The sequence below is a fragment of the Vibrio sp. MM46 genome (assembly GCF_027587135.1).
GTDB classification, from domain to species: domain Bacteria; phylum Pseudomonadota; class Gammaproteobacteria; order Enterobacterales; family Vibrionaceae; genus Vibrio; species Vibrio harveyi.
On sequence record NZ_JAPPTO010000033.1, the window covers coordinates 1 to 54335 of the forward strand.

At 46.0% G+C, this 54335-nt stretch carries 54 protein-coding genes and 1 riboswitch; of the genes, 18 read left to right on the forward strand and 36 right to left on the reverse strand.

The window, feature by feature from the left end:
• The first annotated feature begins 441 nt into the window (after positions 1–441).
• Positions 442–897 (forward strand): RNA-binding protein, encoded by a 456-nt coding sequence (locus OH459_RS24830; RefSeq protein ID WP_005451980.1) that lies wholly within the window; start codon positions 442–444, stop codon positions 895–897.
• Here the strand turns inward: OH459_RS24830 and murI are convergent.
• From murI to OH459_RS24845, 3 genes are all read right to left on the reverse strand, one after another.
• Positions 860–1666 (reverse strand): glutamate racemase, encoded by an 807-nt coding sequence (gene murI, locus OH459_RS24835; protein ID WP_005451981.1) that lies wholly within the window; start codon positions 1664–1666, stop codon positions 860–862. The two genes, OH459_RS24830 and murI, sit on opposite strands and share 38 nt — an antisense overlap.
• Positions 1667–1706: 40 nt before the next feature.
• Positions 1707–2390, reverse strand: a complete 684-nt coding sequence (locus tag OH459_RS24840; protein WP_050937483.1) for an ATPase — start codon at positions 2388–2390, stop codon at positions 1707–1709.
• A gap of 82 nt (positions 2391–2472) precedes the next feature.
• On the reverse strand, positions 2473–4326 hold the full coding sequence (locus OH459_RS24845) for a TonB-dependent receptor domain-containing protein (RefSeq protein WP_005451983.1): 1854 nt from the start codon (positions 4324–4326) through the stop codon (positions 2473–2475).
• Positions 4327–4384: 58 nt separating this feature from the next.
• Positions 4385–4585: riboswitch (cobalamin riboswitch) on the reverse strand.
• Between the two features lie 184 nt (positions 4586–4769).
• On the opposite strand from OH459_RS24845, the gene trmA reads away from it, so the two are divergent.
• Positions 4770–5879 carry a tRNA (uridine(54)-C5)-methyltransferase TrmA gene (gene trmA, locus OH459_RS24850; RefSeq protein WP_005451984.1) on the forward strand — a complete coding sequence of 370 codons (1110 nt, stop codon included), beginning with the start codon at positions 4770–4772 and terminating at the stop codon, positions 5877–5879.
• 65 nt (positions 5880–5944) lie between these two features.
• Here trmA and OH459_RS24855 read toward each other — a convergent pair whose 3' ends face one another.
• Together OH459_RS24855 and fabR are read right to left on the reverse strand one after the other, a co-directional pair.
• On the reverse strand, positions 5945–6310 hold the full coding sequence (locus tag OH459_RS24855) for a YijD family membrane protein (protein WP_005430908.1): 366 nt from the start codon (positions 6308–6310) through the stop codon (positions 5945–5947).
• Positions 6310–6951, reverse strand: a complete 642-nt coding sequence (gene fabR / locus OH459_RS24860; RefSeq protein WP_005430912.1) for an HTH-type transcriptional repressor FabR — start codon at positions 6949–6951, stop codon at positions 6310–6312. The genes OH459_RS24855 and fabR overlap by 1 nt, the downstream gene beginning before the upstream one ends.
• A 261-nt stretch (positions 6952–7212) precedes the next feature.
• Here fabR and sthA point away from each other — a divergent pair, with 261 nt between their 5' ends.
• Positions 7213–8643: a Si-specific NAD(P)(+) transhydrogenase gene (gene sthA, locus OH459_RS24865; protein ID WP_269989255.1), complete on the forward strand. Its 1431-nt coding sequence runs from the start codon at positions 7213–7215 to the stop codon at positions 8641–8643.
• Between the two features lie 68 nt (positions 8644–8711).
• Here the strand turns inward: sthA and dinF are convergent, their stop codons facing one another.
• From dinF to lexA, 3 genes are all read right to left on the reverse strand, one after another.
• On the reverse strand, positions 8712–10055 hold the full coding sequence (gene dinF / locus OH459_RS24870; protein ID WP_021017946.1) for an MATE family efflux transporter DinF: 1344 nt from the start codon (positions 10053–10055) through the stop codon (positions 8712–8714).
• A gap of 55 nt (positions 10056–10110) precedes the next feature.
• Entirely contained in the window at positions 10111–10905 is a 795-nt protein-coding gene (locus OH459_RS24875; RefSeq protein ID WP_009695929.1) for a class I SAM-dependent methyltransferase, read from the reverse strand.
• Positions 10906–11139: 234 nt separating this feature from the next.
• Complete coding sequence (gene lexA / locus OH459_RS24880) at positions 11140–11760, reverse strand: transcriptional repressor LexA (RefSeq protein ID WP_005438488.1); 621 nt, start codon at positions 11758–11760, stop codon at positions 11140–11142.
• 368 nt (positions 11761–12128) lie between these two features.
• Between lexA and plsB the strand changes: the two genes are divergently transcribed.
• Positions 12129–14555, forward strand: a complete 2427-nt coding sequence (gene plsB, locus OH459_RS24885) for a glycerol-3-phosphate 1-O-acyltransferase PlsB (RefSeq protein ID WP_005451993.1) — start codon at positions 12129–12131, stop codon at positions 14553–14555.
• Positions 14556–14639: 84 nt separating this feature from the next.
• Here plsB and ubiA read toward each other — a convergent pair whose 3' ends face one another.
• Both ubiA and OH459_RS24895 read right to left on the reverse strand, forming a co-directional pair.
• Entirely contained in the window at positions 14640–15494 is an 855-nt protein-coding gene (ubiA, locus tag OH459_RS24890) for a 4-hydroxybenzoate octaprenyltransferase (RefSeq protein WP_005451994.1), read from the reverse strand.
• Positions 15495–16034 (reverse strand): chorismate lyase, encoded by a 540-nt coding sequence (locus tag OH459_RS24895; protein WP_009695930.1) that lies wholly within the window; start codon positions 16032–16034, stop codon positions 15495–15497. It abuts the gene before it with no gap.
• A 153-nt stretch (positions 16035–16187) separates the two neighbouring features.
• On the opposite strand from OH459_RS24895, the gene OH459_RS24900 reads away from it, so the two are divergent.
• On the forward strand, positions 16188–16598 hold the full coding sequence (locus tag OH459_RS24900) for a flagellar basal body-associated protein FliL (protein ID WP_005451996.1): 411 nt from the start codon (positions 16188–16190) through the stop codon (positions 16596–16598).
• A gap of 88 nt (positions 16599–16686) precedes the next feature.
• Here the strand turns inward: OH459_RS24900 and glpG are convergent, their stop codons facing one another.
• The 6 genes from glpG to ftsY all read right to left on the reverse strand — a co-directional run bounded on the left by glpG (position 16687) and on the right by ftsY (position 22170).
• Entirely contained in the window at positions 16687–17529 is an 843-nt protein-coding gene (gene glpG, locus OH459_RS24905) for a rhomboid family intramembrane serine protease GlpG (RefSeq protein ID WP_269989258.1), read from the reverse strand.
• Entirely contained in the window at positions 17529–17849 is a 321-nt protein-coding gene (glpE, locus tag OH459_RS24910; protein ID WP_269989259.1) for a thiosulfate sulfurtransferase GlpE, read from the reverse strand. Before glpE ends, glpG begins: the two co-directional genes overlap by 1 nt.
• A 412-nt stretch (positions 17850–18261) precedes the next feature.
• Positions 18262–19119 carry an RNA polymerase sigma factor RpoH gene (gene rpoH, locus OH459_RS24915; RefSeq protein WP_005452003.1) on the reverse strand — a complete coding sequence of 286 codons (858 nt, stop codon included), beginning with the start codon at positions 19117–19119 and terminating at the stop codon, positions 18262–18264.
• A gap of 175 nt (positions 19120–19294) precedes the next feature.
• Entirely contained in the window at positions 19295–20263 is a 969-nt protein-coding gene (gene ftsX, locus OH459_RS24920; protein ID WP_005452004.1) for a permease-like cell division protein FtsX, read from the reverse strand.
• On the reverse strand, positions 20253–20927 hold the full coding sequence (gene ftsE / locus OH459_RS24925) for a cell division ATP-binding protein FtsE (protein ID WP_005452005.1): 675 nt from the start codon (positions 20925–20927) through the stop codon (positions 20253–20255). The genes ftsX and ftsE overlap by 11 nt, the downstream gene beginning before the upstream one ends.
• A gap of 22 nt (positions 20928–20949) precedes the next feature.
• On the reverse strand, positions 20950–22170 hold the full coding sequence (gene ftsY, locus OH459_RS24930) for a signal recognition particle-docking protein FtsY (RefSeq protein ID WP_269989263.1): 1221 nt from the start codon (positions 22168–22170) through the stop codon (positions 20950–20952).
• Positions 22171–22393: 223 nt separating this feature from the next.
• On the opposite strand from ftsY, the gene rsmD reads away from it, so the two are divergent.
• Both rsmD and OH459_RS24940 read left to right on the forward strand, forming a co-directional pair.
• Positions 22394–22993, forward strand: coding sequence for a 16S rRNA (guanine(966)-N(2))-methyltransferase RsmD (gene rsmD / locus OH459_RS24935; protein WP_005452007.1), 600 nt, complete (start codon positions 22394–22396; stop codon positions 22991–22993).
• A gap of 25 nt (positions 22994–23018) precedes the next feature.
• The gene (locus tag OH459_RS24940; protein WP_005438504.1) at positions 23019–23285 is read left to right on the forward strand and encodes a DUF1145 domain-containing protein; all 267 of its coding nucleotides are present in this window, start codon (positions 23019–23021) and stop codon (positions 23283–23285) included.
• A gap of 65 nt (positions 23286–23350) precedes the next feature.
• On the opposite strand, the gene OH459_RS24945 is transcribed toward OH459_RS24940, so the two are convergent.
• The 4 genes from OH459_RS24945 to OH459_RS24960 form a co-directional block, all read right to left on the reverse strand.
• On the reverse strand, positions 23351–23935 hold the full coding sequence (locus OH459_RS24945) for a YhgN family NAAT transporter (protein ID WP_005452008.1): 585 nt from the start codon (positions 23933–23935) through the stop codon (positions 23351–23353).
• Positions 23936–24047: 112 nt separating this feature from the next.
• On the reverse strand, positions 24048–24269 hold the full coding sequence (locus OH459_RS24950; RefSeq protein ID WP_005452009.1) for a YecH family metal-binding protein: 222 nt from the start codon (positions 24267–24269) through the stop codon (positions 24048–24050).
• 69 nt (positions 24270–24338) lie between these two features.
• A complete protein-coding gene (locus OH459_RS24955) occupies positions 24339–24959 on the reverse strand; it encodes a lysoplasmalogenase (RefSeq protein WP_269989269.1) in 621 nt (206 codons plus the stop codon).
• A 1020-nt stretch (positions 24960–25979) separates the two neighbouring features.
• Positions 25980–26345, reverse strand: coding sequence for a hypothetical protein (locus OH459_RS24960; RefSeq protein ID WP_005430355.1), 366 nt, complete (start codon positions 26343–26345; stop codon positions 25980–25982).
• A gap of 241 nt (positions 26346–26586) precedes the next feature.
• Here OH459_RS24960 and OH459_RS24965 point away from each other — a divergent pair, with 241 nt between their 5' ends.
• Complete coding sequence (locus OH459_RS24965; RefSeq protein ID WP_009695938.1) at positions 26587–26916, forward strand: DUF2500 domain-containing protein; 330 nt, start codon at positions 26587–26589, stop codon at positions 26914–26916.
• A gap of 1 nt (position 26917) precedes the next feature.
• Here the strand turns inward: OH459_RS24965 and OH459_RS24970 are convergent, their stop codons facing one another.
• Positions 26918–27931 (reverse strand): acyltransferase, encoded by a 1014-nt coding sequence (locus tag OH459_RS24970; RefSeq protein ID WP_269989274.1) that lies wholly within the window; start codon positions 27929–27931, stop codon positions 26918–26920.
• 250 nt (positions 27932–28181) lie between these two features.
• On the opposite strand from OH459_RS24970, the gene OH459_RS24975 reads away from it, so the two are divergent.
• Complete coding sequence (locus OH459_RS24975) at positions 28182–28562, forward strand: cystatin domain-containing protein (RefSeq protein WP_047517562.1); 381 nt, start codon at positions 28182–28184, stop codon at positions 28560–28562.
• A gap of 89 nt (positions 28563–28651) precedes the next feature.
• On the opposite strand, the gene arsJ is transcribed toward OH459_RS24975, so the two are convergent.
• From arsJ to rhtB, 6 genes are all read right to left on the reverse strand, one after another.
• The gene (arsJ, locus tag OH459_RS24980; RefSeq protein ID WP_047517565.1) at positions 28652–29869 is read right to left on the reverse strand and encodes an organoarsenical effux MFS transporter ArsJ; all 1218 of its coding nucleotides are present in this window, start codon (positions 29867–29869) and stop codon (positions 28652–28654) included.
• A 257-nt stretch (positions 29870–30126) separates the two neighbouring features.
• The gene (locus tag OH459_RS24985; protein ID WP_005452015.1) at positions 30127–30621 is read right to left on the reverse strand and encodes a cyclin-dependent kinase inhibitor 3 family protein; all 495 of its coding nucleotides are present in this window, start codon (positions 30619–30621) and stop codon (positions 30127–30129) included.
• Between the two features lie 11 nt (positions 30622–30632).
• Entirely contained in the window at positions 30633–31634 is a 1002-nt protein-coding gene (locus OH459_RS24990) for an ArsJ-associated glyceraldehyde-3-phosphate dehydrogenase (RefSeq protein WP_005430364.1), read from the reverse strand.
• Positions 31635–31661: 27 nt separating this feature from the next.
• A complete protein-coding gene (locus tag OH459_RS24995) occupies positions 31662–31997 on the reverse strand; it encodes a metalloregulator ArsR/SmtB family transcription factor (RefSeq protein ID WP_005452016.1) in 336 nt (111 codons plus the stop codon).
• Positions 31998–32099: 102 nt separating this feature from the next.
• Positions 32100–33323 carry an EAL and HDOD domain-containing protein gene (locus tag OH459_RS25000; RefSeq protein WP_005452018.1) on the reverse strand — a complete coding sequence of 408 codons (1224 nt, stop codon included), beginning with the start codon at positions 33321–33323 and terminating at the stop codon, positions 32100–32102.
• A gap of 28 nt (positions 33324–33351) precedes the next feature.
• Complete coding sequence (rhtB, locus tag OH459_RS25005) at positions 33352–33966, reverse strand: homoserine/homoserine lactone efflux protein (RefSeq protein ID WP_005452019.1); 615 nt, start codon at positions 33964–33966, stop codon at positions 33352–33354.
• A 65-nt stretch (positions 33967–34031) separates the two neighbouring features.
• Between rhtB and OH459_RS25010 the strand changes: the two genes are divergently transcribed.
• Entirely contained in the window at positions 34032–35021 is a 990-nt protein-coding gene (locus OH459_RS25010) for an alpha/beta fold hydrolase (protein WP_050939631.1), read from the forward strand.
• Between the two features lie 171 nt (positions 35022–35192).
• Positions 35193–36017, forward strand: coding sequence for a Cof-type HAD-IIB family hydrolase (locus OH459_RS25015; protein WP_005452021.1), 825 nt, complete (start codon positions 35193–35195; stop codon positions 36015–36017).
• Between the two features lie 69 nt (positions 36018–36086).
• On the opposite strand, the gene OH459_RS25020 is transcribed toward OH459_RS25015, so the two are convergent.
• Positions 36087–36557: an EVE domain-containing protein gene (locus tag OH459_RS25020; RefSeq protein WP_005452022.1), complete on the reverse strand. Its 471-nt coding sequence runs from the start codon at positions 36555–36557 to the stop codon at positions 36087–36089.
• A gap of 41 nt (positions 36558–36598) precedes the next feature.
• Between OH459_RS25020 and OH459_RS25025 the strand changes: the two genes are divergently transcribed.
• Together OH459_RS25025 and OH459_RS25030 are read left to right on the forward strand one after the other, a co-directional pair.
• Positions 36599–38149, forward strand: a complete 1551-nt coding sequence (locus tag OH459_RS25025; RefSeq protein WP_101904405.1) for a COG3650 family protein — start codon at positions 36599–36601, stop codon at positions 38147–38149.
• Entirely contained in the window at positions 38149–38745 is a 597-nt protein-coding gene (locus OH459_RS25030) for a tRNA-uridine aminocarboxypropyltransferase (RefSeq protein WP_269989277.1), read from the forward strand. The genes OH459_RS25025 and OH459_RS25030 overlap by 1 nt, the downstream gene beginning before the upstream one ends.
• A gap of 110 nt (positions 38746–38855) precedes the next feature.
• Here OH459_RS25030 and OH459_RS25035 read toward each other — a convergent pair whose 3' ends face one another.
• The 7 genes from OH459_RS25035 to lptM form a co-directional block, all read right to left on the reverse strand.
• Positions 38856–41342 carry a bifunctional diguanylate cyclase/phosphodiesterase gene (locus tag OH459_RS25035; RefSeq protein ID WP_269989278.1) on the reverse strand — a complete coding sequence of 829 codons (2487 nt, stop codon included), beginning with the start codon at positions 41340–41342 and terminating at the stop codon, positions 38856–38858.
• Between the two features lie 138 nt (positions 41343–41480).
• Positions 41481–42197, reverse strand: coding sequence for a 5-amino-6-(5-phospho-D-ribitylamino)uracil phosphatase YigB (gene yigB / locus OH459_RS25040; RefSeq protein WP_005430399.1), 717 nt, complete (start codon positions 42195–42197; stop codon positions 41481–41483).
• Between the two features lie 12 nt (positions 42198–42209).
• Positions 42210–43151: a tyrosine recombinase XerC gene (xerC, locus tag OH459_RS25045; protein ID WP_005430404.1), complete on the reverse strand. Its 942-nt coding sequence runs from the start codon at positions 43149–43151 to the stop codon at positions 42210–42212.
• On the reverse strand, positions 43117–43821 hold the full coding sequence (locus OH459_RS25050) for a DUF484 family protein (RefSeq protein WP_033001370.1): 705 nt from the start codon (positions 43819–43821) through the stop codon (positions 43117–43119). The genes xerC and OH459_RS25050 overlap by 35 nt, the downstream gene beginning before the upstream one ends.
• A 20-nt stretch (positions 43822–43841) precedes the next feature.
• A complete protein-coding gene (gene dapF / locus OH459_RS25055; protein WP_005430401.1) occupies positions 43842–44672 on the reverse strand; it encodes a diaminopimelate epimerase in 831 nt (276 codons plus the stop codon).
• A 10-nt stretch (positions 44673–44682) separates the two neighbouring features.
• A complete protein-coding gene (gene lysA / locus OH459_RS25060) occupies positions 44683–45936 on the reverse strand; it encodes a diaminopimelate decarboxylase (RefSeq protein WP_005452029.1) in 1254 nt (417 codons plus the stop codon).
• A gap of 61 nt (positions 45937–45997) precedes the next feature.
• Positions 45998–46114 carry an LPS translocon maturation chaperone LptM gene (gene lptM, locus OH459_RS28330; protein WP_005533626.1) on the reverse strand — a complete coding sequence of 39 codons (117 nt, stop codon included), beginning with the start codon at positions 46112–46114 and terminating at the stop codon, positions 45998–46000.
• 74 nt (positions 46115–46188) lie between these two features.
• Here lptM and cyaY point away from each other — a divergent pair, with 74 nt between their 5' ends.
• Positions 46189–46503, forward strand: coding sequence for an iron donor protein CyaY (gene cyaY, locus OH459_RS25070; protein ID WP_005430390.1), 315 nt, complete (start codon positions 46189–46191; stop codon positions 46501–46503).
• Between the two features lie 75 nt (positions 46504–46578).
• On the opposite strand, the gene OH459_RS25075 is transcribed toward cyaY, so the two are convergent.
• Positions 46579–49107 (reverse strand): class I adenylate cyclase, encoded by a 2529-nt coding sequence (locus OH459_RS25075; protein ID WP_045491430.1) that lies wholly within the window; start codon positions 49105–49107, stop codon positions 46579–46581.
• 348 nt (positions 49108–49455) lie between these two features.
• Between OH459_RS25075 and hemC the strand changes: the two genes are divergently transcribed.
• Genes hemC through OH459_RS25095 form a run of 4 tightly spaced genes read left to right on the forward strand, consistent with a single transcriptional unit; the run spans position 49456 to position 53535 of the window.
• Positions 49456–50394, forward strand: a complete 939-nt coding sequence (gene hemC, locus OH459_RS25080) for a hydroxymethylbilane synthase (RefSeq protein WP_005438556.1) — start codon at positions 49456–49458, stop codon at positions 50392–50394.
• Between the two features lie 2 nt (positions 50395–50396).
• Entirely contained in the window at positions 50397–51125 is a 729-nt protein-coding gene (locus OH459_RS25085; protein ID WP_269989279.1) for a uroporphyrinogen-III synthase, read from the forward strand.
• A 17-nt stretch (positions 51126–51142) separates the two neighbouring features.
• On the forward strand, positions 51143–52354 hold the full coding sequence (locus tag OH459_RS25090) for a uroporphyrinogen-III C-methyltransferase (protein WP_005452033.1): 1212 nt from the start codon (positions 51143–51145) through the stop codon (positions 52352–52354).
• Complete coding sequence (locus OH459_RS25095) at positions 52354–53535, forward strand: heme biosynthesis protein HemY (RefSeq protein WP_005452034.1); 1182 nt, start codon at positions 52354–52356, stop codon at positions 53533–53535. Before OH459_RS25090 ends, OH459_RS25095 begins: the two co-directional genes overlap by 1 nt.
• Positions 53536–54335: the final 800 nt, after the last annotated feature.

Genomic DNA, 54335 nt, shown 5'->3' on the forward strand with positions numbered 1-54335 from the left:
AGCCTAAGCTTCTAATTGGATTATCATCAACGAGTGCCCACACAGATTGATAGGTCTATATTTTTAAAGAACTTTTCTAACTAACTTACCGCCTCAGCGCTTCGTCGTTAGGGGTGCGTATCTTACGCTTCCCGCTTTGAGAGTCAAGTATTTTTTCAAATTCTTTTTTCTCTCTTCCGACTCGCTGTGTGACTTTCGTCTCACTCCGTGTCGGTGGATGCGCAGTATAGGGAGTTGAGAAATTAGCGCAACCTTTTTTTGAAAAAAACTTTCTAAGCGGTTATTTATCCACCAAATGCGTTATATCTGCATATTTCTTCGTCACATTTGAGACATATCACAGCAATTGGTTGGAAAAACACCAACCATATACGTAAGATTCATGTGTCTATTTTGTTAATAGGCAGCCAATCTCTTTATCATCTATATGTAGTAATCAAAATGACGTCTAAAAAAAATCTGATCTTGTGTGCTGGGTTGGCGGTCATTGGGGGAATCATCTTCTCTCAGTTACCTGTGTCACCTGCCTTGAGCTTTGTTATCGGTGTTGTCGCTACTGCTTTTCTTTTTTCACTTTCTAGCAAAACACCTGTTCTTCAATCTTCGGATTCCGATCCTTCAACTAAAACGCTGTATGTCGGCAACCTTCCTTATAAGGCAAATGAAAGTCACGTTCGAGATTTGTTTGCTGAGTATGGTCAGGTCTATGCAGTACGCTTAATGAAAGATAAGCGCACTGGTAAAAGAAGAGGGTTTGGTTTTGTAGTGATGGCTGCGGCAGATGCAAAACCTGCTATCGCTAAACTTAACGAGAAGGAATATATGGAGCGTACACTTAAAGTGCGTATTGCTAACGATCCTAAACACCCTGATGGCGGTAAACCTGAACAGGATTAAACCCTAAGGTCGCCAAACAGGTATTCAGTGCATCTTCTTGCCAAGGAGGTGCACTGGCATAAATCTTCTTACTCCCTTCCTCTTGGCTTTCTTCCTTCATATCGCTGAGTAGTAATGCTTTCACTCGACGAGCAATGGCTTCGCCAGAATCAATTAACGTAACCTCTCCACCTAACGCTTGATGGATTTCCTCTTTAATCAAAGGAAAATGAGTGCACCCCAATACAGCTACATCGACTTTATTACGTAATGGGAGAAGAATGCTTTCGAGCTCTGGAATAGAAATACTTTCGCCACGCAGCTTTTCTTCTGCCATATCCACTAAGCGAGTGGAACCTAATAGTTCGACAGGTTTGCCTTGAGCAAAGTCACGGATCAGTTCATGAGTATATTGACGAGTCACGGTCGCGGGCGTAGCAATAAGTCCTACACCCTGAGAAGCGAGTAATGAGGCCGGCTTGATCGCAGGCACCACTCCGACAACCGGAATGGATAGATTCGCACGCAATGATGGCAACACTATGGTACTTGCGGTATTGCAGGCGATGACTACTATGTCAGCTTGATGCTCTTCAACCAATGCTGCCACCAGCTTATTAACGCGAGTGATCAGCACATCTTGGTCTAGCTCGCCATATGGGTAAGCTTCGTTATCGAACAGATACAAGTAATCCATGTTTGGTAGAAGTCGGTGGATTTCTTGGAAGACCGATAGCCCTCCGACACCGGAATCAAACACTAGGACTTTTTTCTTACTTGATGCTCGCACGAGTCTTACCTGCAAATTAGAGACTCGGCGATCATACTGGTTAGATTTGTTTTGGCAATGCTTTGGCTCGGTATCTTTGATGACTGAATCGCTCCCCTGTTTCCACTTCAAGCTTAGCCAACTCTATATGTCCTTGAAATGATGAGGTTGATGTCACCAATGTATGGAATTCGCCATCTTCGCCACAGGGATCAATATGACCGGGTAATGACTCAATCAACGTTTTGTCATACCAACATCCACACCACTCCGGCGGCAATACATTTCCATCGGTGGTAATCAACATGGTTTGAATTCCACGCTCGATAATTTCAAATGCCAATGCCTTGCTTTCTTCCCCCAACAAAGGGAATACACATTCCCAGCCGGCAGGTTCAATATAGCTGCGTCGATAATCAGCAATACCATTACAAAACATATCACCGAACGCGACAGCTTCTACATTCAGCCCACTGCTTTGTAGTGCATTAACGATCGTCGATTGATAAATGTCATTATTCGGGAACACTTCAGGCAGTTCGATAGTAATGAGCGGAAGGCCAAGTAAGTCCGCCTGCATTTGCACGACCTCAAGCGGGGTTGCTTGAAAAGGGACTTCTTTATCAACATAAGTGGTGTACAAGCCAACTACCTGATAATGCGGATCTTCGTTTAGACGCTCCAACGTTAATGTAGAGTCTTTTCCGCTTGACCAGCTAATCACAACTCGTTTTGGTTTAGTCATCGTCTTTCCTTGTTACCTATTTCCACCAGCGCTTTACTTACAAAAAGAAAGACCGCCGATATGGCGGTCTCGTTTAGCTTGATTAAAAGCGGTAGTCTGCCGAGACAAAGTACTGACGCCCTGGCGTCGCGTAACTAGTGTACATCTCGTAGTTTTTATCGAAAGCGTTGCTTAGCTTCGCATTAATATCCCAGTTTTGGTTCACGGCGTAAGAAGCAGTGAAGTTCCATAGGCTGTAGCTCGGTAGTCTGGTACTGCCATTAAAGCGTTCACCTTGGTACAGGTACTGCGAGCCCAACGTCCATTGGTCAAACGTTGCGTAGGCGTTCCACTTAGCACCACGCTTGGAGCGGTACGCTAGCTGAGTATCTTTTGCCCCAGACTTATCGACAGGATCTTTATAATCTAAGTAAAACTCGTGAGAAACGATATCCGTGTCGAATTTCACCTCTAGTTCGACACCTTTGATCTCAGCTTCACCCACGTTTTGCATGCCAGAGCCTTTCCAAATCAACATGTTCTCAATTTGGTTGTAGTAACCCGTCACCGTCCAATCAACAATCGATACAGCACCTGATAGCGACAGCTCGGTATTTTCTGATTCTTCTGGTTTTAGGTTCGGCATTTCGTAGCCTGGGTAATACAAATCAACAAAGCTCGGCGCACGGAAAGCAGTACCGTGGCTCAGGGTTAACTCATAACCTTCGTAAAAACTCCAACCCGCAGCGGTTTGCCATGTGGTGTTGTTACCAAATTGATTGTTGTCGTCATTACGTACGCTTGCTTCTAACGTCCATACGTCATAAACATATTGAGCAATGGCACTAACACCAAAGTTAGTTCTTGGGTTCTTCTCTGGATCATAGTCTTTAGCTGGTCCCCAACTGTTCGCCGCAATGTAGCCTTTTGCTAGCTTCTCAGTACGGTAATCCAAACCGCCACCAATACTCAGTTCTTCGTTAACGCTGTACGAGTTCAACCAAATCGCGTTGAACTGCTCAATAGCAACATGATCGCCAGTAGATTTGTTTTGACCTGATTTATGGTCGTAGTTGTCTTGTTGACCATAAGCCAATTTTAATTCAGATGAGTAAACGTCTTTGTTGTATTCCAGCGATAAGTCGGTACCTACATACTCTACTTCACCAGTTTTTTTCTCATGACCACTCCAAATACTACTGTTGTCGTAATCGTATTCATTGTTGTAAGCACTCACCCCAACGTAACCAGACAAGTTGTCAGAAAAGTTTTGTTGGTAACCCAACTTCAGGTTTAGCGTTTCGAAGCCATGCTCATCGCCATCATTCAATCCTGGCTGAGGCTTAACATTAAAACCATCGGTTTTCTCGTATCCTAAGACACCCTTAAAGTGTTTACCTTCACCCACAGGTTTAGAGACCACAAACGTGCCTTTTTTATGGTTATTTGAGCCATAACCTGCAGACACTCGACCTGAATCGTCATTAATAGGCGCACGAGTAATAATGTTGATTACGCCAGAGATCGCTTCTGAACCATAGATAGAGGCTCGTGCACCACGAATGTAATCGATACGTTCGACAGAGTTGATTGGAAATTGGTTAAAGTCGATACCACCCATGATTGCACGAGGCATACGCACCCCATCAACTAAAACGAGTACTTGAGACGAGCTACCACCTCGAACGTAGATAGATGCGGATTGACCACGCCCACCGTACTGAGCAACTTCAACACTCGGCAGTGTACGGAACACATCAAACAGACTATTTGCTTGCAGGCGTTTAATGTCTTCTTTGGTTACCGTGACGGTTTGTGCAAGAACAGCACCATCAATTTGCTTGAAGCGGTTTGCCGTAACCACAACCGTTTCATCTGCGGAAACTTCTTGGGCCTGTGAATAAAAGGTAGGTGAAAGCAGCGATGCACACGTGATCGCAAGAAATGTTTTTCTCATTGTATTGTCCTAAGTCGCGTAATTCCTACCGAGCCCTACTCGTGTTGAGCAGTCCAGTGCTGTGGCTCAGTTGCTGGCAGGTATTCGGACTTAAGAGCAAGGTTGTACCGCCTACTTACTCGACTTCCCACATAGACTAATGCAGTGTCTTGATGAGCGTTCGTTCTCTTTTACCGCTGCGCGTCAGTTCTGGATTCTCACCAGATTCCCATTTCAGCCATCTAGATTGCTAGATAGCACCAGCTTGGGGCAAATACTATTAAGCTATCGATTATTTGTCCAGCCAATATTACCTCTGACAATTGTAACGATTTGGTTCATTGGTGTATCAACTGACACAGAACACACTATCTTTAAATCAATTGGGGCACAAAACTGGACATCCTATTGAGATTGAATAAAATCTGCGCTCTTAAATTGAATGCACCATAAAAGGTAAGATCATGGCTACTCTTGATGTAAACCCACAACGCTACCAAGAACAACTGGCTGAAAAAGTCGAACGTCTGAACGATATGTTCGCGCCATACAACGTGCCAGAACTGGAAGTGTTTGAATCACCAGAGCAGCACTACCGCATGCGTGCTGAGTTCCGCGTTTGGCATGAGGGTGAAGACCTTTACTACATCATGTTCAATCAAGAAACTCGTGAGAAATACCGCGTTGACCAATTCCCAGCAGCAAGCCGTCTGATCAACGACCTGATGCCACTACTAGTTGAAGCGATGAAAGACAACGAATCGCTACGTCGTAAACTGTTCCAAGTGGACTTTCTATCAACGCTTAGCGGTGAGATTCTGGTTTCACTGCTTTACCATCGCCAGCTTGATGAAGAGTGGATTGAAAACGCGAAAGCCCTTAAGCAGCGTTTGAATGATGAAGGCTTCAACCTAAACATCATTGGTCGTGCTCGTAAAATGAAGATTGTCCTAGACCGTGACTACGTGATCGAGAAGCTAGACGTAAATGGTCAAAGCTACATCTACCAACAAGTAGAAAACAGCTTCACTCAACCAAACGGCAAAGTCGCTGAGAAGATGCTGGAATGGGCAGTCGACTGTACTCAAGAAAGCACTGGTGATCTCCTAGAGCTTTACTGTGGTAACGGTAACTTCTCTTTGGCGCTGGCACAAAACTTCGACCGCGTTCTTGCAACTGAATTAGCGAAGCCATCTGTGGTTTCTGCGCAATACAACATTGCAGCGAACGAGATTGATAACGTACAAATCCTACGTCTATCAGCAGAAGAGTTTACTCAAGCAATCGAAGGTAAGCGTGAATTCCGCCGCCTACAAGATGCAGGTGTGGATCTGAAGAGCTACAACTGCAATACGATTTTTGTCGATCCACCGCGTTCAGGTATGGATGTCGATACTTGTAAAATGGTGCAAGGTTACGAGCGCATCATGTACATCTCTTGTAACCCAGAGACACTAAAAGAGAACTTGGACATTCTATGTGAAACCCACAACGTGACACGTTTTGCTCTGTTTGACCAATTCCCTTACACGCACCACATGGAAGCAGGTGTACTGTTGGAACGTAAAGCGTAATCCACCAGCCTCAGACATAAAAAAAGCGAGCTCAACGGCTCGCTTTTTTGTTAGATTCGCTTTGCTTATTCAGCAGTGGTCTTCTTTTCCATAAAACCCAGTTTCTTGCCGATCCACGCTAGGAGAATCATTGAAACCAGAATTGCGAAGAAGTTAGAGCCTGCTTCTGGGTATTGCGCTTTAATAAACGCAGAGTGACCAAATGCACCTACGAAGAAACACGCCAGACCAACAAGTGGGATATCTTCTGATACTGGGTTGTTTAGGTATTCTTGGTACAGCGCCTGTACAGCTAGCACGAGTGCAATCAGAGGGAAGATTGAAAAAGATACTTCACTCATGGTCAACCATGACAACAAAGCATCACCACACATACCTGCAACCAGTGCCAAAATCAGCGTTTTCTTTTCAGATTTATTTCCATTCGACATTATTCTATCCCGCCTTTTAATCGGTTACGTTCACGTTCTTTGCGATACCAATAGGCCCCTTTGGCTATCATTCGCAATTGCATGATCAATCGCTCGGCGAGTTCATCGCGCTCGCGTCGATCTAAATCTAAAGCTTCCGCACCAGAGCTAAACACCAAAGTAACCGACGCCTCTGCTTGAGTGAACGCCTCTTCTTTGGTCATTCCGGTGCTCATTAAGTACTCAGTTAATTCTGCCGCAAAATGCTGAATTTCTCGAGCGACGGCAGTACGAAATTCAGAGGAAGTGCCGGAGCGCTCACGCAACAATAAGCGGAAAACGTTAGGACTACTTTCAATGAATTCCATAAAGGTTTCAACTGAAGTTCGAATCACACTGCCTTCTTTGACAATACGCTGACGCGCCTGACGCATCAGTTGTCGCAACAACAGACCACCTTCATCAACCATGGTTAAGCCTAGCTCGTCCATGTCTTTGAAGTGACGGTAAAAAGAAGTTGGTGCAATTCCTGCCTCTCGGGCAACCTCACGCAAGCTGAGATTGGAAAAGCTGCGATCCGCACTGAGTTGATTAAATGCCGCATCGATCAACGATCGACGTGTTTTTTCTTTTTGCTGCGCGCGGATTCCCATCGATTTCATTCTTTAACTTGCTCTTTTTCTATTGGGTACGAGAGCTTCAATATAACGCATATCGCCCCCACGTATAAAGCGACGTTATCTGCCGATAAGCGGCGAGCACGTTACTATCGCCATGCATCTAATTGCAATCGCCTCACTTCAAATAGTAGACATACAGCATACCAATTAGTTCTTTTGGGCGATTCTGCGTGATCACTTCCACTCTCTAGCAGGCATTACGTGTTCCCAATAGAGTAAATGAGTTAAAATCCCGCTACAGCAATGTTAAGCAAATATAACAAGGAAGACATCATGGCGCATGCTAATCACTATGACGTGATCGTAATTGGTAGTGGCCCGGGCGGTGAAGGGGCGGCGATGGGATTGACCAAAGCCGGACTGAATGTTGCCATCGTAGAAAAGGAAAGCAGTGTTGGTGGCGGTTGTACGCACTGGGGAACCATACCATCCAAAGCATTGCGTCACGCAGTTAGCCGTATCATTGAATTCAATAGCAACCCGTTATTCTGCCGCAATAACACCAGCCTTCATGCAACATTTTCTGACATTTTAGGTCATGCAAAATCGGTAATAGATAAACAGACTCGACTTCGTCAGGGCTTTTATGATCGCAACTCATGCACACTGTTGTTTGGTACAGCCCGCTTTATCGATAACTACTCCATCGCCGTCATGCAAAGTGATGGTACGGAAGAAGTATACTCAGCAGATAAATTTGTTATCGCTACAGGCTCTCGTCCATACCAACCAAATGACGTTGACTTCTTACATGAACGCATCTACGACAGTGATTCCATCCTGAGCCTGAAGCACGACCCTCGCCACATCATTATTTACGGTGCAGGCGTGATTGGTTGTGAATACGCCTCAATCTTCCGCGGTTTAGGCGTGAAAACTGACCTGATTAACACTCGCGACCGCCTGCTCTCTTTCTTAGATAACGAAGTATCAGACGCATTGTCTTACCACTTCTGGAACAGTGGCGTGGTGATTCGTAACGATGAAACATTCGAGAAAATCGAAGGCACTGAAGATGGTGTTATCGTGCATCTTCAATCTGGCAAGAAGATGAAAGCCGATTGCCTACTGTATGCTAATGGTCGAACGGGTAACACAGACAAACTCAACTTACCTGCGGTTGGACTTGAGGGTGATTCACGCGGACAGCTCAAAGTAGATGGTAACTACCGTACAGAGGTAGAACACATCTACGCAGTCGGTGATGTAATTGGCTACCCTAGCCTAGCGAGTGCAGCGTATGACCAAGGTCGTTTCGTGGCACAAGCCATCACTAAAGGACAAGCTGACGGCAATCTGATTGATGACATCCCAACGGGTATCTACACCATTCCAGAAATCAGCTCAGTAGGCAAAACTGAGCAAGAACTGACTGCGGCGAAAGTGCCTTACGAGGTGGGACGCTCTTCATTTAAGCACTTAGCTCGTGCGCAGATTGCAGGTAAAGACATCGGCAGCTTGAAAATCCTCTTCCATCGCGAAACCAAAGAGATTCTTGGTATTCACTGCTTTGGTGAGCGCGCCGCGGAAATCATCCACATCGGTCAGGCCATCATGGAACAAACAGGTGAAGCCAATACGATTGAATACTTCGTCAATACCACCTTCAACTACCCGACGATGGCAGAAGCGTATCGCGTAGCGGCACTGAACGGTTTGAACCGATTATTCTAATTCAATTGGGTTGCCATGATCCAAAAGCTAAAACAGCAGGTTTCGACCTGCTGTTTTTTTATGTGTAACTAGGCAAGAAAGCTTCCCTTGCGCCATTGATAGAAGAAGATAGCACCAAGTCCAATCCCTCGCATTGCCATGAAACTGGTCATCGCAAACCATAGTGCATGGTTTTGCCAACCAGAGAACAAAAAGAAGATTGCAAAGAAGCAGCAAGTCGCCACGAACATACTGTTTCGCATGTCTTTACCTTTGGTGGCACCAACAAAAATGCCATCAAACAGGAAGCACCACATCGACGCCAATGGCATGACCACCAGCCACGGCAGATATACCGCCGCTTGCTGCTGCACCGCTTCAATCGAAGTGATCATGGCGATCAAGTGCGATCCCGCCAAACCAAATACCGCAGTCAAACCTAAACAGATGATAAGGCTCCAAAAGAAAGTACCAATCAGCGAAGCATTGAGCTGCGCTCGGTCTTTGGCGCCAATCGCTTTGCCAACCATGGCTTCCATGGCGTAAGCAAAACCGTCCATGCCATAGGAAATCATCATCAAGAAACTCATCAATACCGCATTAGCCGCAACCACATCATCACCAAAGCTCGCACCTTGGAAAGTCATAAAGCTAAACGTAGCTTGTAAACAGAGCGAGCGTAAGAAGATATCGCGATTGAGTTTTACGAAACGCCCTAGCCCATGTTGAGTATCGGTTAGCAGGCTTTTAGGTGATGGCAACAGACGGGCACACCACGTCCTCCATACACACATCAAGCCAAACGCCATGCCAGAGTAATCAGCAATCACTGAGGCTAGCGCTGCCCCTTCAACTTTCCAACCCAAACCAATCACAAACAGTAAATCGAGCGCAATATTGGTCACGTTGGTGATGATCACCATCCACATTGGGGCTTTGGAGTTTTGCGTTCCGAGTAGCCAGCCCAACAACACAAAGTTCATCAGCGCAGCGGGGGCACTCCACACTCGGATAGAGAAATATTGCATGCCGTAATGCTTCACTTCAGCACTGGCATCACTCCAACCAAATATCAGATCCGCGATCGGGTTATGGGCAATAAGGAAGACTAACGCAAACAGCAGTGCCATCAGTGAGCCTTGCATAAACACCAACGCGAGTTGTTTTCGGTCTTCACCACCATAGGACTGCGCCGCTAATCCAGTGGTCGACATACGTAAAAAGCCAAGCAACCAAAACGTCACACTGATCATGGTGCTACCAAGCGCAACACCACCTAGATACCAAGCGTGTTCAAGGTGACCGATCACCGCAGCGTCAACCAAGCCCAATAGTGGAACAGTAATATTCGACAGCACCATAGGGATAGCGAGCGCTAACACTTGGCGATGCACTTGAGGATTCGATAAAGGAGAGAAGATAGAGTTTGTCACAGGCACCTCGTTGTTTAGATCAGCGAGTGTACCTGAGTGTTCAATGCCTAGCCAATTACCACTTGATGTGAACGAGAACTGGCGTGAGACGATGCTTCAACATTGGGATCTTATTCAGCCAGCGCTGCCATGCTTTCCAGCGTGAGCAAAATCGGTCGAATGGCGAGAAGGCTTTGACCCATTGCGCCCATGGCAGCCAATGCAGTACTTGTTGTGCTGGTGCTTCAAAACCATGTGCATACGTATCTGAGCCGAGCTTCTGACCCCATTTACTTTCGGTTAAGTCACCTGCTAGTACCATGCACACTTCTGCCGATACAAAATGACGGCCCAGAGTTTGGATGAAAGTCGCAACGCGCGATTCATCACAATCGAGTAAAGCCATCTCACACAGAATCAATACTGGTGCTTTTTCAGGAATGCGCAGTTCATCTAACCAATTCATGTCTTCTACGCTGCCACAACGATGCTCGTAGCGTTCGTTTTTATGAAACAATCGCTGACGCCAAACCAGATTCTCGGTGACATCCAGTTCAATCCAGTGACAACGACCATTGTCCAAACGGTAGAAACGCGTATCTAAGCCCGCACCAACGTTAATGATCCAAGCGTCTGAGTGTTGTTGAAGAAAGTGACTAACCTGCTGATCGCACAGCTGAGTTAAAGTCACGTGCAGCAACTGCTTCTGATCGACGTCGCCACTGATGCAATCTGGTGCCATCTTGCAGCTCAAGCACGCTTTTGCAGCGATCGGATCGTACACCAAGCCGTTATCGACCAAGCTTTCGCGGCTACGCAAAAACAACGGTTTCAACAGATGATTGGGTACGTGATGTTGAGGCTTGGACATGGGCATTTCCTTGCGCCGAAAAGAAAATGGTTAAATGGAATTAGATGATAATAAATCTCAATATCACTTGCAAGTTTTAACGCAACAGCCAAACGCTCTGAATCAGTGCGAGCGTAACTATGCTCGGAAGAAAAGAAATATGCTTTGAAGAAAATAAAAGTGGAAATAGAAAGTGCAGAAAACACAAAGCCCAGCAGAACGCTGGGCTTTATTAGAATGCTTGAGGTAAGAAACCTACATCCAGTCAGTGTTACGGATGATGCCAACCGCCAGACCTTCAATCGTCAGGTGTTGCGATGTTAGGTCAACTTGGATTGGTGAAAACTCTTCATTCTCTGCATGCAGTAGAACTGTAGAACCTTTACGCTCTAAACGCTTCACCGTCACATCATCGTCAACACGTGCAACCACAACTTGACCGTCGCGCACATCTTGAGTTTTGTGCACAGCCAGCAAGTCGCCGTCCATAATACCGATGTCTTTCATACTTTCGCCGTTTACGCGAAGTAAGAAATCTGCTTTTGGTTTGAACATCGCAGGGTCCACTTGGTAGTGAGACTCCACATGCTCTTGAGCCAGAATCGGCTCACCAGCAGCAACTTGACCAATCAAAGGCAGACCTTGATCGTCGTTTGCCGCATCTTCGAGTAGGATTCGGATCCCGCGAGATGCGCCTGGAATAATTTCAATCGCTTGTTTACGAGCAAGCGCTTTTAGGTGTTCTTCTGCGGCATTCGCAGAGCGGAAGCCAAGCTCACGCGCAATCTCTGCACGAGTTGGTGGCATTCCGGTGTCTTCGATTTTGCTTTTAATCAAATCGAAGACTTGTTGTTGGCGTGGCGTTAACGGCTTCATATGTCACCTGTCTTTTTATACAGTTAACTGTGAGTATATCCAGTAAATGAACAAATGAAAACCCAATTGGTTGTTTTTTAATTTATTTGCGCCAGTTTCAGATCCCACCCACAAACCTCAAGTGAACATGCGTTTTAAACGCGCAATAGCCAATTCGTCTAATGAAAGCAACAACCTAGGGGTTCGACTAATTTCCGCTCAATAAAATTAAAAGGTTTGACCAGTTTCTGGTATCCTTGCTGCGCTTAAAATTTATCGCCTAGGCTTATTTCTATTGCCGTATCTATTTCCTTTCCTATAGAAGAAGGGAAAGCGGACGCAGAAATAAGGTTAGGCTTGTTTGAATACCTATTGAGGCTGTGAACTTTATGTCTTCTGGACAATCATTTTCACGTTCATTACTAAAACTACCTTTATCGGTAATGGTAAAGGGCACCACAATCCCATCGAATCCGATTGACGATCTCAACATCGACCTAGCGAAACCGATTGTGTACGCCTTACCGTTCCGTTCGAACGTGGATTTGCTGACACTACAAAAACAAGCTTTGAGCCTTGGTCTCCCAGACCCGCTTAGCCCGCTAGAAATCAATGGCAAAAAACTGACTCGTTACGTGTTTATTGCCTCTCGTCCAACCGTGATGAGCAATGATAACGACGTACCGAGTGAGTCTGTTTCTCTGTTTACTGATTTACTTGAATTGCACAAGCTCGATAGCGAACTAGACGTGCAAATGATTCCAGCGACCGTACTTTGGGGTCGTAAGCCAGGTAAAGAAGAAAACCATAAGCCGTACCTGCAACCAATGAACGGTCCGCAAAAAGCAAAAGCGGTAATGGCAGCAGGTCGTGACTGTTTGGTGCGCTTTAGCCCAGTGGTTTCACTGCGTTACATGGCAGACTCTCACGGTACCGACAGCGCTATTGCACACAAGCTAGCGCGCGTTGCACGTATCCACTTCTCTCGTCAGAAGCTCGCGGCATCGGGTCCAAACCTACCTCAACGCCAAGTGCTGTTTGCACGCTTAATGAAATCGCCAGCAATCGAAAAAGCGATTGAAGACGAAGCGCAAAGCAAAAACATTTCTATCGAGAAAGCACGCAAAGAAGCCCATGACATCATGGATGAGATTGCAGCGGACTTCTCTTATGGTTTGGTTAAAAACGGCGATCGTATTCTTGGCTGGTTGTGGACGAAGCTGTACCAAGGTCTGCACATCAACAACGCTTCGACTGTTCGTCGCCTAGCGCAAGATGGTCATGAGATCGTGTACGTACCATGTCACCGCAGTCACATGGACTACCTACTGCTTTCTTACGTTCTATACCATGAAGGTATGGTGCCACCGCATATTGCTGCGGGTATCAACCTGAATTTCTTCCCTGCGGGTCCAATCTTCCGTCGTGGTGGTGCGTTCTTTATTCGTCGTAGCTTTAAAGGCAATAAGCTGTACTCCACGATTTTCCGTGAGTACCTATCAGAGCTGTTTGCTAAAGGTTACTCGGTTGAGTACTTCAGTGAAGGTGGTCGTTCACGTACTGGTCGTCTACTTCAAGCAAAAACCGGTATGTTGGCAATGACGATTCAAGCCATGCTACGCGGTCTAAACCGTCCAGTAACATTGGTGCCTGTTTACATCGGTTACGAGCACGTAATGGAAGTAGGTACTTACGCCAAAGAGCTTCGAGGTTCACGCAAAGAGAAAGAAAACGCGGGTCTTGTGCTGCGTACTCTGCGTAAGCTGCGCAATTTTGGTCTTGGTTACGTTAACTTCGGTGAGCCGATTCAGCTAAACCAATACCTGAATGAACACGCTCCTGAGTGGACGAAAGACATCGATCGCATGGGCGGCAGCAAACCGCAATGGATGAACCCTGTGGTGAACGGTCTGGCAAACAAGATGATGACGCACATTAACGACGCGGCAGCGACTAACGCGCTAACTCTATGTGCGACCGCGCTATTGGCGTCTCGTCAGCGTGCATTGTCTCGTGACTCTCTAATCAACCAGATTGAATGCTACCTGAAGCTACTTAAGAACAACCCATACTCAAACACTTCAACAGTTCCAACAGAAACGGCTGAAGAGTTGGTAGATCACGCTATCTCACTTGATAAGTTTGTGATTGAAACCGACACCATGGGTGACATCATTTCGCTGGATCGTAGCCAGTCGATTCTGATGACTTACTACCGCAACAACATCATTCACCTGTTCGCCCTACCATCATTGATTGCTCAGATGATTATTCGTCAGCGCAACGTGACCGTAGAGAAAATTCAAGAAAACGTCGCTCAAATCTACCCATTCCTGAAAAAAGAGCTGTTCCTAAGCTACAAGGAAGAAGAGTTGAACGAGCTGGTCGTGAAGATCTTGAACGAGTTCATTGAGCAGAAGATGGTTTGCCAAGATGGTGACAAACTGGAAATTAACCAGTCAAACAACCAATCATTGGTTTTGTTGGGTCGTACTATCACTGAAACACTGCAACGCTACTCTATTGCGATGAACTTACTGGTAGCTGACCAAGAACTGGGTAAATCAGACCTTGAACAGCAGAGCCAAGACATTGCGCAGCGTTTGGGGCGTCTACACGGTATTAACGCGCCAGAGTTTTTCGACAAAGGTGTGTTTGCTGCAATGTTCAATACGTTGAAAGAGCAACAATACCTAGATAGCGACGGCAACTGCGATCTTGAGAAGACACAGCAATTTGCCAAACTACTCTTTGCTTTGCTCTACCCAGAAGTGAAATTGACCATCGAAGAGAGTATCCACCAGCTGCAAGCATAATTGGCTTAAGCTCGATATTCATCTCGACAAAACATAAAAGGCATCCAATTGGATGCCTTTTTCTATCTGAACGTTTGTACTGAGTTACCAGAAAGCGATAAACAGACCGACCGCAATCACCATTCCCACATAGTTGTTGTTAAGAAAGGCTCTGAAGCACAAGTCGCGCTCTCGGTGGCGAATCAAGTGTTGCTGGTATACAAACAAAGAAGCCGCAACCAAAATCGTCCAATAGTAGCTTTGCCCAAGTTCGTAATGTTGACCAAGCAACACTAACATCGCCAAGGTAATCAACTGCAGAACACCAATCACCAGCTTATCGTGACGCCCGAACAAGATAGCCGTTGATTTGATACCAATCTTTAAATCATCATCACGGTCGACCATCGCATATTGAGTATCGTAAGCAATGGTCCACAAAGCGTTAATCACAAACACAAACCACACAATCCAAGGCAATTCGCCTGTTTGTGCTGCCCATGCCATCGGAATCGCCCAACTAAAAGCCAAACCTAAAAACAGCTGAGGCAAATGGGTGTAACGCTTCATAAATGGATAAATGAACGCTAAAAAGATACCAGCAAAGGATAGCTTGATCGTCAGCGGGTTCATGGTCAGCACCAATAAGAAAGAGCTGATACCTAGAACTAAAAACAGACCAATCGCTTCTTTCGAGGTCACTTTACCTGAGGGTAAAGGACGCTGCTTGGTACGTTTCACATGACCATCAACTTTACGGTCAGCAAAATCGTTAATCACACAACCGGCGCTTCGCATTAGGAATACACCTAACACAAACACGATGAGTACATTCCAACTTGGCATGCCTTGGGCGGCAATTACAAGTGCCCAAACCGTCGGCCACAATAACAAGAGTGAGCCAATTGGGCGATCCATTCGCATCAGTTGCCAATATGCTTTGGCTTTTTCTGCGGACATTTACACCTTCTCCTTAGCGTAAACTGGTGAATTGGGTAAGAATAGCTCAGCAACCAGCATGGGTTTGTGATTCATCCACAGTCTTGAGCGTCGCGCTAAAAGGCGCCCCTGTGGCAAATTAACCCATCCCATTTGCAGAGCATCGCGTTCAACGTTATCGGCGCTGAACACAGTTAAGCCCAGCGGAATATCTCCTTGCTGAGCTAAGTCATACTGTTGATCGACCAAGGTTGAACGAGGAATGAGCGTGCGTCCAATGACCCAATCTGTATTGTCGCCACATAAAATCACCTCTCTCAGTAGGCAATCTTGCTCAGACAATAGCTGGCTCTCATCCTGTTTTAACGTCTTGGCAGTGACGATCTGATTGTGCAGCAATTCCACTGTTAAGCGTTGGCAGTGCTGACCTAAACGACGTGACAAAGAGCCCTTTTCTTCAAGCCAATGCTTGGCGAATTCGTTAGGGAATTCAAAATCTTCGGGGTTTTGCCACTCTACTTCCAATAAAGAAGTAAGATAGAGTGATGTCGGCTGATTCATACTAGTATTCAATTGGAGGCTTTATGCGTACAATAAAGCAACAACTTACCGTCTTATTGAAACTGTAAGTTCCGTTATTTGTTATAGACGGTCTATTGTATCAAGACTGAAGCGATTCGAATATCGCGATCCAGAGAAAGAAAAGTTAGAAATATGTACAAACGTTATATAGCCCAAATTATTTTCGCGCTAAGTCTGCTTATTTCAGCACCGAGTTGGGCTGAATCTGAAGAGGCAGCACCTAAGTTAGCCTACTTTACGCTCGAACCCGATTTAACTACGAACTTCTATACCAAGGGTAATAAATTGGGTTATGTACAGGTGCGTATCGATATCATGGTGATGAGTCAGCAAGACCTCGCCGTTGTCGAACACCACCAACCATTAATCCGAGATGCGGTGATTGAACTATTGGGTAAACAAACAGAAGATACGATTAAGTCTTTATCTGGTCGTGAGGATCTGCGCAAAACGTTGGTGAAAGAACTCAATGAAACCCTACTACCAGAGACGGGTAAAACCATCATCGCTGATTTGCTGTTTACCAAATACCTTTACCAATAATATGAACAGTTAAAGCTGACGAGCTGCTCCTATTAAACGAAAGACCACCGATTGGTGGTCTTTTTGTTGGTGTCTGTAAATCATTAACTTAGGAGGTTTGTTGGTATTTCTGTTTACCAGAATCAAACAACGCTATCGCCATACCAGAAAGTAAGCCAACTAAGTGGGCCGTGTTGGCAATCGCCATAAATGGTTGAACATAGCCAAGAACCAACCACACCAGCATAAAGCCAATAATAGGTTTAGGAAGTGTTAAGCCAAGATGTGGACAACGGTAACCAAGGATCCACAAGTAACCAAGTAGCGCATAAACCACACCAGATAAACCGCCGAAGTTTGCTCCTTCAACATAAAACTGACCCGCGCCGGAGAGCGCTGCAGAAATAAGGAAGATTTGCAGTAACTTTCCAGAGCTTAAACGGCGCTCGATATCACCTCCCAATTGCCACCACCACAAGAGGTTGAACACAATATGGGTAACAGAGAAGTGCAATAACGCATGGCTAACCCAGCGCCAGAGCTGCCATTGCTGCCCTTCGAACGCAGGAAAATGCAATAAAGCAAACACACCATCACCAAAGCCGAACATCTGCAAAAAGTAGATAACGGCACAGACAACCATGATCAGCAAGGTCACTGGGCCCGCCTTAGCTTTCACCATACCCATAATGCTCGGGCTGGAATAATGAAATTTGCTCTTACGAGTATCGGCAACGTCCCACGAAGCGGCGCTATATTTCGACGCTGATGGATTGGCTAAGAATTGTTTTAGCTCGGTTTCGACTTCAATTTCATGCTGCGCATCCGTCAGCCAAAGTGCAAACTGTCCTTCACCTTCCGGCATCATCTGAATATCAATCTTGCGTGATGCCATGTAATCAATGAAGGCTTGCGCCATACGTGGATTATTTAACGTTACCAATCTCTTCATTAACTTCTCACTATCGGTAGTTCTGCTCGTTGCCAGGCTTCAAAGCCGCCATCCACACTGTACACCTGTTCGAAGCCTTGGTTAACCAAATATTGTGCCGCACCTTGGCTACTGATGCCGTGGTAACACATCACTAGGATTGGTTGTTCGAATTCCGCATCGTCCATGAAAGGAACGATCGAATCATTAGTCAGATGAAAAGCGGATTCTGCATGCGCGACAGCAAAAGATTGAGGGTCACGAATATCTACAAGTTTTGCTTCACCTTGTTCGAGCAATGCCTGAGCGCCTTGAACATCGATATGTTGAAACTGGTCCATTTACTTTCTCTATGTCGTTTTCGTTATTGACGCCATTGTAACCTATCCAAAGCCAAACTTAGACACAGAGATAGTCAGGTCATTGAAAGCTGTACACATTCGCACCGTTTGTGGATAAATCTGTGAATTGCGTTGATAAAGTATATTTGGATCATTTGATCCACAAGATGTAGTAATGATCTTGATCTAACTGTGTGTATATTTACAACTATCCCCAAGTGAAAAACCACGCCTAAGCCTTATTTAGTCCGGCTTTCGAACAGTTGATGAATAATTACTTCACAGAGTTATACACAGGTAGCACAGATAAATTAGATCGCAAACACTATCGATTTTCGATCGAAAACAAAAAAGCCGAGATCACATGATCTCGGCTTTCTATGAAAATCTTACTTTAGATTAGAAGCGAAAGTTAGAACTCACCGACAGCAAGTTTCAGTTTCTTCATCGCGTTCTTTTCTAGCTGACGAATACGCTCGGCAGATACACCAAACTCATCCGCTAGATCTTGAAGTGTTGCTTTCTCGTCATCCAACCAACGAGAACGGACAATACGTTGACTACGCTCATCCAAACTCGCAAGAGCGTGACCTAAACGATTATTAGTATGCGTTTCCCAGTTAGCAGCTTCAATATTATCTGCTACATCAGACGATTTGTCCTCTAGGTACAACATTGGCGCTGTGTACGAGTTTACATTGTCGTCGTCATCCATTGGCATATCGAACGTTGAGTCCACTGCCGCTAGACGCGATTCCATTTCACGTACTTCTGAAGGCTCGACACCTAGCTCACGAGCTACGGTTTCAACTTCACCGTTGTTGAACCAACCTAGACGCTTTTTCGACTTACGTAGATTGAAGAACAGCTTACGTTGCGCTTTGGTTGTCGCGATCTTAACAATACGCCAGTTACGCAATACGTATTCATGGATTTCAGCTTTGATCCAGTGAACAGCGAAAGAAACCAAGCGTACACCCACTTCAGGGTTAAAACGCTTAACTGCTTTCATAAGACCGATGTTGCCCTCTTGTACTAGATCTGCCATTGGCAAACCGTAGCCTGAGTAGCCACGAGCAACGTGAACAACGAATCGTAGGTGTGACAAGATAAGGCCTTTCGCCGCGTCAATTTCACCCTTGTAGTGTAATCGTTCTGCAAGCTCACGCTCTTCGTCTGCAGTTAGCATTGGGTAGCTGTTTACAGAACGGATATAGCTATCAAGGCTATCTTGCGTGACTAGAGCCATCGGATACGCTTCTTTTGTCATTCAATTCCTCATCAATCTCTGATCTGGAGCATTACATTGCAATTTAGCTTGGCCATCTTGAACTTAAAATGAACAAGTTTCAAGAAGGGCGAGTAATTATCCATAAACAAATTGTCTAAACAAGAGGTAAAAATTAGCTTGTGCTAATAAATTCCAAGTATAAGACCTTTATCACCTAAACTGGTTCAATTTCTTTTAGATGACGCTGCGCGGATACTCGTGCGGCGATACAACCCAGTAAACTACCAGTGATAATTAATAGCAGAGATTCATCCCAACTCAGACCAATCAAGCGGAACTGACTGTCGTATAGTGAAGCCAATTGCTCAACGGCATTGTTCATCACCACAGTAATCAATGCGGTGACTAACCAAGCAATGCTCGCCCCCAGCACACCGAACCACATACCCGTGTACAGGTAAGGACGCAGAATGAAACCGTCGGTCGCACCAATCAGCTTCATGGTTTGAATCTCTTCTTTGTTCGCCAGCACATTAAAGCGCAATGTATTGCCGACGATTAAAAATACAGCACCTAACATCAGTATTGTCAGGGTGATGACAATAATACCAGCAAGGGTTTTTATGGCATCAAGACGCGCCAGCCAATCTTCATCGAGCCTAACGTCAGTAACGTCTTGTTGCTCACGGACTTGCTTGGCTATCGACTGAATATCACTCTTTACTTCTGAATCAGGTGTGATCACCAACACGCCTGGTAGTGCGTAACCACTCAACAGACTCAACGCTTGGTCAAAGCCAGCGTATTGGCTTAAATCAGATAGACCTTGTTGCGGCGAAATATATTCCACCTCTTTTACCAAAGGCCACGTTTCGATTTGGTCTTTTAACACCATCACACGCGCATCAGGCATGCCTTCTACTAAGTAAGCACTAACTTGCGATGGTGAAGCGACATCTTGTGCTGCGCTCGCCACGTTTTTACCCAGCAAGTACAAGCAAGCAGGCATCGCTAATGCCACTGAAATAACAGCTAAGGTAAGAATGTTACCTAAAGGGCGACGCCATAACGCGCCAAAAGAAGATTTTGCTTGTTTTGCATGGACAGAGAAAAAACCATCGGTATTTGCACGCTTGGCACTGCGACCTTTCCCTTTCTTCTGGGTGCGCTTGTTACCTACCATAGTCTTCTACCTCACTTAGGAAGCCTTGGTTCAATTCAAAATGGCGATATTGTGGGCGAGTGTTTACTAACCCGATATCGTGCGTCGCAAGGAGAATCGTTACGCCAGCACGGTTAAATTCTTCAAACAATCGTAACACACGGTTAGACAGCTCTGGATCAAGGTTACCAGTTGGCTCATCGGCCACCAGTAGGGTTGGTCGGTTTACGACAGCGCGTGCAATACCAACACGTTGTTGTTCACCACCCGAAAGTTGACTTGGCAAACAACGGGCTTTATCCAACAAGCCCGTTTTATCCAACGCCGCAGAAACACGGCGTTTGATTTCGTTTTCAGAAATCGATTCGATGCGCATCGGCAGTGCAACGTTGTCGAACACACTGCGATCCATCAATAGACGGTGATCTTGGAAAACAATCCCGATATTGCGACGCAAGAAGGGAATGTCTTTGTTTGGGATACGAGTGATATCGTGACCATTGAAATGGATTTTGCCATCGGTTGGTCGCTCTATCGCACATATCAGTTTCAACAAGGTACTTTTACCTGCCCCGGAATGCCCACCTAAAAACGCCATTTCTCCGCGTCGAAGGTGAAAATCGACTTTCTGTAAGGCTTGTCGACCACCTCGGTAAGCTTTGCTCACTTGCTGAAATTTGATCACCGTTGATTTCCTCTAACTCTTGTTACTCTTCACGACTAAACAGAGCGTCAATGAACTCTTGAGTTTCAAATGGACGCAAGTCTTCGATGCCTTCGCCTACACCAATGTAGCGAATTGGGATTTCGAACTGATCAGCGATAGCGAAGATCACGCCACCTTTCGCTGTACCATCCAGCTTAGTCAATGTAATCCCGGTTAGAGGGGCAACATCACTGAAAAGTTTCGCTTGGCTAATTGCATTTTGACCTGTACCTGCATCTAGCGTCAGCATGATCTCGTGTGGCGCTGAGTCATCAATCTTCTTCATTACACGTACAATCTTACGCAGCTCTTCCATTAGGTTCGCTTTGTTTTGTAGACGACCGGCAGTATCGGCAATCACGACATCGACGCCACGCGCTTTTGCCGCTTCAATCGCATCATAGATAACCGAGGCACTGTCCGCGCCAGTGTGCTGAGCAATCACAGGAACGTTGTTACGCTCACCCCATACTTGTAGCTGCTCAACCGCTGCCGCACGGAAGGTATCACCCGCCGCAAGCATGACTTTCTTACCTTGGTTTTGGAATTGCTTCGCCAGCTTACCGATTGTGGTGGTTTTACCGACACCGTTCACGCCAACCATTAAGATAACATAAGGGGTTTTGCTGCTGTCGATTTCGAGAGGCTGTTCTACTTTCGCAAGGATTTCTGCCATCTCTTCTTTCAGCAGGCCGTAAAGTGCTTCACCATCTTTAAGATCACCGCGAGAGGCTTTTTCAGTCAGATTGTTGATGATTTTTGTGGTGGTTTCCATGCCTACATCAGCAATCAACAGTTGTTCTTCTAGCTCTTCGAAAAGGTCATCATCGATCTTCTTACCGCTGAACAAACCAAAGAAACCCGCACCGATGTTTGCTTTTGTGCGGCTTAGGCTACGCTTCAGGCGAGCAAAGAAGCTCTCGGTTGGTTTTTCTTGTTCTTGAACGCGAGGTGCAACTGGTACTTGTGGCTCTTCTGCTTCTGCTTCTGCTTCTGCTTCTGCTTCTGCTTCTGCTGGGGCAGCCTCGGCTTTCTCCGGCTCCGCTTCAACCGCTGTTTTTTCTTCTGCTTGCTCGGCAACGTCTTCTGTTGGTTGTTGCTCGGCGGCAGGAGCTTCCGCTGCTTCTTCTTTTACTGATTCTTCAGTTGTCGGTTTTTGGCTTTGCTCTTCATCACCAAAACCTAGCCACGAAAGTAATCCGCGCTTCTTTTTTTCCGTCATCTGGGGCTATCCTAGATTGTCTTCTTATCTATTAATGACTCTTTTCTGACAAGAATATTAACTTTACAGAAAAGGCGAATGACAAAGTTGTGAAAACTTTCCAATTAGGTAAATCTAATCTTATTAGTGTTACACTCTGTCATCTTGAATATTCTGGGCTGTATCCAAGCTCAAAGCTTGGGCGATTGGGTATAGTATCACTTTATTAGCGGTCAAAAAATCTATGGTAAGACGTCGCCAGCAAAACTCATCACAAAAAACGCCAACAACGGGCTTTGTACGCATTATTAGTGGGTTATGGAGAGGTAGAAAGCTCCCTGTTCATGATGCAGAGGGCTTACGCCCAACCACGGATCGCGTAAAAGAAACCCTGTTTAACTGGTTAGCTCAAGATGTACCGCAGGCGAAGTGTCTCGACTTGTTTGCGGGCTCAGGCGGTTTAGGCTTTGAATCAGCTTCACGCCAAGCTGACCAAGTAACTATGATTGAGCTAAATCCACAAGCATTTCAGCAACTGCAAAAGAACGTAACTTCCTTGAATGCCAACAACATTCAAGTAGTGAACACTGATGCAATTAGCTTTTTGCAGCAACCAGGGACACCTCACCACGTAGTATTCATCGATCCGCCATTCCGCAAAGGATTATTGGATGAAACCGTGACCTTGCTAGAGCAAAACGGCTGGCTTGCTGAAGATGCGATGATTTATATTGAAACTGAAAAAGAGCTGAACATTGCTGGGCTACCAGAGAGCTGGCACCTACACCGCGAGAAAACCGCAGGTCAAGTGAGCTACCGTTTATACGAACGCTCACCAGCTTAAAGCCTCGATTTAAAAGGATAGTTAAATGAAAGCATTATTGATACTGGCTAAAGCGGCCATCGCCTTTGTCTGGTTCGTGTTGATCCTCAACTTCTTTATGCCATTCCCTGGTAAAGCAGCGATTGCGTTGTACATCATGACCGCTTTCTTGTTCATCATGCACGGTTTGCAAATGGCGATCTTCATTGGTGCATTTGGCGACAAGATTAAGATGAGCGCATGGGAAAAGTACTCCATTTTGATTTTTGGTATTTTTGCTCTGCTCGATATTCGTCGTAAGCACATGATGTAATAAGACAGAGAAACGAAAGCCGCTCATAAGAGCGGCTTTTTTGTATTTATCATCTCGGTAATGGCTCAGCCCATGTAGCTCTTCACCCCATCAAGGAACATTTGGGTAGATATCATCACTAGCAGTAGTCCCATCAATCGCTCAACGGCTTTTAAACCACGCTCTCCTAGGATACGGTGGAAGAAGCTGTAGAACATCAAAATAAAGAAAGTCGCGCCCCAAGCAATTAACACGGCGGCAGACAGCTCCATAATCTTATCGGGATGCTGAGAAGAAAGTAAAAGCAGCGCTGCAATCACCGAAGGTCCCGCAATCATCGGGATAGCCATTGGTACAATAAACGGCTCTTCGCCGGCAGCCAATCCAGTAATGCTGCCAGCACTTGGGAAAATCATCTTAATGGCGATGATAAACAGAATGATACCACCAGAAATACTCAAGGTTTCAGGCTGAACATGAAGGAAGCTCATGATGCTCTGCCCTGCAAATAAGAACAGCATCAAAATCATCAAGGCAAACACTAACTCACGGATCAGTACTTTGCGACGACGCTTTGCATCGAGATGTTTGAGAATGGATAGCACAATCGGCAAGTTGCCGAGCGGGTCCATAATAAGAAACAGCATGGTCGCTGCAGAAAGAATGTCCATGTTCTGACCTCGACAGGAAAATTGGCGGCCAGTATAACAAAGTGACTACATGAATATATGTTTGAAGGCGAAATGCATTTATCGCCTTCACAGAACAACGCTTAACCGCCGCTTAGTGATTGCAAACGCGCGCCATGTTTACGACAAACTTACCTTCTAGCTCGCGTACTTTTTCTCGCTTTAGCAAAAACTCTAGCAATGCATCTAAGTCTAGATCATTCAGCTTACAGGTATGAAAGCGTGCCTCAGAACCAAAGTGACCCGCAAGCTCATCACGGTTCATTGGGGTTTCACGAAGTAGGTTCAGTAGATTGTGAGCATGAATTTCAGTCATTATTGACTCCGGTCATCAAGTTGAATTCGTCCAGTTTACTGAAAAAAAGACGAGGTACTTTGACCTGAGTTAGTAAATGATAGAGGCAACAATTAACGCATGAGCAAAAAAGTAGCTGCCACTCACCCAGACATAGGCGCGTTTCATCGGCTTACGATAACCATGTATTGCATAAGCTAAGGCGGAATAAATCATCACTAAGGCGCCGCTAAACCCGAGCGCACTAGCAAAGCTCGGCACTTGTAACCACACCTCTCCCGCAGCCCAAGCCAATTGAACTAGCATAATGCCCATAATCACGACCGGAAAGACCATGGAATCCAATTGTGGCAATAGTAGGAAAAATGCGACGATACTTGCTGCGAGAAGCAGAGCTAACAACCACCAAACGATGTCACCATTGAGCTGAACCCAAAATGATTTGCTATAGCAGATTTGTGCTAGGAGATACCCCGCGAAATAAAGAGGTTTGCGAGATTTAAATGAATGAAGAGTGTCAGCAAACATCGAAACCACTAAACCACCAACGATCCAATATGTGTGTGGTGCTGAAGAACCTTCGGTCAGTGCCAAAATCAGCAGCAATAGCAGAGTAAAGATTTTAAATGTGAGAGACTGCGTTGGATTGGCTTGTTTCGCCCCCAACACGGAATACATCCCCGATAGCCCTATCGCTAACCAACTCCACATGCCGATACACCTTTCACGTAATCTCGCCGCTAGTCTAGGTAGACCAATCTTGATGTAAAGATGCAATCAGTGAAAGTTGGATCTCGATAGCGAATCGCAACATTTTGTAGCCGCAACTTACTCAATTAATGGTTATCGTTTTTCTCGCAATCATTGAGGTGAATGATTTAGTGAAAGTAATCAACGGCAGCGAAATAAATTCGCTGACTTTCAATAAATTGAAAAACAAACCGCCAATTTGTTCGCCATGCAACCGTTATGGATAAATAACCGACACAAAAACCAAATCCACCACCTCTGACCACTCAGAAAGCTAAAAACACCGTTCCATAACAAGACTCGTAACTACCAGAGTAGTAAAACCTCAGGTTAAAAGTTCAAACAACCACACCTAACCACATGATATAAAAAAGAATAGTCAACAAAAGCGATAAAAACCTAACCTTAGCTATTGTAGATTATAGCTAAAGCCTTTTGATACTGTAGTTTTCTCATTAGATAGGAAAAATAAGACGAAATAGACGTCCATAAGTGTTCACTTCATTAGCACAAAACCTAATTTTCTCAACTTTTGAGAAATTCAGCAAAAATAGTCAACCAACATCACCACCCAGACAAGAAACACTATTTCACCATAAGATTACTCATATTTAACACATTAAAATCATATACTTAAAAACAAAAAGAAGAGAAAAACAACAAGTCGAACACTTAAAGAACAGCACAAAAAACACAGTTTTATTAGTCAATTTAGGGTAAAAACACTTAAGTTAAGTGCGAGTTTTGAAAACTTTTCCGCTTTGAAGTTGATCAAAGCTCAAAAACAGTGCTATATTATTTACATCGAGTTCATCAATGATTTTAGGGGTAGTGTTATGATTTCTTCTTCTCAAAAACAAGGGCTGGTAATGATTGCAGTGGTTGTTGGTTTAATGACACTGCCAATGATGTACTAAGTTACTGTTTAAAATAAAAAAGGGACGCTTTCGCGTCCCTTTTTTATTATTCAAATTTTATCGTCTACAAATGCTTAACCAGAATGTCCCAATGCATGTAGTAGAAACCAAGTGCAGCGAGCGTAATCAAGGCCATTAACAAAATCGCCGCTCGCCAAATAAAGCGTGAACTTCGTGGTGTCAGCTCCTTTTCGCATGCATCGCACGCAGCTAAGAAACCTTTTCGATCGTCCAGCTTGTAATCCTCTTCGTGAACAACCTTGTTTCTTACAGTCGCAATAAACCGCAACTTGGCAACAACGTCATGCGGCAAGCGCTCTTCACAACTAGTGATAAGCTGATGTAACCCTTTCCCTTCCGCGTGGTATTGCGTACGCAGAAGTTTCTCGATCGTTCGGGTACGCATGACTACTTTCTCAATATCTGACATCGTAACCCTCCTTACTTGACCCTTCCTTCGTCAGTCATTTCATTCTTCTATAAATTTAGAACTTTTTCGAGCCAAAAGGTGCAAATTTCCTTTTAAATTGTGCTCTTGAACGCATATAAAATGTGAAGTGCGCCGAATAAAATCTACGACGCTTTTACTAGATCACGAATAATTTATCTCAACTCATAGTTTAATCAGGGAGTTCTGTAAAATAGGTGCCAATGAAACATTGGAGGTTATCATGCCAATCTCACTTATTTTGGCTTTGTTCGCTCTGATTGCGCTCGGCGCATGGGCGTTTTTCCGCTTCTACAGCAAACATTACTTTGGCGAAGATGCACCTGAGCAAAGTGCTCAAGTGACCATCTTAGACAAACAAGCAATAGAAGTACCGGATGCAGAGCCAGGTCAAGACGATCAAGAATATTGGATTTATGTACAACGCGGTTCGATTGGACCAAAACGCGAATTTCAAATCGGTGTGCACTATTACCACGCACTCAATCCGGGTGATAAAGGCACACTGACTTACCGTGGCGATAAGTTCTTACATTTCGCCTTAAAGCGCTAATCTACGGTAGCAACCAGCGAGTCTTGGCGGACTTGGAGAACAGATAGCTCATCGCCAAGGCTCCAGCACCACTCAATACAATCCACACAGGAATCACCCATGCAGGGTGACCTTGATACCAACCGAATGTTTTCATCGGCCATAAGAAGATTGGGTGAAGAAGATAAATACCTAAACTGTGCTGGCTAATAAAACTCACCACTTTTTGCGCTTTCGGTGCCAAGCCCTCTCCAAAGTAACGACACAACATAAAAATCATCGATGCTGCGAGAATCACATTCAATGTTTTGTATGAGAACCAGCGCCCTACTGTGTATTTGTCTGCTTCTAAACTGTTGGTCACAACCATAGTAAACGTCACTGCTAATGCCACCAACCCAAACGCAGTAAACGCCGTCACAACGGAACGGTTTAATGGAATTTTCTTAAACAACACATAGCCTAACGGTAAATACCCCATGTAAAGCCAATATTGATTACTCCATGGTCCATCAATTTTGAATAGGAATAAGGTGCTCGTGAACAACCAAAACGCTAAATAGGTGTAAATAACGTTGTCATCGACATTGCGAACCATCCATTGAAACAACGGAATCACAAAATAGAGTGGAATAAAGTAGTAGAAAAAACCAAGGTGATAATAAGTTGCATGATACGGACTGTTACTCACCACTTCTTTTACCGTGGCAAAATCAAAACCTTGCGCTGTCCAACCCGATAAATACGCGTAAAACATCGACCAAACCAAAAAAGGCACCAGCACTTTGCCTAAACGTCGTTTGACGTAGTATTTGGCATCAAAAGGACGCGTATCGCTGAGCATCAATGCACCAGTTATCAAAATAAACACTGGCACCGCCCAACGCGTCACGCTGTTCACTCCTACTGCCGTCGCCCATTGATCGAATGGAATCACGCCCAATTCATTACGATATGGCGCTAACACGTGAATAGCGATCACTGCCACAGCAGCGACACAACGTAATAAGTCGAAAAACAGAACCCTTTCTCTCATACCCTTTCCTAGTTTGTGTAACTTCACGTCTATAGCATAGGGTAATTTTCGCTCAGTTAAATAGTTAACAATCTGTTTTTGCTTATTTTTAACTCAGCTATGAAGCTCTAATAACATTGATTTGCACAATAGTTAGCGACAAATCCTATTGTACAAATAGGATCACCAGCCCTAAGCTTTCTTGGATATGAAACAGATTTAGCCGTTTCTTTCCATTAGGATGCTGGACAGATTATTAAGAGAGGTCTTTATGAAGAAAACATTATTAGCATCACTGGTTTGTGTAGTGGCTTTAGCTGGATGTAATCAAAAGGAAGAGACCGTGGCACCAACACAATCGCAATCGGAAGCGAACCCTATCTGCAGCGCGGAAAATCTTGCTGGCGGCTGGTCACAAGGTGAAGTAACACCTGAGGCTCAGCAAGCGCTCGACTTTGTTCTTGGGCAGATGAATACCGCTGCTAAACTAAAAGAAATCTTGAGCGTACGAACTCAAGTCGTGAATGGCATTAACTACGCGATTGAATTCGAAATGGACAATGGCGAAGTCTGGAACACCATCGTTTACCGTTCGTTAAAAGGTGATATGGAAATGACGCAACCGGCACAGCAAGGTCGCCTTTGCCCATAACCAAGATTTACTGATTTGCGATACTGAATCGTAAATACAAAAATGGCTCCCAATATGGAGCCATTTTTATTTCTAACTCGTAAATCGATTTAAGCCGTAGCTACTTTGTTTTTTGGTAGCTTGATAGAAATGACCGTTGTCAGCGCTAAGAAGGCAAAGGACACCCACAAACATGCAGCAAGCCCTGCTTCTTGGTAAATCCAACCAGAAAGAACCGTACCGATCAAACGTCCCATCGCATTCGCCATGTAATAGAAACCGACATCCAATGAAACACCGTCGCCTTTTGCGTAGCTGACGATTAGATAAGAGTGCAAAGATGAGTTCACCGCAAATACGGCACCAAAAATCATCAAGCCCACCACAATGACCAGTTCTGGTTGCCAGCCAATCTGCACGCCGTAAGCAATTGCACCAGTGATAACAGCAAGGATACCAGCCCAAATTAATGCCGCGCTGCCATCTGGCACTCGACCTTGCGCTTTACCGGTAATACGAGGTGCAAAGCCTTGAACGAATCCGTAAGCAATCACCCAAGCTGCCAGGAAGCCGCCCACCATCAGGTGATCCCAACCAAATACGCTGCCAAGGTAAATCGGCAGTGCAACAACAAACCACACATCACGAGCACCAAATAGGAACATACGCGCTGCAGAAAGGATGTTCACCGATTCTGACTTAGAGAAAATCTGACGAAATTTAGGTTTGCTCTTCGCCTTACCCATATCCGCTTCTAACCAAACTAAACTGCACACGAAGACAATCGCCAACACACTTGCCATGATGATCATCGAAGTTTGGAAACCAAACGCTGATAGCAATAAACCACCAACAAAGAAACCCGCACCTTTCAGTGCATTCTTCGAGCCCGTTAAGATCGCAACCCACTTATAAAGTGCACCTTGTTGCTCGTCTGGCACTAAAGTTTTGATCGCGCTCTTGGCACTCATCTTATTTAAGTCTTTGGCAATACCCGAAATTGCCTGCGCAGCCATTACCCAAGGAATGGTCAACCAAGCATTGGGCACTGCCAGCATCAGCAAGGCGAAAATCTGCATCCCTAAGCCGACGTTCATGGTTTTGTTCAAACCAAGTCGAGCACCTAGCCAGCCGCCAACCAAGTTGGTCACTACGCCAAAAAATTCATAGAAAAGGAACAGCGAAGCAATGGCTAAGCTTGAGTAACCTAAGTCATGGAAGTAAAGCACCACCAGCATACGTAGTGCACCATCCGTCACGGTGAAGTTCCAATAGTTGAACGTCACCAGCATATACTGACGGATACTTTTGCTTAGTTTTGAAATCATAACGACCTCAGATGTACAGCATTTAGAGTATTTAGATCATGATGTTCCAAATGCTCTATGACCTGAACACCAGCATTGAGCCATCTCAATACTGGCGCTAAATTGTGAAACAAGAACTGATGAAAATCTAAATATTATTTATTAATAAACAATAGTTTAAATGTAAAACCAATAAACAAGAATCACATAAATTGGTAAGCCATCACGGCATAAAGAGAGCTTTTGGATCATGATGTTCCAAAAGCTCTATAAGCTGATCAAGCGTTTTGAGCTACACGCTCGATGTACTCAACTTGTACAGGCTTTGTGAAAGCACCAGGACGCAGCGCTTGCACTTCACGCACGATGTCTTCTAGCGCCCAATCTTTCTCTAACAGTAGGTGCGCAGCGAACAAACCTGTGCGACCAGAGCCCCCCATGCAGTGCATTGCAACCTTACCACCTTGAGCAAGAATCGCGTGCAGTTCAGGACTCGCTTGTGACCATTTTTCAGCGAACTCTTCGCCCGGAGCACAATCATCTTCAATCTCAATTTGGAACCATTTCATACCCAATTGTTGGGTTAATTCGCCCAACGCAGACACGTCTTTTGCTGCTAATTCAGCATTATCAAGAGCAGTAACAATTGCTTCTACGCCTTGCGCTTTTAGCTGCTCTAGCGAAGCTTGCAGTTCAACACCTTTGGTGCCTGGACATGGAGTCAGTACCAAAGCGCCCGCTTCTAAATCTAATTGCCATGTAGGATGAGACATCTTAAAGCTCCTTATGCCATACCAACGTTACGAACCAATTCTGCAGTACGCGTCGCGTAACCCATTTCGTTATCGTACCAAGCGTAAATCTTCACCATACGAGAACCTACTACCATGGTTGATTGCGCATCAACGATAGTTGAACGTTGGTCGCCTTTGTAATCAATAGAAACCAATGGGCGCTCTTCAAAGCCAAGGATGCCTTTTAGCTCGCCTTCAGAAGCTTCTTTCAGTAATGCGTTAACCTCTTCTGCTGTGGTATCACGTTTCACATCAAAAATAATGTCAGTGAGTGAGGCGTTTGCCAGAGGAACACGAACCGCGTGACCGTTAATCTTGTCTTTCAACTCAGGGAAGATTTCCACAATCGCTTTTGCACTGCCCGTTGTGGTTGGGATTAGGCTCATGCCACATGCACGTGCACGACGTAGGTCTTTGTGCGGCGCGTCCAGAATCGTTTGTGTGTTAGTTAAATCGTGAATCGTTGTGAATGACGATTGTTCAATGCCCAGTTTTTCGTGAATCACTTTCACAACAGGTGCAATACAGTTCGTTGTACAAGACGCTGCGGTTACGATGCGGTGCTGCGCAGGGTCGAAGATGTGGTCGTTCACACCCACTACGATGTTAGCTACGCCGTCTTCTTTTACTGGTGCGCTAACAACAACACGTTTTACGCCTTGCTCTAGGTATTTGTTTAGGAATGAGGTTTTGCGATGAACGCCCGTTGCTTCAATCACAACATCACATTGACCCCAGTTCACAGCATCGATATCACGCTCTTGTGAAGTCGTGATGCGCTTACCGTTGATCACCATGTCTGTGCCTTCAACTTGCACTGCATGGTTCCAACGACCTTGAACTGAATCGAACTCAAGTAAGTGACCCAGAGTCGCCGCATCACCCGCTACATCGTTGATGTGTACGAACTCTAGTTCTGGCCAATCAAACGCTGCGCGTAATGCCAAACGACCAATTCGACCGAAACCGTTAATACCTACTTTAATCGTCATAATCTTCTACCTTTAAGCTTTCGCTGGTTAACAGCACGCTGCGCGAGCTTTGTCGTGCAAACGTGAAATATCTTCTTGGTACTCTTGCTTCAAGCAATTCGAGGCTACCAAGTCATCAATCAATTTTTGCATCCATCCCGGTAATTGATCTGACAGCTCGTAGTACACCCATTGCCCCTGACGTTTATCAACCAAAATACCATTTGATCTTAGCTGAGCCAGATGGCGAGAAATCTTTGGTTGGCTTTGTTGTAGCGCATGGGCTAAATCACCAACACAAGTTTCCCCTTCACGAACCACCAGCATTAAGCAACGCACACGAGTCTCGTCGGAAAGAAGTTTGAAAAACTGATGTGGAAGCATACTTACATACCTATATATGGATATTCATATATGGTTATTTAAAAATAGAATAACGTCAAGCGATCGTGATCGACTGTAATAAAAGTTTAATATTTGATCAGATTAGGCGCCAGAAAAGGTCTGGCTCCAGCGAACGGCTTCGCCAAGTTCAGACTTAACATCATCCACAGAAAGTCCGAGTTGCTGGGAGAATTGCTCCACGCCTGCCCAATCGGCACGCTCGTAGCATTCCTCAATTGCCAACAACGCGCCGTATTCACCTTGGCGATGCAACAAGGCTTGCTGCACGGAAGGGCTTAAAGGCAGCTGTCCCACTAAAGATTCCACAGACAAATCAAGCATGGCGTCGAGAATCGATAACAAGCCAACCATAAAACCCTGCTCGTTGAGATGCGCAAAAGGTTGATAGCGCGACATAGCTTCGCAGAATTGAGCGCGTTGCAAAGATAAGTTGTACAACTCGCGCGGCTTCTGCCCGGAGATATATGACGCAACCACCAGTGAGACAAACATTTTGAGCTTCTCTTGCCCAAGGTAAATCAAAGCTTGGCGGAATGAAGTGATGGTCACTTCTAACGTGGTCGATTGTGTATTCACAAAACGCAGTAACTTGTACGACAGCGTGACATCTTGAGTAATGATGTTTTCAATCCGGTCAAAGTCTGGATCGGGGACACACACTTCTCGAAATAGCTTGAGCGCCAACACTTGCTCGGGACTCACGTATTTAGTCTGCATCACTTCAGGCTTGCTGAAGAAGTAGCCTTGGAAGAATTTAAAGCCTGCCTCTTTGGTCGCTTCAAACTCAGCTTCGGTTTCTACTCGCTCAGCTAAGAAATGGTATTTGGTGCGCTTTTTAGTGTGCTTCTTAACTAAGTCGCATGCCTTTTTTAGCCCCATCGCCATGATATCGAGTTTCACGATATGGACATACGGTAAGAACCGGCGCCATTCATCAGTCAACGTGAAGTCATCAAGCGCGATCAAATAGCCTTCACGGTACAGTTCGCGAATGGCTTCAAGCAGCTCATCGGTTGGTTGGCAGGTTTCGAGTACCTCAACCACGATTTTGTTTTTCGGCAAGCTTCTTGGCAGCCGACGCAGCAAACTTTGGTGAGGAAAATTGATGAAGCATCGTGAAGATGCAATCAGAGGATTGGTTCCGACAGAGAGAAAGTTCTCTACTATCAATCGGTATGTCGCCCTGTTTGAATCGATGTGCGCAGGATAGGCATTACTTTCACCATCACGGAACAACAACTCATATCCCAGCGTCTGTCTTTTACGGTTAAAGATTGGCTGGCGGGCGACATATGCGTTTTTCATTCGAAATTATTGTGCTTTTTATAACTTGTTACTTAGCTGCCGCTAATAATGCACCACATCCCATGAACATTGAACCGAATACTTTATTAATTTTGCCCATGATCTTATCTGAGCGAATAAAGCGTCCCATTTGTGCGGCCAAACTGGTGTAGCCCAGCATCACAAACGCGTCAATGGTCACCGTCGTCACGCCCAATACCAACAGCTGAGTTAGTTGGTCTTTCGCTGGATCGATAAATTGTGGAAACAGTGCCACCAAGAATACGATCGATTTCGGGTTAGTCAGGTTGATAAGAATGGCTTTGTACAACAGAGAAGTACCTGACATGGTTTGGTGACTTTCGGTCGCAACCAAGCCGGATGTATCACGCCACTTTTGAATGCCGAGCCACACAAGGTAAGCTGCACCAACCCATTTGATCACAGTAAATGCCGTTGCCGATTGCGCGACTAAAGCACCAATGCCAGCGCCAACCAAAGCAATATGAATTGCCAAACCAATCTGTAAACCAACGATAGCACCCAATGATTTGCGCGTGCCGTAACTCAAACCATTACTGATTGAGTTGACGGTGCCAGATCCCGGAGCCAGACTAAAAACGATTGCAGTTACCACATAGGCTAACCAAACATGGGTATCCATTGCATTTCCTCAATAATTCTTCGATGATACATCGCGTAAACAACGTATCTTCAGGTAATCGACTAATGGCTATTAACCATTCACCTTTGACTTATACTCAAGAGACCTTATTTGAGCAAGCAATAGGTGGTCCGATCGCAGCACTTTGGCAAGAACGCCAAGAAGGCTTTGTAAAAGGGACAGAGAAAAAGAAAATCTACTGGTGCAAACTCACCAATCCCGAACACACCAAAGCCGTACTGATCGTCAACGGTCGCATTGAAGCCTCCTGGAAATACCAAGAACTGTTCTACGACCTATATCGACAAGGTTATGACGTGTATTCGTTTGACCACCGAGGACAAGGTTTATCAGATCGCCTGCTACCAGACTCAGACATGGGTCACGTCTATGACTTTAATGATTATATTGACGATATGGAATTGGTACTGCAGCAACTCGACTTGGGTGGATACCAGCAGCGCTTTGTCATTTCCCACTCGATGGGCGGTGCAATTGCAACACGTTACCTGCAAACTCACCCAGACCACAACTTTGACGGTTTGATTCTGAGTGCTCCGATGTTTGGTATCAACCTTCCTTGGTATCTCAGCCCTATCGCGATTCCAGTCACGCAAATCCTTGCAGCGGTTTCCCCGCAACCAAGCTATGCGCCAGGTCATAAGGAATACTACCCAAAGCCGTTTGAAGATAACCCACTTAGCCAAAGCTACGATCGTTATCACTGGTTCCGTGGTTTATACCGCGATAAACCAGAGCTACAAGTGGGCGGTCCAAGCACACGCTGGGTATGGCAAGGCTTGATGGCAGCCAAGCAATGTATTTTGCTGACACGCCAAATTAAAGTTCCGGTTTTATTGGTTCAATCAGGTAACGATCGCATCGTGAGTAACGCCGCGCAGCAACGCTTTATCGATAAGCTAAGTAAGACTAACCCCAATGCCAGCCTAGTTTCTATTGCTGGCGCAGAGCACGAAATCTTGTTTGAAAAAGACCAGTATCGCAACCAAGCACTTGATGCGGTTTTTGCCTTCATGCGTGAGCACAGCCAATAAATCAGATTAAAGAGGAAATACGAGCTCAGCGATTTACCCTCTTTTTCCTCCTTATTTTGGCGTAGACTTCATCATGTTCCCCGCACTCGGAGCAGTACGATCTAGTCAATCTACTGCGCTCCGTGTGCAATCAACCTGTTCTACTCTATCCGAACCGTTTACGAGGGCTTCATGAGCACATCGCTACCTTGCAAAGAGATCACTAAAATCGTTGCCTCAGATCTGGATGGCACTTTACTCGCACCAAACCACCAGCTAAGCGCTTACTCGAAAGAGACGCTCAAAGCGCTGCATGAACAAGGCTACACATTTGTCTTTGCAACGGGTCGCCACCACGTAGACGTCGCAAGCATTCGTCGCACAGTAGGTATTCCGGCTTATATGATTACTTCGAACGGAGCACGTGTGCACGACCAGAATGATCAAGAGATGTACAGCCAGAACGTACCTGAAGATTTGGTTCAATCAGTGATCGACACGATCAAAACGGATCCTGAAATACTTATCCACATGTATCAAAACGACGACTGGTTGTTGAACAAAGATGACGATGAGTTACGCGAATTCCATGAAGAGTTCACTTATAAGTTGTACGATCAAGACAACGCACCAACTGATGGCATTGCGAAAATCTTCTTCACTCACCCAGCAAAAGATCACGACCATCTTGTGACCTTCGAAACTAAGTTACGTGAGCAATTTGGCGATCAACTAAACATCGCATTCTCAACACCTTGGTGTTTGGAAGTGATGAGCGCTGGTGTGTCTAAAGGTGATGCGTTGAAGGCAGTCGCGGAGTCTATTGGGCTAACATTGGAAAACACCATCGCCTTTGGTGATGGCATGAACGACGTAGAAATGCTATCTATGGCGGGTAAAGGATTGGTGATGGGCACATCTCACGAGAAAGTGATGAAAGCACTACCAAACAATGAAGTAATCGGCAGCAACGTCGACGATGCGGTTGCACACTACCTACAAGATCATCTGCTATAACCTGTATTGGCTATCAACAACAGGTTATCGGCAAAATCACAAAGGGCTGCACTATGCAGCCCTTTTCTTTTATCGCTGACTCGGCAACTTCTCTTTGCCGAGGATTGCTTGCCACTCTTCTTCGCTCACAGGCATGATCGATAAGCGATTGCCGCGTTTCACCAATGGCATGTTTTCTAGTTCTGGCATCGCCTTCATGACCGACAACGGAATCAAGCGTTCAGTCTTACGCACAAACTCAATATCCACCATAATCCAACGCGGATTTTCTGGGTCGGATTTCGGGTCGTAATAATCGCTCTCAAGGTCAAACTGGAAGTGATCGGGATACGCTTCACGGGTCACTTTGGCAATACCAGCCACACCCACGTTCTTGCAAGAGGAATGGTAAATCAGCACCAAATCACCCAATTTGACTTGGTCACGCATCATATTACGCGCCTGATAATTACGAACTCCCTCCCAACATGAAACCTTTTGGGTTCGAAGCGTGTCAATAGAAAAGGTATCTGGTTCTGTTTTAAATAACCAATATGCCATAATGCCATCCGATGCAGATTAAGTAATGAGGAAGATATAACATGAAGGCTTTGAAAAACCCAGTGGCATTAGCCACACTGCTGGTCCTGCAAGCATGTAGCATGCAACCGCAGCAGTCCGATGCAGACACCCCAACCACTCCGCCTGCATCCTTAGATAAGCCGGAAACCATCTTACCTCAAACCTTTATGCTGCGTGGTGAAGTAGTGATTGGGCATGAAAGCCAGTACATCACACCTTGTGGCAGCGACAAACAATACTGGCTGCAACTGTCACCGCAACAAATCCAACGTGCAGTAGCCATCACCAATGAACCTTATCAAACCATGTATGGTGAAGTAATTGGTCATCTCAACCCGCCGGGCATCGACGGTTTCTCTGCAGATTTCGATGCTAACTTTGTGGTTGAGCAGGTGAACTTCCTCACCACAGAAAATCCGCATCGCTGCAAACAAACCAGTAAACCCACTCGCGTATTTGGTAATGAACCTTCGTGGGCTGCCAACTTTGAAGGCAATACGCTCAAGTTCCAGCAAATGGGCAAGTCGACACAAACACTCGAGATCAAAAGCAGCAAACTGCAACCTCGTCAGCGTACTTACCAGTTGGATGACGGTGAACTGCGCATGACCGAGAACTTGTGTTCAGACACCATGAGCAACTCTCTCTACGGCTGGAAAGCAACACTAGAGCATGGCGATAAAACCTATCAAGGCTGTGGTATGACAGCCAACGTAGATTCAACATTAGAATGGGTGAACACTTACGTCGCGACGTCGACCCAGTCACAAGGCTTCGAAGTGCAAATGACACTCAACAGCGACCACAGTGCCATCACCAAATACAGCTATTCAGACGGACAACCGCCATTGATTGAACGCGGCTACTGGCAACAACTGAGCCCATCGCAAGTACAAGTATTGATGACTCACCACCAGCAACAACGCTTAATGACCGAGCGCCTATTTACTCGCGAAGGCAACCAGTTGAAAGCAGTCAAAGAGAAAGTGGGCAATTTGGTTTATCCCATTGCCGATGGCGGCTTAGTGCTATACCCAGCAACAGTGCGTAACTCAGGCATTGAGCAAGAAGCGCCTGAACGCGGTAGTGCGCCAATTGCAGCTGCGGACATTCCATCCAGTGCCGAATTTAATTCAAAAGTGGATGCGGCGGTACGTAACTACTTTTTCATTAATCAAACCAACCCAAGCAATAACCAATACCGTTGGCTGACTTACGATCTGAATGGCGATGGTGATGAAGAATTACTGGTGCAACTTGATTGGTGTGGCTCTGGCGGCTGTACTCTACTCATCTTCGAAAACTACGAGAAAGAGTGGCGCTTCAACAGCCGTATGACGCTAGTACAAAGCCCAATTATGCTTGGTCAACAAACCTCGCACGGCTGGCGTGACCTGATTTTCAATGTCAGCGGCGGTGGTGCAACACCGGGGCAACACGTGATGCAATACACAGGCGTGAGCTACCCAATCAACCCAAGCTTGGCACCAAAAGCGAGCAAAGAACAAGTCAGCGGCGTGCGTCTGTTCTCAGACGGCATCAGCCCTGTTCGTGATGGAGTGCGCTTGTAATGGCGCAGCTTTGTCCACATTGTGCCTTCCAGTTCAACTGCATCTGTTCACTGCTGCCTGAGTTAAGCAGTGAACAATCGCTGATGCTGTTAATGCACCCTAATGAACTGACGCGCGATACCAACACTGGCAAACTGCTCGCCCAGTGCCAACTGAATGTCACTCAAGTCGTTTGGGACCGAAAAACGCCACCAGCGGAGCTATTAGAAACGCTAGCGAATCCAAGCCTGCTGCCAGTACTGCTATTCCCAAGTGAAGAAAGCCTAACGCTTGAACAAGTACAGCAACAAAGTACCGAGCAAAACAGACAACCGTTGTACATCATTCTTGATGCAACTTGGCAAGAGGCGCGCAAGATGATCAATAAAAGCCGTTGGCTAGAGGGCGTCGCGATGATGGGCTTAACCACTCAAGCCGATTCCCAATATCAACTGCGTCGCAACCAGCAAGAAGGTAATCTATGTACCTTTGAAGTAGCTGCGCAATTGCTCGGACAACTTGGTGAAGAGCAAAACCAGCAACAAATGTTAGCGTTCTTCAAGCAATTCCTTCCTCGTTTCCAAGCCGAGAAAAGTGGTCACGAGCTCAAAGCCTAACATTCTTAAGAATCAAAAAAACGCAGCTCTAACGCTGCGTTTTTTATTGAATGCTGTTTCACGTGAAACAAAACTTTGGAGCTCTTAAGCTCAATTAGAGCAAAGCCACATTAAAACAAGCGTGTCGGTTCACCCAAATAATAACCTTGCAGATAGTCCACCCCCATGTCCTGAGCAATGTCGCACACCTCTTTGTTGTGCACGAACTCCGCGACAGTCTTAGCGTTAAACACCTGACACAAACGCACCAACTGCGAGGCAATCTTGCGCTGTTTTTGGTCTTTGTCGATATAGCGAATCAAACTGCCATCGAGCTTAATCACTTCTGGCTCTAACTTGAGGATCTCATCAATATTGGAGTAACCCGAACCAAAATCGTCCACAATGATGCGTGCACCTAGGCTTCTAAAGTGACTGCACACCTCAATCATTCGCCCATAGTCTTTGATTTGCTCCGACTCCAAGACTTCTAAACCAATCCGTCTTGGGTCGTTCAGCTGAGTAATAGCATGTTCAAGCAACATCAAGGTTTTATCGCTGAGTAAATCCTGAGGTGACAAATTAATTGAGAAGTCGCCTTGTTTGTCCTTCATGTAATTCAACGTGGAACGGATCATGTGACGGCTCAAACGCGTGTACAAATGCGTATCAGAAATGATAGGTAAGAAACGCCCCGGCGCAATGATGCTGCCATCCTCTTCCATGATGCGCACCAAACACTCTTGGCTCGCGGGACGATGGTTGTAAGCGTGCACAATTGGCTGACTGTAGGTAATGATGTTCTGCTTGAGAATGGCGCGGCTCACACAGCTCAACCAACCCAACTGCTCTTTTCGCACATCTTCATTGACCTCAATGTCTTTGGCATTACAGATATGAGTATTACTTCGCACCCCAGCTCTTCGCGCTTCAATGCCTTTGAGGAGCAATTCATCCGGCGATGCAGTTGGAAAATCACGACGGCTAACTAAGCCACCGCACAATGAAATCGAAAGGTAATCAATATCTCGTAAGCCACTTGGTTCAAAGTTGGTTTGCTCAACCGCATCAGCAAACCGAGTGAAGTGTTGCTTAATCATTTCACTGCTTCCGTCAGCTTTGAATAAGAACGCCCACTCACCGACACCAATGCTATAAAGTTGCAGCGCGGCAGGTTTACCAAGCCGTTTACGCAGGCGATTACTAAAGTGCATCGACAAGTCTTTCAGCAGTTGGTCGCCAACGCGATAACCGTACTTTTCGTTGATATGGCTAAAGTTAAGCAGTTTGAGCGTCAGTAAATGCTCATCGGTATCAATGCTGATCAAACGCTCTTGCAGCGCAACACGATTTTGTAATCCTGTGCGGCTATCTCGGCGGAAGCTCTGTTCTAGCTTTTTCGCTTGGCGATCGAGTTGATACCCCATATGAGCGTTCATGTTATTTAGATCGCCAATCGCATTGCGGATCAGGCTAAACAAGGGAGAGATAGAAGTGCTCACTTCTTGCTGTGGCATGTTAAGCGCAGTAACTTCATCCCCTTCACGCATCGCCAAGTAAGTCAGGCTATGGTGCAGAATTTCTTGTTGGTGATTCTCGCCGTACAACTCACCCATGCAATAACTGCCCGACGTGTGGGAAATGTCCGTGAAGGCGCGAACTTCATCACTGCTATCAATAAAATCAAGTCGCGATGCGCAGTTATAAATCATCACGGCTTCAGGTTGATGCATGGAAAGCTCCACCACCCCATGGCGAACTTGCTCAAGCGTTAACGAAGGATGGTTGTAACAGAACTGAACTTCATCACCCAAACACCAAGGACGGTCGAAGCTCATGCTGCCGTCGGGATGGATTTCCGTCACGGCACACACCTCTTTTCGCCCAATGGATTCTCGATAAAGTGGGAAATTCAGCAGTTGATTGAGCGATAGGTCGTGCCCGTCAGCAAGGTAATGTTTGTACACTTCCAACGCTTTACGCTCGCCCAAGCGATACAAGCGCGTCCCTTTGGCGTGAGTAACCTTATGCGGCATACCAATCGGGTTCCACTCAGAATACGCGCTCGTCCATGTTTTCAAAGTATTGCTGTGCAAGGCCACCGCGACAACCGCTTCATCATAAACTTGGTCTTGATGCAGAACCCAACAACCGTCATCGATGGTTTGAGCCAAACCGCCAGAAACCTTCGGACCGTCGGCATCAAATACGCGATACACCGGATAGTCACGGCGTTCGATTTGGACAGAAAAGCTAATAATGGCTTTGGAGTTATCTTGCAGCTGTAAAGCTTGCTTGAGATCGTAGCCGTCGATATCTGGCGAGAAGGAATAATGCTGAACCGCAGACGTGAGCGTGGTGTGTTCAAACTCCATCACACACACTAAGCAGCCATGGTTGATGATTTCACCTTCCAAGATAACGTGACGGGTGCTGTGACCGATGATGTGCGTGTTGGGTAATCTTTCGAGTATTGCCCGAGCGAGCGAGACGGCGGAGTCGCGTGATTGGGTGGATAAGAGTTGCACCAGATAACGTTTATCTGCACAACACTGAGAAGTGACTAAAAAGTCATTAAGCTGATCCACATTTTGAACCAGTTGAGAGAATGCTCGCATTTACCCTACCACTGCCGTCATCAAGCCACACCACATGGAAGTGGTTTTATTATTTTACTTTGATGAGAGTAATTTACGTTGCTTTAGACGGCTTTTCTAGAGTCAGAATGAAGATTGAATGGATTAATGCGAAAGTGATTACAAAAGCGCGAGTAACGACTGCAAGTTATTGATTTCAATGTCAGGTAACGTTCGCGTTTTTGCCTGAGTAATGACATTTTTATTCATGTCATTAAACCAGCATGCGGCAAAACTCGCGAGTTTTGCACCTTGAACATCCGTCACCAGATGATCGCCGACATGAAGAATGTGCTCACTAGGCAAATCCAGAAACTGCTGCGCTTTGGTGAACATATCCGGCGCAGGTTTCGCGCTGCCATCCGGTCCTGCTTTCAGCACTTGCTGGAAATAAGGCGTAAGACCAATTCGATCTAAATCCACATTACCGTTAGTGATTGCTACCAGCGGGATTTCTTGCCCGAGTTCAGCAAGTACATCGAGGCTTTGCTGTGGTACTTCAAAACGGTTACGCCAGTCTAAAGCAACCTCGACTGCGGCTTGCGCAGCGGTATGCGCCGCTTCGTTATCGTATCCAACTTGAGAGAAGGCTTGCTTAAGTTGTACTAAGCGCCACAAAGTGACGTCACTCTTCAGCTCAGGTTGTTGCTGCACGACACGTTGCTTGAGTGCAAACCAATCGGCTTTATCCATGTGAGCGACCGCCGGATGATGGAGTTTAAGCCAAGACAACAACTCACGCTCCATACGAACTATCACTGGATAGTTATCATAGAGGGTGTCATCAAGGTCAAACGTCATCGCCTTTACAGGCGCAATACGGCGGTAGAATTTCATGAGATTCCTTGGTTAGTCCGACTTATCGTCGTTTCTCTTACGGGCTCTTGGATGCGCCTGATCATAAGCTTGTGCTAAATGTTGGAAATCCAAATGGGTGTAGATTTGGGTAGTGGAAATGTTTTCGTGCCCCAATAGCTCTTGCACCGCACGTAAGTTATTGCTCGATTCCAACATGTGCGTCGCAAACGAGTGACGCAGTTTGTGCGGGCTGATATGGCTCGCTACCGACTGTTTCTGCCCCCATTCCGCCATACGCTTTTGCACACTACGATGTGAGATTCGTGTACCCAGCTTAGAAACAAACAGTGCGGGTTCACCCGGCGCGGCTAGATCACCACGCACACGCAGCCACTTGCCAACCCATTCGGTTGCCATACCAGAGAATGGCACTTTACGTTCTTTATCGCCTTTACCAATCACTCGTAGTTCGCCACTGCGTAGCTGAACATCACGCACATCGACGCTCACCAGTTCTGCCAAACGCAAACCAGCGCCGTACATCAGTTCCATCATGGCACGATCGCGCACCGCTAACGGGTCGTCCTCGTTCACTTCGAGCAATTGGTTTACTTCATCCACATCGAGGTTCTTTGGTAGTGGACGTTTCTTACGTGGCGCCGAAACCCCTTTGGCTGGGTTAGCTGACATTTCTCCACGTAGGATCAGGAAATCGAAAAAGCTGCGTAGAGAAGATAAGCGCGTCGCTAAGCTGCTGGCTTTCATGCCTTCACGCATGCCTTTACCTGCCAATTGACGAACCCAACCAGCATCGACTTGAGACCAATCTTTCAACCCCATCTCAGCCAAGTGGTGAGCCATGGTTTCCAATTGTTGTTTGTAGTTGCGTTGGGTGTGCAGGCTAAGCCCCTTTTCGCTTCGCAGGAATTCGTAGAAGCGTTCAAGAGGCTTTTGAAGACTATTTGGCAGAGGAGTGTTGGGAGTTGTCGTCATCGTGACTTTGCCATACCAATGTTTGAGCGAGATGTGCCACTACTAAGGATAGGTGACGCAAAAACAAGGTATCCATATCTGGTTGGAAATGACCGCCATCTTCGCTAGAAAACGCCAGTACGCCAAGCGTCTGTTTTTTCACAAGCGGTAACACCACATAGGAACCCATTTCTGGAACGTCCATATCTCCAAACAACGCTTCGCGATCCACTTTACGCAGACGACCTAAGTACGCCTCTTTGCCGTTTAAGTGGTTGGTAGCAAAACGTTGGTAGCTTTCCTTACTCAATTGAGTCGCAGCATCACACTGGCTCAATAGACGCACATACGCCTTCAAGCCAAGGTCTTTGGCTTTCAGTTCAATGGCGTTGATGACTTGCTTAAAGTCGCCGCACTTAAGGATTTGTCCTTGCAGATCCATGAACTCGTAGAAGGTGCGATCATTGTTCGCCGCTAAAGACATCAGTGTGGTGATCTCTTCTTCTAGCTCTTCAATTCGTTGACGTTGGCGGTTCATTTGAATGTGAACTAACGAGACCGTGCCTAAATCTGCATGAGGCATAGAAAGGCGATCAACCAATTCTGGGCGTTGAACGAAGAAGTCAGGATGATCTTTTAAATACTGAGCAACGACTTCTGCGGTCAGCGCATCCGCTTCAACTTCTGGGATTTGGTTTTCTTGTTCTTCAACTAGCACGACAATTGACCATCAAATACGTGAGTTGCTGGACCGGTCATAAACAATGGTTTGCCTGGACCTTGCCAAGATATGCGTAGGTCACCACCAGGAAGTGAAACTTTCACGTTTTCATCCAATAGACCTTGCAGGATGCCCACCGCAACTGCGCCACAGGCACCGCTGCCGCAAGCTTGTGTTTCACCCGCACCACGCTCATACACGCGTAGGCGGATGTGATTGCGATTCACAACTTGCATAAAGCCCGCGTTCACACGCTCAGGGAAGCGTTCGTGTGATTCTAATAGCGGTCCGAGTGTTTCCACTTCTGCCGTATCCACATCGTCGACCACAGTCACCACGTGCGGGTTACCCATGCTCACTGCGCCACAGAACAGGGTCTTATCGCCTGCACGCATGATGTAGGTTTTCTCTTTCTGCTTCGCTTTGAAAGGGATCTTGTTCGGCTCGAATTCAGGTACGCCCATGTTCACCGTGACTTCACCATCATCTTCAACATCAAGAATCATCTTACCTTTCTTGGTGCTAACGCTGATGCTGTACTTATTAGTCAAACCTTTCAAACGGACGAAACGCGCGAAACAGCGAGCGCCATTACCACACTGCTCAACTTCACTACCATCGGCATTAAAAATGCGGTAGTGGAAATCGGTTTCTGGATCATAAGGCGCTTCAACCACGAGCAATTGGTCAAAACCGACGCCCGTGTGACGATCCGCCAAACGACGGATCAAATCTTGCGAGAAAAACACGTTCTGGGTAATGCAGTCGACGACCATAAAGTCGTTGCCCAAACCGTGCATTTTGGAAAAGTGGAAATGCATTTGTTGTGTGTTACTCCGGTAGAATCTGTTCCAGCTGCCACAAACTGGTCAGCTCCTCACGCTGGCGAACAAGGTGGCTTTGGTTGCCATCCACCATCACTTCCGCCGCTCGGGTACGAGTATTGTAGTTCGAAGACATCACAAAACCATAGGCGCCAGCAGAGCGAACCGCGAGTAGATCACCTTCTTGCAGCACTAGTGCTCGATCTTTGCCCAAGAAATCGCCCGTTTCACAGATAGGTCCGACTAAGTCGTAAGTCTGTGCTTCACCTTCGCGTGGTGAAACTGGGACAATATCTTGCCATGCTTGATACAGCGCAGGACGCATTAAGTCGTTCATCGCCGCATCGATAATCGCAAAGTTTTTGTGCTCAGTGTGTTTTAGGAATTCCACACGCGTCAACAAGATACCAGCGTTAGCTGCAATTGCACGACCTGGTTCGAAAATCAGTTCAAGATCTTGATGGTTCTCAAGACGACCTAACAGTGCTTTCGCGTAATCAGAAGGCTGTGGTGGCAATTCATCACGATATACCACACCCAAACCACCACCAACGTCCAGATGACGGATGTTGATGCCTTGTGCTTTCAGATCATCAATCAGAGCCAAGAGGCGATCTGTCGCGTCGATGAACGGTTCAATCTCAGTCAACTGAGAACCAATGTGGCAGTCGATACCTTGCACGTTGAGATTTGGTAGGCTCTGAGCAAATTTATATACTGCCGGAGCACGGTCAAAAGCGATACCAAACTTGTTGTCGCGCAGACCAGTCGAGATGTAAGGGTGTGTTTTTGCGTCTACGTCAGGGTTAATTCGTAGAGAAATCGGTGCAACCACACCTAACTCACCTGCGACTTTGTTCAAGCGCTCAAGTTCAGGTTCTGATTCCACGTTGAAGCATTTGATGCCCAGCTCCAGTGCGCGTTTCATCTCTGCTGGCGTTTTACCAACACCCGAGAACACCACCTTCTTCGCATCACCGCCAGCCGCGATAACGCGTTCAAGCTCACCACCCGATACAATATCGAAACCTGACCCCAAACGAGCCAGTGCATTCAATACGCCAAGATTAGAGTTTGCTTTTACTGCGTAACAAACAAGATGAGGATGCTGACCCACAGCGCTATCAAACGCATTCCAGTGACGCTCTAGCGTTGCTCGTGAGTAAACATAAAGAGGAGTGCCATGTTGCTCGGCGAGAGCTTGGAGTGAGACGTCTTCGGCCCAAAGCTGGCCATCATCCTGATAGTTGAAGTAATCCAAAATTTGCTTCCCTTAATTAATTCGACTGCTAAACCCTGTTTTCACCCGAAGGTGTGGCTGATTATTGTGACTGCTCGTTTTGTTGAGCATCATCTGGGATATAAAGTGAACCTGATTGACCACAACCAGCAAGGGTCGCTGCAACCATCACAAACAACACCGTAAGTAATTTTTTCATTTTGCATATCGTGATTATTAAACCAATGCCCCCTATAATCGCACCACACTCAGGAAAAGCAATAGGATAGACGGATGAACGATACTGAATTTCATCAACTGGTGGATGCGCAGATGCAACTCATCGAAGAATCCATCGATGATTCAGGTGCAGACATTGATTACGAAGTCACTGGCAACGTAATGACATTAGAGTTTGAAGACCGCAGCCAAATCATCATTAACCGCCAAGAGCCAATGCATGAGATCTGGTTAGCATCGAAGTCTGGTGGCTTCCACTTTAAGCTAGTCGATAACAAATGGACTTGCTCTAAAACGGGCATGGAACTGTTTGCAATGGTGAAAGAAGAATGTGAAAAACACGCTGGTGAAACGATCGATTGGGCATAAGCCAAATGGGTCTTCGTGGCGACCAGTCACCTAAACGACAAAAGAGCACCAAGGTGCTCTTTTTTGTTGTTCGTTTTACGCATTAACCGCTTTGGTTGGGCGAGTCGGCGTACAGCCATCATTGCGGTAAGGGATAATGTAGGTATTCCCTTCTTCCGGATGAATAATTTGGTAGTACTGCGGCAAGTTAAAGTTAATAAACTTCGACGATACACGACTGTCGTCTTTCACCGAGGTGTAGAAGCTGTTCACTGACGCAATCATTTCATCTTTAGAGCCACTGAATTGATGGTAAACCTCAACTTGGTTTGACTCATCCAATACATAGATATTGAAACCATCGTCAGTATCTTCAAAGAAGAACTGCACCAAACCTTCACTGGCAAAGCCATCCACTACTTCTGGTAGTTGGTACTCTTGTTCACGATCCAGCATCAACAGCGGCGAACCTTTCAGCTTGTTGGTTGAAATGCTGCGGTAGAAATCGACCGAGTTTTCTAGCTTCTGAACCGATACACCACGACGCTCAAAGAACAGACCGTAAGTTTGGTTAGCGAGACGCATGGCTTTAAAGCGACGGCGTTTCTCTTGCTCAACCGGCTTCAAACGTAAGTCGATACACTCTGCCAATAGCTGATACACCATATTGCGCATCACGCCACGCATGTTCTTCGCGTAGCAGAATACATCCACCGACTCTGGCGGAATCGCATCTTGGTGCATTTTGCCAAGAATGGTCTTCAATGCATCCAACATCGCGGTTTCACCTTTGAAGTGCAGGGTACGCACTTCGTGCCATGAGTTGCGATAAACCAAATCGACACTGCCGACCAAGTTAATTTGCTCAGGACCAAAGCTGAAGATATCGGTGTTTTTCACATCCACTTTGAGTGAGCGACCAGACAACTCTGCCGTCGGGTCATTTTCAAAGTTGATGAACATCGCCATCTGACTAATTTCACACGGGCTACCCAGCGCTTGCATGGTTGGGCGACGTTTACGTAACGAGAAGGTGTTACGTAGGTCACTCACCATTTGGTAGAACTTATCGATGTCTAACTGCGCCTCACGCACCACCGCGTGCAAACGCGTTGACTCGGTAATCAAACCGTTGAAGAACGCCCAAGAAACCAACTTACTCAAGTACTCATGATGCTCAAGACAAGGCTGACCAAGAATGCGGTGCGCAATCAGTGGTTGCTTGTACAAGTACCAACCTGATTTGTTCACCCCCCCCTCTTTTACTTCAATGAAGCTCAAGTCGGGTTCGTGCAAATCTGGCGAGATCTGAGGGTTAAGCAAAGTAACTTTACCCGGCAGCACTTCGAATGCCGCGTACAGCTTACGAGCAAGAATACTGATGTCTTGCGGGCTGATCGCTGAAGTAATGTCGTTACGACGCGCAAACTGAATCAAGTTACGATAGCTTTGCATCAAAGCATCCAACAGTGCATGGTGCACCACTTTCACTTGTTCTACTTTCCAGTTACGACGATCGTCAAGCTCTGCCAATACCGCTTCATCCCAATCCCATTTCGCAATCATGTCGCTCAAGGCTTCACGACGCCAAGCTACAGAACCTACATCAGGTTCGCGAGATAGCTTTTCATGGGTTTTAAGGTAGAAACAACGGCGAACTAAATCCAAACGTGTGTCGTCTTGGATTCGCTCTAGGTAACGAGTTACTTTCTCTAGCATCAAGTAGTACGCATCCATGCCGTACAAGTCAGGCTCGTGGGCAAAGAAGCGACGTTTGGTGTCGATACTAAGAAGTTGTGTGTGCGGGTATTCCCACGAGTAAGCTTCAAGCAAGATCGCTTTCAACACGGACTTGTAAGGGGAATCGATACTCTTGTACAGCTGCCACAAGTTCGAACCGAAGTACTCTTCAGCAGGAATGCGGTTAAGCTGACCAAAGTTGATCCACTCATCACAGTTGATGTAGCCATCTTTACAAAGTTGTGCAACGTACTCGTCGTAACACTCTTCCATTTCTGGTGGCACGATTTGCCACAACAAACGCTGTCCTGCCAGACGAACCGCAGAACGGTAGAATTCATCCAGCAGTAATAAATGCTGAGAAGAACCACAGTTATCGCCGGTCATCTCTTCAGAACGGTTGCTACGAAAACGCTCTTCATCCATTAAGAAGAAGTTCGCTTCTACACCTTGGCTTTGTGCCCAATCGGTGATCAGCAAGCATTTGTTGGTCAGCAGTTCACGTTGGTCGTTATCCATCTCCGGTGAAATACACACCCAAATATCCAAATCACTTGAAGTACTTTGACCAATAGAAGAGGTACTGCCCATGGTGTACAGACCTAAGATCGCAGGTTGCTCTGCCGTCTTAAGCGGTTGACCGATTGTCAGTTGGGTATCATCAAGGAATTGCTGTTGGAGATCGTTCAGCTCTAGACCAAACACACCATAAGGGACGTCTGCATCGTAGTAGCCGGGAATAACAGGATGGTTGTAGTTCAACAAGGCAGGAATCAAGTGGAAGACTTGCTGGCTTTGCGAATCCATAAGCGCCAGCGCACGGTCGATCCGTTGCTGGTTCAGGTTATCTAATCGCTGAATAAGTTTTTGGGTGTAAGCCTGCAAGGGAAGTTCCTTGGTTGAACAATCACGAAAATCTGCTGATGTTTTAAACCAAAATGGTGTAAAAACGTGATCAATTTAACACTTTCATCAGGGTTGGTAAAGATTTCCACCCGCAAATAGTTGTGGTCTGAAAACCCCACACTAGTCGCAAAAATCGATAGCGCAGTAGTGTCGCTTGTATTCACCTATAACTAATAATAGTCCTTAGCCTAAATGAGAATCCAGTCACACTATTTTCATAACGTCATGTAATTCGATTCACGACACCAAGAGAAGCCTAACTAACATTAAGACTTTCACGCGTTGAGTGGTAGGATTAGGCAAAACTAAAACAGCATTGAGAAGACCATGACACAATCTACGCCAATTCGCATTGCAACTCGAAAAAGCCCTCTTGCCCTATGGCAAGCTCACTATGTAAAAGACGCACTTCAAGCCGCTCATCCAGGTCTGGAAGTTGAACTGGTTACTATGGTGACCAAAGGCGACATCATTTTGGATACACCGCTAGCCAAAGTCGGTGGTAAAGGCTTATTTGTGAAAGAGCTAGAAGTGGCAATGCTCGAAGGTCGTGCAGACCTTGCGGTGCACTCAATGAAAGATGTACCAGTAGACTTCCCTGAAGGTCTTGGCTTGGTGACGATTTGTGAACGTGAAGATCCACGTGATGCATTCGTTTCTAACACTTACAACAACATTGATGAACTTCCACAAGGCGCAGTTGTAGGTACTTGTAGCCTGCGTCGTCAGTGTCAGTTAAAAGAATACCGCCCAGACCTAGTTATCAAAGAGCTGCGTGGCAACGTAGGTACTCGTCTAGGTAAGCTAGATGCTGGTGAATACGATGCAATCATTCTTGCTGCTGCAGGTCTGAAACGCCTTGAGCTAGAAGAACGCATCCGTAGCTTTATCGAGCCAGAGCAATCACTACCAGCAGTAGGTCAAGGTGCGGTGGGTATTGAGTGTCGTGTAGATGACGAGCGTCTACTTAAACTGCTTGAGCCACTAAACCACCAAGACACAGCAGATCGCGTACGCTGTGAGCGCGCGATGAACCTCACCCTTGAAGGCGGTTGTCAGGTGCCAATCGGCAGTTACTCACTGCTTGATGGTGACAACATTTGGCTACGCGCATTGGTTGGCGAACCAGACGGCAGCCTAATTGTGCGTGGTGAAATTCGCGGTCACCGTAACGATGCCGAAGCACTCGGTGTTCAACTGGCTAACGAGCTACTTGAAAACGGTGCGCGCGACATCCTAACCAAACTGTACGCAGACCACGAATAATCATGGCAGTGTTGGTCACTCGTCCGGGAGAGCAAGGCATGGCGCTTTGCTCTCTGCTCGAAAGGCACGGCAAAACTGCAATTCATCATCCTCTGATCGACATCGTCGCCGATCTCAGCGACACACAACTCTCCAATTACATTGAAACCGCTCAAATCATCATTGCTGTTAGCCAACATGCGGTGCAATGCGCAGAGCAAATCTTGCAGAACCACGCTAAATCATGGTCTAAGCAGGCTATATACCTTGCCGTTGGTCAAAAAACAGCACACTATTTGAGCAAATGTACCCAACAGAAAGTACACTATCCACAAGTCAGTGATAGTGAGCACTTGTTGCAGCTTCCCGAGCTAAACAATGTAGAAAAACAAACAGTTCTGATCCTCCGTGGCAACGGTGGTAGAGAACTGATAAAAGATGCATTGGTGAGACGTGGAGCAAAAGTTCACTATAGTGAGACTTATAAGAGAGAATTTATCCCATTCGATCCAGTAAGCTGTGTCTCACTATGGAAAACCCAACAAATCGACCAGATTATTGTCACCAGTGGTGAACAACTGGATTATTTGTGCAGCCAATTGACGTCAGAGCAATTGACTTGGCTTAATCAACAAGAGTTGTATATCCCCAGTCAGCGAATCGCTGAAATCGCAATTCAACGGGGCTTCACTCAGGTCAGGTGCACAGGAAGCGCATCCAACCAAGAATTACTGGCTGCTCTCCAGCCCTAGCTACACAGGATATAGGCATGACAAGTAAAAATAACGACCAAAAGAATAACGATAAAAACCTTTCCGAAGAAACTACATCGGCACCGCTAGCTGAAAAAGACACGCCTAAGAAGGAATCTGAGCCAAGCAAGGCAGAATCAAAGCCTGCAGAGCCAACCAAACCAGCAGAGCCAAACAAAGTTGAATTTGAAGAGAAGCAAGGCAAACGCGGCGTCAAGCTGGGTACTGTCGCTATCGTCTTATCACTGATTTTTGGTGGTGGTCTCACTTACAAAATGCTTGAGCAGCAATCTGAATACCAAACTCAGATCGCTCAACTGCAAAGCCAACTGGAACAAGCTCAATCAGCAATGAAGCAAGAGCTTAGCCAAGTAAAAGAAGAAACCATTGAAAAAGCGACCACAGTCACTCACAAAGCAGAAGTGGTACTGGGTCAACAACAAAAGAGCATCGAAAGCCTGCAACTGGCAGTCGCTGATGTGAAAGGTCGTCGTCCAAACGACTGGTTACTGGCAGAAGCTGACTACCTAGTAAAACTGGCAGGTCGTAAATTGTTCTTAGAGCACGATGTAGAAAGTGCTACTCAATTGATGGAAAGCGCGGATCAACGTATCGCAGCGCTGAACGACCCAAGCTTGGTCGGTCTGCGTAAAGCCATGGCAAACGACATTACTAAGCTGCGTGTTGTTCCTTTGGTAGACCGTGATGGCTTAGTGTTGCGTCTAACCGCGTTACAACAGCAAGTCGACAAACTGCCACTTGCAAATGCTTTGCTACCAGAAGCGGCTGCGGTAGAGAAGCAACAAGTGTCTGAAGACATTGCAAACTGGCAAGATAACCTGATGACGTCATTAAAAGACTTCTCAGAAAACTTCATCACCTTCCGCACTCGTGACGGCAACGTAATCCCTCTATTGTCACCACAACAACACTTCTACTTGAAAGAAAACATCAAAGCGAAGTTAGAGACGGCAATTAAAGCGGTTTACCAAGAGCAAGGTGAAATCTACACCACCTCTTTAGAAACGGCAGACAAGTGGGCAATGGCATTCTTCAACCAAGACGACAACTCGGTGAAAGAATTCAACAAAACACTGAGCCAACTGAGCAAGCAAGACATTCAAGTTGAATACCCTGCGAAGCTAGAAAGCCAAAACCAACTCTCTGACGTGATTCGGGAGCGCCTACGTCGTGAAGTGACCACAATGACAGGTACGGAGGATAAGTAATGGTTCGTCTTATTTTCCTATTTGTTGTTCTTGGTGCCGGCTTATTTGTTGGCACTCAATTCTCAGGTCAGCAAGGTTATGTCCTGATCTCTATTGCCAACAAAACCATTGAGATGAGTGTAACCACCTTAGTGATCTTCGTGATTGCGACCTTGGCGGCACTGTTCTTCTTAGAATACGTGGTCAAGAAAGTGGTTTACGCAAGCTCAAGCACATGGAATTACTTTAGCGTGCGCAAAATGCGTCGCTCTCGTCGCTACACCAACGAAGGCATCATCAAGCTACTTGAAGGTGACTGGAAAGGCGCAGAGAAGAAAGTAACACGCTGGGCAAACCACCACGACATGCCTCTCCTGTGTTACTTAGTGGCTTCAGAAGCTGCGCAAGGTCAAGGTGACAAAGCGAAGCGTGACCAGTACCTAGAACTGGCAAGCCAGCAAGAAAACGCGCACCTAGCGGTAGAGTTGACTCGCGCGAAACAGTTCATTCGTGATAACGAATTCGAATCTGCATTCGATACACTGCAAGCACTGAAAGGTCAGTACGCGAATAACTCGATTGTTCTTAACCTGCTGAAAACCACTTACATGCAGCTTAAGCTGTGGCAACCGCTGATCGATCTGATGCCTCAGTTAAGCAAAGCCAAACTGGTAACTGAAGAAGAGCAAGCGGAACTGATTCAGAAAGCACAATGCGGCTTGCTACACGAAGTTGCTCAGCAGCAAGGCAGCGAAGGTCTTATCTCACACTGGAATGGTTTGCCACGTAAGGTAAAACAAGACGCTCATTTGATCGGTTGTTTTGCTCACGAGCTCATCTCACGTAAAGCAGATAACGAAGCATTCACAGTAATCAAAGAAGCGCTGAAGAAAAGCCCAACACCAGAGCTGTACCAATTACTGCCAGAGCTAAACTTACCGGATAGCCACCCAGTCATCGTATTCTTGGAAGGTGTCTTGAAGCGTGAACCAGAAAACGCAGCGGCGCAAAGTGCATTAGCGCACTTCTTCTTCCGCCAAGAAAAATGGCAAGAAGCGCAAGAGCACTTTGAGGTTGCGCTAAAACTTCGCTCAGACGTTTCTGACTATGCTTACCTAGCAGACACACTAGAGAAGCAAAACCTAACAAAAGCGGCTCACGAGGTCTCTCGTAAAGCGCTAACGCTAGTTCAAAACAACTAAGCGGTTCCGAAAGTAGAAAGCCGACAGATTACTGTCGGCTTTTTTATTGCCTGCAATTCTTCATGCCCTATCATCGTACGACTGACTCCCCCAAGAGCAGAGTTCTCTCTACTGACTGCACCTGATTAGAAATAATCATCAAAGCTTATGTCGTTCATTCCAAGCTGCTCTTCTTCGTGTCACTAAGAACCACGTGAAGCAACCGCGATCACTTTCTGCAAGACATAGCGACTGGTTTTAAATGGTTAGGAGGGAAAACCTCCTTCAGAACACAGTAAAGCGTAGGGATGGCCAAAGAAGTAACTAGGAGTAATATTATGCACTTATTCGATGTGAGAGCCCCATACAGCGCTTGGGTAACGTTTGTTGTAAAAGCTAAAGCAAAGTCATATTCATCATCAGAGGAGGCTCAGAAGCGCTAATACGCATTGAATGCTGCTGCGAGTAGAAACGCTCTTTTGTTAAAAGAAACACTGCGTCGATATAGAGAGGAATGATAAGGGGAAAACTCAATCACTTTCGCTAGACGGCGGCTTCTATAACCCTTCAAGGCAAAGAAAATAGAAAGCCTCAAGGTAGGGCTAAACCCTGGGCAACTTATTGAGTGGAGAGCAGAAGCGCTAGTTTGGAACTGCACTCGGTTAGGAAGTCACTTCATTTATTTGCCAGCACTAGAAACGACGAAAGCCCGTTGGTTTCTCAACAGGCTTTCTTTGTAGTGACTGAGTTCGAGGACGACTAATCCTAAGTCGCAACTGACTTGAGATTTGATGCAAATCCCGTCTAATTCTCAAACGGCG

Excerpts from the sequence above, each read along its gene's own strand:
- OH459_RS24830 (WP_005451980.1), top strand. The coding sequence starts at position 442 with ATGACGTCTAAAAAAAATCTGATCTTGTGTGCTGGGTTGGCGGTCATT.
- OH459_RS24840 (WP_050937483.1), bottom strand. The coding sequence starts at position 2,390 with ATGACTAAACCAAAACGAGTTGTGATTAGCTGGTCAAGCGGAAAAGAC.
- OH459_RS24845 (WP_005451983.1), bottom strand. The coding sequence starts at position 4,326 with ATGAGAAAAACATTTCTTGCGATCACGTGTGCATCGCTGCTTTCACCT.
- trmA (WP_005451984.1), top strand. The coding sequence starts at position 4,770 with ATGGCTACTCTTGATGTAAACCCACAACGCTACCAAGAACAACTGGCT.
- OH459_RS24855 (WP_005430908.1), bottom strand. The coding sequence starts at position 6,310 with ATGTCGAATGGAAATAAATCTGAAAAGAAAACGCTGATTTTGGCACTG.
- fabR (WP_005430912.1), bottom strand. The coding sequence starts at position 6,951 with ATGAAATCGATGGGAATCCGCGCGCAGCAAAAAGAAAAAACACGTCGA.
- sthA (WP_269989255.1), top strand. The coding sequence starts at position 7,213 with ATGTTAAGCAAATATAACAAGGAAGACATCATGGCGCATGCTAATCAC.
- OH459_RS24875 (WP_009695929.1), bottom strand. The coding sequence starts at position 10,905 with ATGTCCAAGCCTCAACATCACGTACCCAATCATCTGTTGAAACCGTTG.
- lexA (WP_005438488.1), bottom strand. The coding sequence starts at position 11,760 with ATGAAGCCGTTAACGCCACGCCAACAACAAGTCTTCGATTTGATTAAA.
- plsB (WP_005451993.1), top strand. The coding sequence starts at position 12,129 with ATGTCTTCTGGACAATCATTTTCACGTTCATTACTAAAACTACCTTTA.
- ubiA (WP_005451994.1), bottom strand. The coding sequence starts at position 15,494 with ATGTCCGCAGAAAAAGCCAAAGCATATTGGCAACTGATGCGAATGGAT.
- OH459_RS24895 (WP_009695930.1), bottom strand. The coding sequence starts at position 16,034 with ATGAATCAGCCGACATCACTCTATCTTACTTCTTTATTGGAAGTAGAG.
- OH459_RS24900 (WP_005451996.1), top strand. The coding sequence starts at position 16,188 with ATGTACAAACGTTATATAGCCCAAATTATTTTCGCGCTAAGTCTGCTT.
- glpG (WP_269989258.1), bottom strand. The coding sequence starts at position 17,529 with ATGAAGAGATTGGTAACGTTAAATAATCCACGTATGGCGCAAGCCTTC.
- glpE (WP_269989259.1), bottom strand. The coding sequence starts at position 17,849 with ATGGACCAGTTTCAACATATCGATGTTCAAGGCGCTCAGGCATTGCTC.
- rpoH (WP_005452003.1), bottom strand. The coding sequence starts at position 19,119 with ATGACAAAAGAAGCGTATCCGATGGCTCTAGTCACGCAAGATAGCCTT.
- ftsX (WP_005452004.1), bottom strand. The coding sequence starts at position 20,263 with ATGGTAGGTAACAAGCGCACCCAGAAGAAAGGGAAAGGTCGCAGTGCC.
- ftsY (WP_269989263.1), bottom strand. The coding sequence starts at position 22,170 with ATGACGGAAAAAAAGAAGCGCGGATTACTTTCGTGGCTAGGTTTTGGT.
- rsmD (WP_005452007.1), top strand. The coding sequence starts at position 22,394 with ATGGTAAGACGTCGCCAGCAAAACTCATCACAAAAAACGCCAACAACG.
- OH459_RS24940 (WP_005438504.1), top strand. The coding sequence starts at position 23,019 with ATGAAAGCATTATTGATACTGGCTAAAGCGGCCATCGCCTTTGTCTGG.
- OH459_RS24945 (WP_005452008.1), bottom strand. The coding sequence starts at position 23,935 with ATGGACATTCTTTCTGCAGCGACCATGCTGTTTCTTATTATGGACCCG.
- OH459_RS24950 (WP_005452009.1), bottom strand. The coding sequence starts at position 24,269 with ATGACTGAAATTCATGCTCACAATCTACTGAACCTACTTCGTGAAACC.
- OH459_RS24955 (WP_269989269.1), bottom strand. The coding sequence starts at position 24,959 with ATGTGGAGTTGGTTAGCGATAGGGCTATCGGGGATGTATTCCGTGTTG.
- OH459_RS24960 (WP_005430355.1), bottom strand. The coding sequence starts at position 26,345 with ATGTCAGATATTGAGAAAGTAGTCATGCGTACCCGAACGATCGAGAAA.
- OH459_RS24965 (WP_009695938.1), top strand. The coding sequence starts at position 26,587 with ATGCCAATCTCACTTATTTTGGCTTTGTTCGCTCTGATTGCGCTCGGC.
- OH459_RS24970 (WP_269989274.1), bottom strand. The coding sequence starts at position 27,931 with ATGAGAGAAAGGGTTCTGTTTTTCGACTTATTACGTTGTGTCGCTGCT.
- OH459_RS24975 (WP_047517562.1), top strand. The coding sequence starts at position 28,182 with ATGAAGAAAACATTATTAGCATCACTGGTTTGTGTAGTGGCTTTAGCT.
- arsJ (WP_047517565.1), bottom strand. The coding sequence starts at position 29,869 with ATGATTTCAAAACTAAGCAAAAGTATCCGTCAGTATATGCTGGTGACG.
- OH459_RS24985 (WP_005452015.1), bottom strand. The coding sequence starts at position 30,621 with ATGTCTCATCCTACATGGCAATTAGATTTAGAAGCGGGCGCTTTGGTA.
- OH459_RS24990 (WP_005430364.1), bottom strand. The coding sequence starts at position 31,634 with ATGACGATTAAAGTAGGTATTAACGGTTTCGGTCGAATTGGTCGTTTG.
- OH459_RS24995 (WP_005452016.1), bottom strand. The coding sequence starts at position 31,997 with ATGCTTCCACATCAGTTTTTCAAACTTCTTTCCGACGAGACTCGTGTG.
- OH459_RS25000 (WP_005452018.1), bottom strand. The coding sequence starts at position 33,323 with ATGAAAAACGCATATGTCGCCCGCCAGCCAATCTTTAACCGTAAAAGA.
- rhtB (WP_005452019.1), bottom strand. The coding sequence starts at position 33,966 with ATGGATACCCATGTTTGGTTAGCCTATGTGGTAACTGCAATCGTTTTT.
- OH459_RS25010 (WP_050939631.1), top strand. The coding sequence starts at position 34,032 with ATGGCTATTAACCATTCACCTTTGACTTATACTCAAGAGACCTTATTT.
- OH459_RS25015 (WP_005452021.1), top strand. The coding sequence starts at position 35,193 with ATGAGCACATCGCTACCTTGCAAAGAGATCACTAAAATCGTTGCCTCA.
- OH459_RS25020 (WP_005452022.1), bottom strand. The coding sequence starts at position 36,557 with ATGGCATATTGGTTATTTAAAACAGAACCAGATACCTTTTCTATTGAC.
- OH459_RS25025 (WP_101904405.1), top strand. The coding sequence starts at position 36,599 with ATGAAGGCTTTGAAAAACCCAGTGGCATTAGCCACACTGCTGGTCCTG.
- OH459_RS25030 (WP_269989277.1), top strand. The coding sequence starts at position 38,149 with ATGGCGCAGCTTTGTCCACATTGTGCCTTCCAGTTCAACTGCATCTGT.
- OH459_RS25035 (WP_269989278.1), bottom strand. The coding sequence starts at position 41,342 with ATGCGAGCATTCTCTCAACTGGTTCAAAATGTGGATCAGCTTAATGAC.
- yigB (WP_005430399.1), bottom strand. The coding sequence starts at position 42,197 with ATGAAATTCTACCGCCGTATTGCGCCTGTAAAGGCGATGACGTTTGAC.
- xerC (WP_005430404.1), bottom strand. The coding sequence starts at position 43,151 with ATGACGACAACTCCCAACACTCCTCTGCCAAATAGTCTTCAAAAGCCT.
- dapF (WP_005430401.1), bottom strand. The coding sequence starts at position 44,672 with ATGCATTTCCACTTTTCCAAAATGCACGGTTTGGGCAACGACTTTATG.
- lptM (WP_005533626.1), bottom strand. The coding sequence starts at position 46,114 with ATGAAAAAATTACTTACGGTGTTGTTTGTGATGGTTGCAGCGACCCTT.
- cyaY (WP_005430390.1), top strand. The coding sequence starts at position 46,189 with ATGAACGATACTGAATTTCATCAACTGGTGGATGCGCAGATGCAACTC.
- hemC (WP_005438556.1), top strand. The coding sequence starts at position 49,456 with ATGACACAATCTACGCCAATTCGCATTGCAACTCGAAAAAGCCCTCTT.
- OH459_RS25085 (WP_269989279.1), top strand. The coding sequence starts at position 50,397 with ATGGCAGTGTTGGTCACTCGTCCGGGAGAGCAAGGCATGGCGCTTTGC.
- OH459_RS25090 (WP_005452033.1), top strand. The coding sequence starts at position 51,143 with ATGACAAGTAAAAATAACGACCAAAAGAATAACGATAAAAACCTTTCC.
- OH459_RS25095 (WP_005452034.1), top strand. The coding sequence starts at position 52,354 with ATGGTTCGTCTTATTTTCCTATTTGTTGTTCTTGGTGCCGGCTTATTT.